Consider the following 55411-nt stretch of genomic DNA (forward strand, 5'->3'; position numbering starts at 1 on the left):
ACTCCGTGATCCGCGGCGTACCCACCGCACCCGCGGGCTTCGCGCGCTCCCGACCACGCTTGTCAGCAGGAGGAAGCGCGTCCGGTGAGTGCAGGACGGCCCACTGGTAGGCCGCTTCCAGGATGTCGCGCTCGGCATCGAGCCGGGCCGCATGCCGCTGCTCGGCGAAGGACAGCACCGCATCGGCGGACATGTCCGCGAGCTGGTGGTGTCGGTCGCGAGTGGCCATACCTGTATTGGATCACGGGGCTCCGACACAACCATCTGGCCCCGAACCTGCCTGTGCACAACGGCGCTCCCACCGGGCCTTGTGGAGGACAAGTGGCGCAAGGAGTGACTCGCGGAGCTGCCGGACCGCACCCGACCACCGGAACCCAGCCACCCGCCCACCGTCCTCGTCGCTGCGCTTGAAGACCCGACCACGCACCCAGCCGCAGGGCACAGCGGGTGCGCCGGAGCAAGGGGTCTCGTGACGGTCGCTGCGCGACCTCCTCGACCACCGAGGGCGCTGCGCGACCTCCTCGACCACCGGGTCGCTGCGCGACCTCCTCGACCACCGGCCACCTCCTCGACCACCGGGGATGTCGGACGGCTTCGCGGGCACCCCACCTGCATGCCCATCTGCCTCGCCTGGCTCGGCGACCCCGCAGCAGCCGCCGAGGTGGTCTCCTCCCCCGGCCCGTGGCGTGAGGTCCGCGAGGCGGCGCCCGGCCTGCTGCTGGTCGAGACGACCGAGACCACGTCCCGCGTCTTCCACGAGATCAAGTGGCTGCTGCCGGACGACTGCGCCCTCCTCGTCGCCCCCTTGGAGCGCCGTCCCAAGGCGCGGGGCGTGGCAGCGGGCACGGTCTCCTGGCTGCGCTCCCGCCTACCCCTGCCGGAGCGCTGAACCGCTCAGCGCTGCGAGATCGGCCACCGCAGGCCCGCGGGCGTCATCCGCCGGTGGGGCGGCTCGGCCGCGCGCCCCTGGAAGGCCAGGACCGCGGGATTGACCACCCGCCCGTCGCGGATCTCGATGGCCCGGCTCAGCGTCTCATCGGCGTCCCAGGCGGGGCCGCCCTCGAGCACGCGGCGCAGGAACGGCACGAGGGCGTTGCTGTTCTCCCACGTCGCCGAGTTCCACAGGTACGACGGCGTGTGGTCGACGCCGTAGTAGAGGACGTTGTCGCCGACGACGAAGGTCGGCTCCTCGAAGCTGGTGGGGCGGGCGAACGAGAAGCCCATGCCCAGGTCGCAGGAGACGTCGACCAGGAGGCTGCCGGGCCGGAAGGCGGCGACGTCCTCCTCGGTCAGGTAGACGAGCGGGTTGGCGGTGTCCTGGAGCGTGCAGTTGACGACGATGTCGTTCTCCGCGAGGTACGACGGCAGCGGCTCGCGCCCCCGCTCGGTGATCACGCTGCTCGGCTGGTCACCGTCCGGCTCGTGCTCGAACTGCCGGATGCGCGCCGAGTGGATCGGCGAGCCCACCGCGGCGACGGCGCGGTTGGTGAGCACCGCGACCTCGTGCACGCCGTGGGCGTTGAGGGCGGTCACCGCGCCCCGAGCCGTGGCACCGAAGCCGATCACGACGGCGCTCAGCCGGCGGCCGTAGTCGCCGGTCAGCCCGGCGAGCTGGAGCGCGTGCAGCACCGAGCAGTAGCCCGCCAGCTCGTTGTTCTTGTGGAAGACGTGCAGCCCGACCGCACCGTCCTTCGTCCAGTGGTTCATCGCCTCGAACGCGATGAGGGTCAGCCCGCGGTCGATCGCGGCCTGGGTGAGGTCCGAGTCCTGGACGCAGTGCGGCCAGCCCCACAGCACCTTCCCGCGCCCCATGGCGGTCACGTCGGCGAGCTGGGGCTTGGGCAGCAGCACCACGTCGGACTCGGCGAGGATCTGCTCGCGCGAGGCGAAGCCGGCGACGTGGGCGGCGAGGGCCGCGTCGTCGACGCCGAAGCCGGCGCCGTAGCCGTGCTCGAGCGTGATCCGCTGCCGGAGGTCGGCGTCGAGGCCCGGCAGGTGGTCGGGGTGGATCGGCAGCCGGTGCTCGTTCTCCTTGGCCGAGGACCCGATGACGCCCAGGCCCAGCAGGGTCACTTGCGGGTGCCGGGGTCGGCCTTGGCGGCGGGAGGCTCGCCCGAGGCCTTGTCGCGCTTGGCGGCGCGCTTCTCCTTGAGGGACTTGCCGGACTTCTTGGACATGCTCTGGCGCGGCGACTTGTCGCTCATGGCGGTATCTCTCTGAGAGGAAGCCTGGATGGCTCCTGCCATCGACACTACGCCCAGGACCGCGGCGTCCTCCGCCCGGTCGTCCCGGGCGATCAGCCCGAGCGGGTCCACTGCTCCAGCACGACGAGCGTCTTGGTGCTGGAGATCCGTCCGCCCGAGCGCAGCTGGCTGACGACGCGGCGCAGGTCCTCGACCCCGTTGACCCGGATCCGGACCAGGGCGTCCGGGTCCCCGGCGAGGGTGAGCACCTCCTCGACCTCGGGCACGCCCGCGACGAACTCCATGATCTGCGCGAGGTCGAGGTCGTTGGAGAAGTTCAGCTCGGTGACGGCCTCGATCCCGGCGGCGATCCGGCCGTGGTTGATCTGCACCGTGTACCGCTCGATCACGCCGAGCTTCTCCAGACGCGCGATCCGGCGCTGGACCGGCGCGACGGTGAGGCCGACGGCGTCCGCGACCTCGCGCAGCGGGCGGCGCGCGTTCTCGCGCAGCAGGTCGAGGATGGCGTGGTCGGTGGCGTCGAGGATGGCCGGTTCGCTCACGCAACAAAGCCTAACCCCGACAGTCGATCTGTTGCTCCCGGAGGGGCCAGTACGTCCTGCGGGTTGCGGATCGTCGCCAAACCCCACGACGACCGTTGTGACCGGGCCCACCGAGGGCGCATGCTCGTGCGCGTGACCGAGCAGCTGTTTCGCGCCCCGGGGCCGGCCGTGCCGGCGACGCCGTACGACCTCGACGACCGGTTCCGCGTCGCGGCCCCGCCGACGCTGCTGACGGGCGTCCAGGCGATCGCCCGGCTGCTCGTCGAGCACCGCGCGCTCGACCGCAAGCGCGGCCTGAAGACGGCCACCTTCGTGTCCGGCTACCAGGGCAGCCCGCTGGGCGGCCTGGACAAGATGCTCGCCGGGATGAAGGACATCCTCGACGAGAACGACATCCGCTTCGTGCCCGGCCTCAACGAGGAGCTCGCCGCCACGGCCGTGTGGGGCAGCCAGATCGACCTGCCGACCGACACGTCGCGCTACGACGGCGTGACCGGCTTCTGGTACGGCAAGGGCCCCGGTGTCGACCGGGCGACCGACGCCCTGCGCCACGCCAACATGTACGGCGTCAACCGCCGCGGCGGCGCCGTGCTGCTGGTCGGCGACGACCCGGCGTCGAAGTCCTCGACCGTGCCCGCGGTGAGCGAGCGGTCGCTGGCGGCCCTCGGCATCCCGGTGCTCTTCCCGCGCAACGCCACCGAGATCGTCACCCTCGGCCTGCACGCCATCGAGATGTCCCGCGCGTCGGGCTGCGTGGTGGCGCTCAAGATCGTCGCCGACGTCGCCGACGGCGCGTGGGTCGTCGACGGCGCCGACATCGACCTCGACCCGGTCATGCCGGCCATCGACTGGAACGGCCACCCCTACGCCTACACGCAGAGCCCGATCGTGCTGCGCCCGGCGATGATCGTCGGCGCCGAGGCCGAGCTCGTCGGCCCGCGGACGGCGCTCGTGCACGAGTACTCCGCCCGCAACGGCCTCTGCGTGACCGAGGTCGACGCGCCCGGTGCCCGGACCGGCCTGGTCGCCTCGGGCAGCTGCTTCGACTCGCTGCGCCAGGCGCTCGCCGACCTCGGCGTCTCGGACGACGACCTGACCGCCGCCGGCTTCCGGCTGATGCGGATGGGCATGATGTCGCCGGTCGAGCCCGAGTCCGTACGCCGGTTCGCACAGGGCCTCGAGGAGATCGTCGTCGTCGAGGACAAGACCTCCTTCATGGAGATGCAGGTCCGCGACCTGCTCTACGGCACGGAGAACGCGCCGCGGATCATCGGCAAGAAGGACGCCGCCGGGATGCCGCTGATCCCGGCCGACGGCGAGCTCACCTCCGGACGCCTGCTCGCTCCCCTGCGCCACGTCCTGCAGGACCGGCTCACCATGAAGCCGCCGGCGCCGAGCCGCAAGCCGCTGCCGCTGCTGTCGGCCAGCCGGTCGGCGTACTTCTGCTCGGGCTGCCCGCACAACCGCTCCACCGTCATCCCGGAGGGCTCGCTCGGCGGCGGCGGCATCGGCTGCCACGCCATGGTGACCATCTCCGACCGTCCGTCCAGCGCGGTCGTCGGCGTCACCCAGATGGGTGGCGAGGGCGCGCAGTGGATCGGGCAGGCCTGGTTCACCGACGCCCCGCACATCTTCCAGAACGTCGGCGACGGCACCTTCTTCCACTCCGCCCAGCTGGCCGTCCAGGCCTGCATCGCGGCGGGCGTCAACATCACCTACAAGGTGCTCTACAACGACGTCGTCGCGATGACCGGTGCGCAGGACGCCGAGGGCGCGCTGCGGGTGCCGGCCCTCACCCACAAGCTGCACACCGAGGGCGTCAAGAAGATCATCGTCTGCGCCGACGAGCCCGACCGGCACCGCCAGCGCGACCTCGCGCCGGGCACGCTGCTGTGGCACCGCGACCGGCTCGACGAGGCGCAGCGGATGCTGCGCGAGATCCCCGGCGTGACCGTCCTGATCTACGACCAGCACTGCGCCGCCGACGCCCGCCGCCAGCGCAAGCGGGGCTCGCTGCCCACCCGCACCAAGCGGGTCGTCATCAACGAGGCGGTCTGCGAGGGCTGCGGTGACTGCGGCATGAAGAGCAACTGCCTCTCCGTGCAGCCCGTCGACACCGAGTACGGCCGCAAGACCCGCATCGACCAGACGTCGTGCAACACCGACTACAGCTGCCTCGACGGCGACTGCCCGTCCTTCGTGACCGTCGAGACCGCGCCCGAATCCCGCCGGTGGTCGAAGAGGTTGCGCAGCAACCGTCACGAGACCCCGGCAAGGTCCGGGAAGAAGCGCACGGGCTACCCGACCCCGCCGACCGTCGCCCCGAGCCCCGCCGAGGAGCCGGTGACCGCGACCCAGAACGTCTTCATGGTCGGCATCGGCGGCACCGGCATCGTGACCGTCAACCAGGTGCTCGCCACCGCCGCCCTGCGCGCCGGGTACGGCGTCGAGTCGCTCGACCAGACGGGCCTGAGCCAGAAGGCGGGGCCGGTCGTCGGCCACCTCCGCTTCGCCGCGGGCGACCTCGAGCCGGCCAACCGGCTGACGCCCGGCTCCGCGGACTGCTTCCTCGGCTTCGACCTGCTCACCCTCGCCGAGGACCGCAACCTGCAGTACGGCAGCGCCGCGACGACCCGCACCGTCGTCTCCACCAGCCGCACCCCCACGGGCGCGATGGTCGAGGACCCGACCGTGCAGCACCCCGACGAGGCCGGCCTGCTCGACCGGGTCCGCACGGTCAGCGCCGACCTCTTCGACTTCGACGCCCTCGAGGCGGCGGACCGGATCTTCGGCAACACCGTGGCCGCGAACTTCCTGCTCGTGGGGGCGGCGTACCAGACCGGCGCGCTGCGCCTGCCGGCCGCCGCGATCGAGGAGGCCATCGCCATCAACGGCACCGCGGTGGCGGCCAACGTCGCCGCGTTCCGCTGGGGCCGCGTCGCCGTGACCGACCCCGCCGCGTTCCGGGCCGCCAACGAGCGTCCGGTCCGGGTGCGCGAGCGCCACGTCCCGGCGTCCGTCGCGGCCGCCGGTCTGGAGGGCGAGGTGCTCCGCCTCGTCGAGCAGCGGGCCGCCGACCTGGTCGACTACCAGGACGAGAAGCTCGCCGACTCCTACGTCGCGCTCGTCGCCGAGGTCGCCCGCGCCGAGCGGAAGGCCGGCACCGGCTCCCGGTTCACCGAGGCCGTCGCCCGCAACCTGTTCAAGCTGACCGCCTACAAGGACGAGTACGAGGTGGCCCGGCTGCTGACCGACCCGGCGTTCCTCGCCGAGACCGGCGGCGCCTTCCCCGGCGGCACGATCTCCTTCCAGCTCCACCCGCCGATGCTCCGCGCGATGGGCCGCGACAAGAAGATCGCCTTCGGCCCGAAGTCGCACGGCTCGCTGCGCGCGCTGGCGCGGATGAAGAAGCTGCGCGGCACGGCGGCCGACCCGTTCGGGCGCGCCCACGTGCGCAAGGTGGAGCGCGAGCTGCGCGACCACTACCGCGCGCTGGTGGCCGACCTGGCCCGCGGCCTCGCCGCCGACGACACGGCCGGCTACGACCGTGCCGTGCGGATCGCGGCCCTGCCGGACGTCGTGCGTGGCTACGAGGAGGTCAAGCTCCGCAACGTCGAGAAGTACGTCGCCGAGCTGGCCGACCTCGGCGTCACTCCCCCGGCGGTCTGAGACCCCGCCCGTCAGACCAGCAGCAGGAGCACCGCGCCGGCGCCGAAGACCACCGCCACCACCTGGCAGGTCAGCGCCCCGCGGCGGAGCACCGCGATCCGGTGCTCCCGCTCCTCGCTCGGCAGGGCGTCGACCACGAGGTCGTGGGCCTGCGCCCTGCCCCACACCCCCAGCGGGAAGAGGAAGCAGGCCACGACCAGGCACGTGAACGCGTCGAGGAGCCCGATCACTGTGTGCCCCCACCCTCGGCCCCCTCGATGCCGGACTGCTCCCACGCGCTGACGTCGTAGGGGTCGCTGGGCCGGTAGTCCCGCTCGTAGCGGACGTCGGCGTCGTGCAGCCTGCCGGCGAGCCAGTCGCTCCACCGGGACTGCACCGCCTCGGACTCGAGGGTGCTGCGCAGCCGGGTCCGGACCGCCGCGAAGGTCGCGGTCGTGGCCGGCTCGATGCGGGTCACGATCCCGACATTCCACCCCTGGCTGCCCTGCACCGGCCCGTAGACCTTCCCGGCACCGGTGCGGAAGACGACCTCGGCCACCTCGGGCAGCAGGTCCGCCCGCGCCACCGCGCCCAGCCGGCCGCCCTTGTCGCGGGTGGCCGCGTCGATGCTGACCTTGCGCGCCAGAGCGGCGATGCCCACGCCTCTGTCGAGCTGGTCGCGGACCCGCTGCGCCTCGGCCAACGTGTCGACGACGACATTGCTGACGACGCGGCGCTCGGGGGTGCCGAGCGACGCCTTGCGCTCGGCGAAGGCGGCCCGCACGTCCGCGTCGCCCACGGCGACGTCACCCGCGACCTCGGCGAGCAGCTTGCGCAGCTCGAGCTGGCGTCGTACCTCCGCACGCACGGCGTCCTCGGAGGTGTTGACGTTGCCGAGCGAGTCGAGGAACGCGTCGCGGTCGCCGGCGAACCTCGCCTTGATGAACGCCGTCACGGCCTCCTCGACCTCCGCGTCGCTCACCTCCACGCCCTCCTCGTCGACGGCGCGGTCGAGCACGATGCTGATGGCCATCGACTTGGCGGCCTGGCGCCGGAACCCGTCGAGCTCCTTCGCGTCGAGCGGCTCCTGGATGCCGTAGAGCGCCCGCAGCGAGTCGTTGCGCGCGTCGAGCTCGTCGACGGTGACGACCTCCTCGCCGACCCGGAACGCCGTCCCCTCCGGCGTCTCGTCGGCCCACGGCCGCCACACGAACAGGCCGGCGGCGACGACCGCCACGACGGCCAGCACGATCGGGATCCTCTGCTTCATCACACCTTCTCCAGCACCTTCGGTGTCTCTTCGTGTACGACGCCCGCCCGCTCCCGCGGCGTCGCCGCCGGCAGGAGCGCCCAGACGAGCAGCCGCGAGGCGCCCAGCGCGACCGCGACGGTCACGGCGAGCAGCACCCCGAACCCGCGGATCAGGCCGAGGTCCGAGACGGCCAGCACGGCGTAGCCGGTGGCCGACGCGGCCGCGGCGAGGTCGACCGCGCGGGCGAGCATCCGGTCTCCCCTGCGCTGGGCGAGCGCGAGCAGGACCGTGAACTCGCAGGCGACCGCGGCCGTCAGCGAGCCGAGGCCGGCGGTCATGGGCGTCAGCGCCACCCCGGTGACCGCGATGCCGAGCGCGACCAGGCCCGAGGCGACCGCGGCCGAGAGCATCGCGACTAGCGCGACCCTCCGCTCGGGCAGGAGCGCGAGCAGGGCCAGGCCGGCGGCGACGATGCCGAGCACCGCGCCGAGCAGCCGCTCGTCGTCCATCGCCTCCTGCGCGGACACCGCGACCATCGGCAGCCCGGCGACCTCCACGTCGACCGACGCAGGCGCGGTGGCGGCCACGTCGTCGAGGTAGTCGCGCAGCACCGCCAGCCGCTCCACGTCGTCGAGGTCGACGCCGTAGGTCATCACGGCCGTCCGCCGGTCCGGGCTCACCACGCTGGAGGCGAGATAGGGCGGCAGCAGCCGCAGCGCGGCGTCCACCTGGGAGGCCTGCGGCTCCCCGCCGAGGAAGGACAGCACGTCGCCCGGCGACAGCACCGCGCTCAGCTCGTCGCCGTGCTCGGCGATGACGTCGCGGCGGGTCCGGCTCATCCAGGCGAAGCTCTCGGCGTCGAGCACGTCGTCGCCGCGGACCACGAGGGCGACCTCGCCCGAGGCGCCGAGCACGCGCTCGACGCCGCGCGCCTCGTCGTACTCGGGGAGGCCGGAGGCGAGCGAGGTGAGGTCGGACTGGAGGGACAGCGAGGGGAAGACCGCCCAGCCGGCGACGGCGGCGAGGACGGGCACGAGCAGGATCGAGATCCGGGTCGATCGCGCCAGGCCACCCGACGCCGGGCGCGACGAGTCGGGCGAGGCCGGCGCCGCGGGGTGCTCTGGTTCGGCCGGACCCCAGCGGTGGATGCCCAGGGACACGAGCACGGTCACCAGCAGGCCCACCGCAAGGCTGACGCCGAGGTCCGCGACGGCCGGGACCGGCGCGACCGCGAGCGCCCCGAAGCCGGCGGCCGAGGCGAGCGCCGCCGCGAGCACCGTGCGCGGCCCGGCGTTGCGGTGCAGGTAGGTCATGAAGTCGGAGCCGATGCCCAGCAGGACGGGCAGGAACGCGACCGCCGTGAGCGCGAGCGGGCGCCCGGCCCAGCCCGCTACGGAGAGCGTGACCGCGGTGCCGAGCAGGCTCGCTCCGAGCGGCAGCAGGCGCAGCCGGCGGCGGGTCCAGCTGGTCAGCAGGAACCACGCCCCGACGGCGACGACGGCGAGCCCGCCGAGCAGTGGCACCTCGTGCCGGACCTGCTCCCCCAGCGCTGCGACGACCGTCGGGATGCCGGTGACGGTGGTGCTGCTGGCCTTCAGGTCGCTGTCGCGCACGGCCGCGTCGACCGCCGCGACGAGGTCCTCGGTGTCGCTCTGCGGCAGCGATGCGTCGGGGCGGACGAGCAGCGCGACCGCGTCGGGCCGGGGCACCAGGAAGTCCCACTGCGGGCGGGGATCGCCCTCGTCGTTGAAGATCACCCGGTCCACGAACGCCTGGTTGTGGAGGGTGGGGAGGCCGCCGGGCATGCCCTTCGCGAGCAGGGCGGCGTACCTCTCGTCGAAGGCCTGCGTGGCCCGTACGCCCGCCGCCGCGACCTCCTCCGGCGAGGCGCGGCGCTTGCGTGCCTGCGCCTCCGCCTTCGCCCGCAGCCCGTCGCGGTAGCCGCCGAGCTCGGCGAGCAGGTCCTGCGCCTGGCCGGCGATCTGGTTGAGCACGGTGCCCGGCCCGTACACGGCCTTCACGTGCGGCAGCGCGGCCAGCTCCCCCTCGAGCTGCAGCAGCGCCGGGAGGTTCTCCTTGAGCAGCAGCTCACGCGGCTTCGCCGACTCGATGAGTACGACGATCGGGTCGCCCCCGAACTGCGCGGCCATCTCCGACGTGGCCCGCGCGACCGGGTCGCCGGCCGGGACGAACTCGTCGACGCCGGTCTCGACCTCCACCCGCAGCAGGCCGGGGACGAGCAGGGCGGCGAGCACCGCCAGCACGCCGAGGGCCGCGGCCACGCCAGGCAGGGTGCGTGGCCGCGGTGTCCTCGGGGCGGGCAGTGCCCGGCGCAGCAGGCTCATCAGGGGATCGGGTCCTCTTCGATGCGCGGGTACTCCCCGGTGAACTCCTCCGGGTCGTTGTGGGCGCCCGGCGCCGGATAGGGGTTGTACATCGTCGTCGGGCTGGCGTCGAGCGGCAGGTTGAGCGAGCTGACCCCGAGGATCGGCTTGACCCGGGCGATCGGGCCGTTGGTGTCGGACGAGCCGACGAAGCCGATGAAGTTGGTCCAGTAGGAGACGAGGTCGCGGCCGTAGGGCTGCAGGTAGGCCAGCATCGGGTTGAGGTCGGCCATGTTGACCTGGAGGGTCTCCAGCAGCGGGCCGGCGGCCTTGCGCAGCGGGCTCAGCCGGGTCAGCGTCGCGGGCGCCCGGTCGAGGGTCGTGTCGAGCGACGGCAGCATCCCGCGCAGGTCCTCGGTCGTCGCCGGCAGCTCGAGCAGCGCCGCGCTCAGGTCGGGTGCGGCACCGCGCAGGTTGTGCGACACGGTGCCCAGCGGCGTGGTCAGCGCGGCGAGGCTGTCGCTGGCCTTCTCCGTCGTGACCAGCAGCGGCGGCAGCGCCCGCATGAGGGCCTCGACGTCCTGCTCGTGGCCCGCGGTGACCGCGGTGAGGGTCTGCGCGTCGCGGGTCAGGTCGACGATCCGTCCCTGCTGCGTGTCGAGCGCGTCGAGGACGACGGTCGAGCTCTTCACCAGCTGCCGCAGGTCGTCGGACTGCTGCGCGAGGGCCTCCAGTGCGCCGGCGTTCTCCCCGAGGTCGCCGAGGCCGGTGAGCACGGCGTCGACGTCCTCGCGGGTCCCCTTGGTCGACTCACCGCCGGACCGGATCAGGCCGGAGAGGTCCTTGCGCGTCCTCGCGTCGAGGCTGGTGAGCACGTCGTTGAGCTGCACGCTGCCCTTCGCCGCGCTGGCGGGCAGGGTGTCGCCGTCGGCGTACGCGGATCCGTCGCCGTCGACGATCTCGAGGTAGGTCTCCTCGATCATCGTCTTGTTGCGGATCGTGATCACCGCCCCCTCGTGCAGGGGTACGACGTCGTCGTCGAGCTCGAGGGTGACCATCGCCTTGTCGCCGTCGACCTCGATCCTCTCGACCTGCCCGACCTCGACACCGGCGATGCGCACGTCCGACTGGAAGACGAGGTTGTCGATGTCGTCGTACGGGACGGTGAGCTGGTAGCCGGAGCGGGACAGGGCCGGGATCTTGCCGCCGGCCTGGGTCCAGAGGAAGCTGATGATCAGCGTGCAGACGGCGAGGAAGGCCAGCAGCGTGAGGCCGCGGAGCTTCGGGACGGCCTGGTAGGGGATGCGCATCAGCCGAGTCCTCCCACGGTTTCGGGCGAGAGCTGGAAGAGGCCTCGCAGGATGCCGCGGTTGGCGTCGCGGAGGCTGACCACGGAGTTGGTGTTGTAGACGAAGGCCGCGAGGTCGTCGAGGCGCGGCACGAGCATCTGCGTCAGCGGCTGGGCGTCGGCCGTGATCGGGCGCAGGTCACCGGCGATCCGCCGGAGGTCGGGCGACGCCGCGCGCAGGTCGCCCACGACCGGCCCGGCCTTGTCGAGGACCGGCTTCGCCTCGCGGATGAAGTCGTCGAGCTCGTCGACGCTGCCGTTGAAGCTCCTCAGCGCGCCGGGCAGCTCGTCGCTCGCCTTGCGCACGTCGTCGAGCGTCGGGTCGAGCTGCTCGGCCAGGGCCACGACGCTGCTCGACGTGGAGCGCAGGTCGCGGGACAGCTCGGGCAGCTGGGCGAGCGTGGCGTCGAGGTTCTCGCGCTTGCCCGACAGGGTGCCCAGCGTGGCGCTCAGCGAGCTGGCCATCCGCTCCAGCCGCACGTCGTTGGTGCCGGCCGCGGACGAGACCTCGGCGAGGGCGTTGACGAGCCGGGCCAGGTTCTTGCGCCGGGTCTCAAGCCGGTCCATCACCGGCGCGAGCTCCTCCAGCAGCGCGTTGGTCTGGTCGAGGCCGGCCGGCAGCGTCTTCGGCGCGCTGACCAGCGCGACGTCGGACTCGGCGAAGAGCGAGCTCATCGCCGCCTGGGTGTTGGTGTCCAGGTGCGCGAGCACGTCGTCGACCTGGATCGGCGAGACCGTCTGGTCGACCGGGATCGTGTCCCCGTCGGCGAGCACCGGAGCGTCACCCGTGCCGGGGCTGATCTCGATGTACATGTCGTTGAGCGGGCTCTTCGGCCGCAGCAGCACCCGGGCGTCCTCGTGCACGACCTGGCCGTCGTCGATGCGCAGCTCGAGCCGCGCCATCCCGTCAGCGGTGATGTCGGTGCCCCGGATGTCGCCGACCGGTACGCCGGCGATCCGCACCTCCTGCCCGTTGCCGGGGCTGACCCCGGCGGCCTCGTCGAGGTCGACGTAGAGCGTGTACCTGTCCTCCCACGGCGGGTTGAACCGCTCGTGAGCGAGGAAGTAGCCGCCGAACGCCGTACCGAGCACGACGAGGACCGCGAACGCGACCAGGTTGCGGCCGAGGCCGGGCTCGCTGCGAGCCCGCTCCCAGAACTTCGTCACCGAGCTGCGCATCACTGGCCTCCCTTGGTCAGCGCCACCAGGAGGTCCTCGAGGCTGATCGGCAGGCCGGCGAGCGAGCCGGGCCCCATGCCGGGGAGGAACGAGACCATCGAGCCGTTCTCGTCCATCATGTTGGCCTGCGTGAGGTTGGCGAACATGTAGCCGGTCTCCTTGTAGAGCGGGCGGTCCGCGCCGCCGCCCTCGTACTCGCCGGTGCCGTGCCACGACGACGTGAGCTGGTCGACGATCGGGCCGTTGACCCGGTCCAGCACCGGCCCGCGGACGTTGTCGACGGTGGCGTCGAGGTCGCGGCTGATCGGGATGAGGGTGGTCACCAGCGGGCGCGCGTCGCGCAGCACCCCGCGCAGGTCGCGTACGACGGGCCGCGCGCGACCCAGCACCGGGTCGGCGTGGTCGAGCAGCCGGGCCAGCTCGCGCACCGACGGCCGGGCCGGGTCGGCCGTGGCCTCCAGCGACGCGAGCACGCCGTCGAGGCTGTCGAGCAGGGTGGCCGTCTCGTCGAGGCTGGCCGGCATCGTCCGGGCCGCCTCGGCGACGTCGTGGCGCCGGGCCTCGAGGACGCGGGCGGTGGTGGCCAGTGCGTCGACCGTGTCGCCCAGCCGGGCGTTCTCCGACGACAGCACCGTGGAGGCGTTCTCGCCGCCCCGGACCAGGTCCGCGAGGTCGGTGCGCGGCGACGTGCCCTGCAGGGCGCGCAACACGTCGTCGGTCGACCGGAGCGTGCCGGGCGCCGACTCCAGGATCTCCCGCAGCGCGCGGGTGCCGCCCTCGTCGAGGGTGCTGTCGAGGGCCTTCGTGCTGCTGCGCACGCCCGTGCGGGCGTCGGCGGGGAAGGCGCTGGCGACGCCGTCGAGCTCGACGGGGAGCTCGGTGCGCTCGACGGGGATGGTCCCCTCGAACTCGCCGCGCCGGCCGCCCGGCACGATCTCGACGTAGTAGTTGCCGCCGAGCAGGGTCGTCGGGCGCACGCGGGCCGAGGGCGCCGTACCCATGGCCTTGCGGGTGTCGTCGTCGACCTTGACGGTCACGGTGGTGACGCCGTCCTCGTCCTCGACCGAGCGGACGACGCCGATGTCGACGCCCGACATCTTCACGTCGGAGACCGAGGTGCGCAGCCGGTGCGCCTCGCTGAACTGGATCTGCACCGTGTCGCCGGGGCGCAGCATGGCGGCCAGCTGTGCCTTCTGGAAGAGGAGCGCGCCGGACACCGCGGCCACCGCCACGAAGATCCTGCCGAGGCTCAGGGCGCTGAGTCGGGGCTTGCTGTTCATCGGGTCTCCCCCGGGGCCGGGTAGGGATCGCGCGTCGCCGCGCCGGGGACGCCCAGCGACTCGGCGCCGGGCAGGAGCAGGATTCGCAGCCAGTGGCCGGCCCGGTCACCGCTGGACAGGGCACCGGAGGCGTTGGTGTGGAAGTAGGCGATGTCCTCGGCGTAGTCGCCGACCACGCTCGCGACGGGCGCCGCGCTGTCACCGGTCTTGATCAGCTGGTGCACCAGCGGCCGCAGGTCGGTGACCAGGCCGTCGAGGGCGACGACGCCGCGCTCGGCGTCCTCGTTGACGCCCGGCACCTTCCGCAGCGGCGTCAGGGACTCGCGCAGGAAGGCCCGCAGGTCGGGGGTCGCACGGCCGAGCGCCGTCGCCCCGGGTCGGACCTGCCGCATCGCGACGGCCAGGTCGGCGAGCGGCTCGTCCAGCCCGGTCAGCGCCGAGTGGGCGGCGTCGAGGGTGTCGGGGGCCTGGTCGAGCGAGGCCCAGACCTGGTTGCCGTCGTCGGCTCCGAACGCGTCCACGGTCACGGCCATCTCCTCGACCAGCGCCGCGAGCTCGTCGTCGCGCGTCGCCAGCCGGCCGCTGAGCCGGTCGGCCGACTCGAGCATGTCCCCCAGCGGTACGCCGCCCTGCACCGCGAGGGCCTCGGACACCTCGCCGGTGGAGGTGAGGATGCCGGGTGCGTTGCGGGCGAGCTCGTGGAGGTCCTGCTCGTGGCCGATCATGCCGCCGCCGAGGTTCTGCAGGGTGGTGGCCGCCGCCTCGCGCGTCTTCGGGTCGAGGACGTCGAGCAGCTCGTTGATGTCCTCGGTCTTGACCGTCTGGCTGGCCGGGATCACCTCGTCACCGCGCAGCGGGCCCGTGGACGGGTCGCCCGGGTCGAGGGTCACGAACTTCTGGCCGAGGCCGGACCGGTCGGAGATGCGCGCCGCCTCGGCGTTCTCGTAGAGCTTGGTGTCGGGGTCGTCGAGCTTGAGGACGGCGATCGCCCTGCCGTCCTCGAGGAGCAGCTCGTCGACGTACCCGACCCGGTTGCCGGCGATCCGCACGTCGTCACCGGTGTTGAGGCCGCTGAGGTCGTCGAACTCGACACGGACCTCGCGGCGCTCCGCGAGCGGCATGCCGTGCGTGGCGTTGAGCCCGAAGACCACGGCGCCGCCGAAGAGCACGAGCACGGCGGTGCCGATGCCGAGCGGGCTGCGCAGCCACGAGAGCAGGGCGTTGTCGGTCATCACTTGCCTCCCAGCAGCAGGCCGAGCAGGTCGAGCTCCTGCTGCTCGCTCAGCCCGGTGGCGCTGTCGCCCTTCGGCTGCAGCAGTCCTCCGAGCACGCCGTCGAGCCCGTCGAGCAGGCCTCCGGACTTCGGCGTGGCCGGCTTGTCGCCGGTGCCGCTGCCCTTCGGCTTCGCGGCCGACGGCTTGGTGCCGGCAACCGGCAGCAGGCCCAGGATCGTGTCGGGGTCGACGACGTAGTGCGCCCGGAAGTAGTGCGAGAGGCCGTCGTACCCGTTGGTGGTCAGCGCCCAGTAGCGGATGTAGTTGAAGACGTCCTCACGGTTGCGGGTGATCGCCTTCGTCAGCCGCTGGACGCCGTCGGTGCTGGTCGCGAGGCCTCCCCCCGCGCGACGGGCGTCCGCGGCGACCGGGGCCGCCGCCTTCAGCAGCTCGTCGGCCTTGCGCAGCACCGGCTCGGACGTCGCGAGCGCCGGGTCGAGGGCGTCGGAGAACGCCCGCAGCTCGGTGGCCAGCACCGGCAGCTTGTCGGTCAGCGGACGCAGCTCCGCCAGCGTGGGGGCCGTGTCGTCGGCCGCCGAGCGGAGGTTGCCGAGGGTCGTGCGGAGCACGCGGAGCGTGCCGGGCAGCTTGTCGAGGGTCTGCTCCAGCTTCGCCTGCCGCTCCCGGACCGCGGTGAGCACCTTGTCCGAGGAGTCGACGAGCTGGTCCATCGCCTCGCCGTCGCGGGTGGCGAGCGCGCTCGCCACGGGCTCGAAGTTGGTGATCAGCCGTGACAGCAGCTCGTTGTGCTCGTCGAGCACCGCCGCCATCGCACGGGTGTCCTTCAGGCTCGGCGACAGCAGCCGCAGCGCCTCGTCGACGTTCTCCCCGTTGCCCTGCATGCCCTCGCCGAGGGTCGAGAGCAACGCGCGCAGGCCTTCTCCGGTGGGCTGGTCGACGGTGTTGAGCGCCTCGTCGAGGCCGACCGACGTGGCCGTCTGGGCGACCGGGATCACCGTGTCCTCGTCGAGGAGCGGAGCGTCGGGGCTGCCGCGGTCGAGGTCGACGTACCGCTCGCCGAGGAGGCTGACCGGGCGGATGGTCAGCCGGGCGTCCTCGTGCAGCGGTCGCGCCTCGTCGTCGAGCTCGAGGGCGACCTCGGCCAGCCCGTCGACGACCTTCAGGCTCTTCACCGACCCGACGACGACGCCGTCGATCTTGACCTGGTTGCCCTCGACCAGGGGCGCAGCCGAGGCGAACTGCGCCGTGACCACGTCCGCGTCGTCCTTGCCGGCCCTCGCGGCCACGGCCGTGACGGCGGCGGCGATCAGCACGGCCACGAGGCCGGCGCGACCGACGTCCTTCGCGGTGTTCATCGCATCTCGCTTCCGTAGGCGTCGGTCCACGGCTGGCCGACGGGCGAACCCGGGTCGGGGGTCAGGTTCTGGGTGATGCCGGGGCCGGGCTTGCCGGTCGGGCTGGGGATGACGCTCTCCAGGCCGGCCTGGATGAGGAACCGGACGTAGTGGCCCTGGTTGTCGCGGTTGCCGCCCGCCGAGCCCCAGTTGGTGGCCCAGCCGGTGATCTCCGGCGTGTACGGGCGCAGGAAGTCGAGCACCGGCGTGAGGCCGGTCATCGCGTCGTCGGCGTCGGGTGCGGCGGCCGTGCTGCCGTCGAGCAGGCCGGGCGTGATGCCGAGCAGCTGGGACAGCCGGTCGAGGGTCGGACGCAGGTCGCCGACCGTCGGACGCAGGTCCTGCAGGAGCGGGCGCAGGTTGCGCGAGACGGACTCGAGGCTGCCGGTCGCTGGCGCCAGGTCCTCCAGCAGCGGCAGGGTCTTGTCGACGGTGCCGGGCACCCGGGCCAGCGTGGAGTTGGCCTTGTCGAGCACCGGCGGCAGCTTCTGCAGCGTGCTCCCGACGCTGCGCTCCTGGGCGGCGATCGTGTCGGTCGCCGACGCGAGCGAGGTGACCACCTGCTCCAGGCTGTCCCCGCGCGAGGCCAGGATCTCCATGGTCTCGTTGAACTGGGTGACGATCTGCTTGATCGCCTCGCCGTCGGTGCCGACCTCCCGCAGCACCGCGCCCAGCTGCTCCAGCGCCGGGCCCGCGGCCTTCAGGCTCGCGTTGGCGTCGCTCTCCCGCCCCTGGAGGGTCTCCTGCAGCCGGCTCACCAGCGACGACAGGTGCTTGCGGGTCGGTGCGTCGAGCGCGGACAGGACGGCGTCCAGCTCGACCGGCTCGCGCTGGACCCCCGCGAGCATCGCCCCCTCCGGCAGCTCCGCGTTCTTCTCCGCACCGTCGACCACGCGGACCAGCCGCTCGCCCAGGGCCGCCTTCCACACCACCTCGACCGTCGCCCCGTCGTGGAGCGGCACGAACTCGTCGTCCAGGGTCAGCGTGACCAGTGCCTTGCCGTCCTTGACCTCGATGTCCTTGACGCTGCCGGCCTCGTAGCCGTCGTACATCACCGAGCTGCCGACGAAGAGGTTGCCCGCATTGGGCAGCACGGCGCGGACCTCGTAGTCGCCCGTCCGCTCGACGGCCGCCGCGGCGCCGCCGACGAGGGCGACCGCGAGCAGGCCGACGACGATCGATCCCCGATTCATCAGTCCATCCCCAGCGGGCCGGCGGAGTCGCCGGCCAGGAACTGCCGGACGAAGGCGTTGTCGGAGTTGAAGGCGGCGTCCGCCTCGCTGTAGTGGATGCACTTGCCCTTCCACACGACGCCGATGTAGTCGCTCACCTTCCGCGCCGTCGCCATGTCGTGGGTGACGACCATGTAGGTGCCCTTGTGCCGCTCGTGCATCTCGAGGATCACGTCGTTGAGCAGGCTCGTGCGGACCGGGTCGAGGCCGGAGTCGGGCTCGTCGAACATGACGATGTCGGGGTCGAGGATCAGCGCCCGCGCGAAGCCGGCCCGCTTGCGCATGCCGCCCGAGACCTCGCTCGGCAGCTTGGCGGCCGCACCCTCGAGACCGACCTCCTGGAGGCGGTCCATGACCAGGTCGCGGATGTCCTTCTCGTGCATGTCGGTGTGCTTGCGCAGCGGGAAGCAGACGTTGTCGAAGATGTTCATCGACCCGAAGAGGGCCCCGTCCTGGAAGAGCACGCCGAAGCGCTTGCGCAGCTCGTAGCGCTCGGGCTTGCTGATCTTCCAGATGTCCTGGCCGAAGATCAGCACCTCGCCCTGGTCGGGCTCGAGCAGCCCGACGAGGTGCTTGATCAGGACGCTCTTGCCCGTGCCCGACGGACCCAGGATGGTGGTGATCGCGTCGTCGACGAAGTTGAGGTTCATCCCGGTCAAGATGTCGTAGGGACCGAAGCTCTTGTGGACGTTGCGGACCTCCATCGAGTGCGGGCCGCGCGAGCCCGTCGGGCCCGGGGTGGCGGCGTGCGCCGGAGCAAAAGTGGTCATGACGAGGAGTCCTCTGCGTGAGGGTGGACGGGGAGCAGGACGCGGGGCGCGGTGAGGCAGCTAGTTGCCGATGGGCGCGTTGGGCGAGAGGCCCCAGAAGAGCTGGGTGCCGAGCGCGCCGATCATGTGGATCAGCACCATGTTCAGGACCATGGATCTCGCGGTGTTCTTGCCGACTTCGACCGAACCACCACGCACGGTGTAGCCGTAGTAGCAGGCCACGAACACGATGGCTGTCCCCATCGTCATGCCCTTGATCATCGAGTACAGGAAGTCGAGCGGGTTCTGGTAGAGCCAGAAGATGTACATGTGCCCGCCGGGCGAGACGCCGCCGACGTAGTAGACCGTCACTAGGATCTCGCCGAGCGACATCATCCCGAGGCTGACGGCGTACAGGAACGGCATCGACAGCCACGCCGCCACCACCCGGGTGCCGACCAGGTAGCTGCGGGAGTCGACCCCCATCACCTCCAGCGCGTCGACCTCCTCGGCGATCCGCATCGAGCCGATCTCGGCGACCAGGCCGCAGCCGATCTTGGCCGCGAGGATGTAGCCCCACATGTAGGGCACCAGCTCACGAACCGCGCACCAGGCGTTGAAGATGCCCGAGTAGATCGGGGCGCCGACCTGCTTGAGCGTGTAGATCGCCTCGGTGCCGCACATCGTCCCCATGACGAACTGCATCGCCCAGATGATCAGCGCGCTGGACAGGACCAGGATCGCCGCCTGGCGCACGACCTCGGTCCAGTGGGCCCGCACCTCGGGGAGGCTGCGGGTGACCTGCCACGAGAAGCGGAGGATCTCCCCGCCCGTGGTCAGCGCCGCGCGTACGGCGCCGGCGGCACTGCCGAGGGAGAGCTCGGCGTCCTTCGGCTCGGGTGCCGCGGGCCGGGTGCGCGGCGCGTCGGGTGTCGTCGTCATCGTCGCCGCCCCTACTTGAAGACCTGGATCTCGGGGTTGAGCCCGAGCAGGATGTTGGTGAAGACGACGTTGACGACCCAGATCAGCGCGAACGCGACGACGACGGCCTGGTTGACGGCCCGGCCCACGCCGATCGCGCCGCCCTTGGCGTACATGCCCTTGTAGCAGCAGACGACGCCGATGATCAGGCCGAAGATCGTCGTCTTCACGACGCTGCCCCAGATGTCCGGGGTGGTCAGGTTGGCGAACAGGCTGTTGTAGAAGGCCCAGGGGTTCGCGCCGAGGATCGGCACCGCCGCGATGAAGCCGCCCAGCAGGCCGAAGCAGAGGGCGATGATGTCCATCAGGCCGGTGATGATCGTGACGGCGACGATCCGCGGCAGCGCGAGCGCCCGGATCGGGTCGACGCCGAGGACCTCCATCGCGTCGATCTCCTCGCGGATCCGGCGGGCGCCGAGGTCGGCGGTGATCGCCGAGCCGACGACGCCGGCCACCACCATCGCGTTCACCCACGGGGCGAACTCACGGATGCTGGCCATGATGAAGAAGGAGCCGAGCCGCTCGGGCATCCCGAACAGGGCGTAGATGTTGCCGCCCTGGAGGCCGGGTGCGCCGAGCCCGAAGAAGGTGCAGGACACCGCCATCGGGATCCAGCACTGCTGGAGGATCAGGAACATCTGGTCGCGGGTGTCGCGCCAGTAGTCCCACGGGCCGCGCACGGCCATCCACACCACCACGCCGCCGAGCTTGGCCATCTCGCCCAGCTCGGTGACGCCGGCTGCCAGGGTGCCTGTCCTGGGCGGAGCCGTGCGTGTCGCATTCCCCATGAATGGTCACCGCCTGCCTCGGTTGGGAGTGCGGCCAACCTTTCAATCCCGTGTGACCGACGACATAGTCGCCGCCTACAAACCTTCGAGGGTGATTTGTAGGCCGCTGGCAAACTGCCCGATCCCCGGCCGGCTCAGCGGGGTCGCCGGGCCCTACGAGAGCGCGGCGTCGCCGTACACGTCGAGCCAGGCGAGGCAGACCTCGAGCGTCGCGGCGTGCGGGGCGATGCGGTGGCCGAGCTGGTCCTCGGCACGGGCGATGCGGTAGCGCACCGTGTTGGGGTGCACGAACAGGCCCTCGGCGGCGGCGTCGAAGCTCTGGCCGGAGCGCAGGTAGGCGAGGACGGTGGTGCGGAGCATCTCGTCGCCCTTCGCGCCGGTGAGCAGCGGCCCGAGGGTACGACGCACCATCTCGCGCGCCAGCTCGCCGTCGCCGACGAGGCTCACCAGCTCGACGTCGGCGTACGGGTGGCACAGCGCGGGTGCGCGCAGCCCGATCCGCTGGGCCGCGACGGCCTGGACGTGGCTGAGCCGGAAGGCACCGGGTCCCTGCCCCGACGCGCCCAGCGCGAGGTGGATCCCCGTCTTCGCGAGCAGCTCCTCGATGCCGTCGAGCGCGAGCCGTGGCTCCTCCGGCGTCGCCACCCACCCCCACAGCTCGCGGCTGCCAGCCAGCGTCGTCAGGGGACGCGGCAGGCCGAGCTCCTGGCAGACCCGCAGCGACAGGTCGAAGAGCGGCACACCCTCGTCGTCGTGCGGCGGCGCCGAGAGGACGAAGGCGGTCTGCCACAGGGCGAAGCGGTGGCCGAGCAGCCGTTCGGACTCCGCAGACGGGGCCGCGCCCGCGACGAGGGCCTCGATCATCTCCGCGCGTCGCGCCTGCGCTCCCTCGACGAGGCTCGCGCGCTCGCGCGTGTAGTGCTCGACGAGGCGCTCGATGGACTCGTCGATCCAGCGCTCGGCCCGCAGCCACAGCGCGAGCAGGGCCTCGTCACGGGGCAGGCTGGGCGGGAGCGTGTCCGCGGTGGTGTGCTCGGCGACGTACCGGAAGACGACCCTGTTGGCGACCCGGTAGACCTTGAGCAGGACGCTGATGTCGTGGTTGCGGCGCGCGATCGAGAGGCTCAGCGCGACCGCCGCCGGGGGCAGCGCGAGCCGGTGCTCGCCGCCGAGGCTGACCAGGAAGTTGCGCCAGTGCTCGCGGGTCGACGCGTGCAGCTCCTCGGCCAGGCTCGCGTCGCCGGCGAGCACCGGGATGGCGGCGAGGATCTCGTCGTCGACCGTCCGCACGAACTCGTCGACGGCACTGGGCTGGAGCCCCGCCTCGACGAACTCCTGGAGCCAGGCGCGGGCCAGATCCCCCTTGGTGTCGCTCCCTGCCATGAGCGCCTCCATTGTCGTGTTCAACATGTGGCGTCATTCAACGGCGGCCGACGCGGTCAGTTCTTGGAGTCTGTCACAACTCAGCCCGTTGGGAGTGGTGTGCGTCACAAGCGCTGGGGTGCTGCCACGACCGAGCATGGAGGCAGACCGACGGAAGGAAGACCATGCGGGAGTTCGACTACATCGTCGTGGGCAGCGGCTCGGGGGGCGCGGTGCTCGCGGGACGGCTCAGCGAGGACCCGGGCACGTCCGTGCTCGTGCTCGAGGCGGGCGGCCGGAGCCGGCCGAACCTGAACGTCCAGATCCCGGCGGCCTTCGCCAAGACCTTCCACACGAAGATCGACTGGGACTACGAGTCCGAGCCCGAGCCCCACCTGGGTGGCCGCCGGATCTACCAGCCGCGCGGCAGGATGCTCGGCGGCACGAGCGGCATGAACGCGATGATCTACATCCGCGGCAACCGTGCCGACTACGACGGCTGGGCGAAGGCCGGCGCCGACGGCTGGTCGTACGACGAGGTCCTCCCCCTGTTCCGCCGGATGGAGACCAACAGCCGCGGCGCCAGCGAGTTCCACGGCGCCTCGGGCCCGCAGTACGTCGAGGACGCCCCCGACCCGCGCGAGGGGTCGCGCCGGCTGGTCGAGGCGATGGCGCAGGCCGGCATCGGCCGCACCGACGACTTCAACGGCGCCCAGCAGGAGGGCGCCTCCATGTACCAGCGCTTCACGCGGCGCGGCCAGCGCTGGACGACGTACGACGGCTACCTGGCCCCGCACCGCAGGCGGCCCAACCTCACCATCACCCCGAACGCGCTCGTGCACCGCGTCGTGATCGAGCACGGGCGGGCCACCGGCGTCGTCGCGCGGGTCGGCGGCGAGCTGCAGACCTTCCGCGCGAAGCGGGAGGTGGTGCTCAGCGCCGGTGCCTACAACACCCCGCACCTGCTGATGCTCTCGGGCATCGGGCCGGCGGACCACCTGGCCGAGCACGGCATCACCGCCGTCGTGGACAACCCGCACGTGGGTGCGCACCTGATGGACCACCCGATGTACCTGGTCAACTGGGACACGGCCGACCGGGACAACCTCGCGTTCGCGGAGAAGCCCGCCCAGCTGGTGAAGTACCTCCTCGGCCGCAAGGGCATGCTCACCTCGAACATCGGCGAGGCGGGCGCCTTCTTCCACACGAGCGTGGCCGACGACGCGCCGCAGATGCAGATGATCGGCGCCCCGGTGTACTTCTGGCAGCACGGCGCCGCGACGTACGACGGCCAGGCGATCGCCATCGGCCTGTCGATGGTCGGCGCGCGGTCCGAGGGCTGGGTTCGGCTCGCGTCCGCCGACCCCGAGCGCAAGCCGCTGGTCCGCAACAACTACTTCGAGCACCCCGACGACATGACCTCGATGCTCGACGGCATCGAGCGCGCCCGCGAGGTGATGGCCGCGAAGGACCTGCGCGCCAACCACGAGATCCACCCGGGCAGGAAGTACGGCACGCGCAAGGAGCTCGAGGAGGCGGTCCGGGTCGGCGTCGAGCACACCTACCACCCCAGCTGCACCGCCCGGATGGGCGCCGAGGGCGAGGGCGTCCTCGACGCGAGCCTGCGGGTCCGCGGGGTCGACGGCCTGCGGGTCGTCGACGCGTCCGCGATGCCGCGGGTGACCCACGGCAACACCCACGCCCCCACCATGCTGATCGGCGAGAAGGCCGCCGACCTCCTCACGAGCGGAGCCTGAGATGACCGGCACGACCACCGGGACCATCTCCCAGCGCGCCGACCAGATCGCCGCCGCGGCCCAGGCCGGCGCGAAGGCCTGGTCCGGCGTGAGCCTGGCGAAGCGGCGCGAGCTGTTGCAGCAGTTCGCCGTCCTCGTCGAGCAGAACGCGAGCGAGTGGGTGCGGATCGCCGCGGAGATCAAGGGCCTCGACCCGGCCTCGCCCAATGTCGGCGAGGAGTGGACCTCGGGCCCCTGGGCGACGCTCTACTACGCCGGCCACCTCGTCCAGTCGATCGTGAGGCTCGAGGCCGGGCAGTCCCCGACCGAGGGCTTCGAGATCAGGTCGGTGCCGGGCGGCCGGGTGGCCGTCGAGGTGCTCCCCCACTCCGTGTGGGACCGCCTGCTGCTCTCCGGCTTCTCCGCCGAGGTGTGGTGCGAGCCGGGCGTCACGGCCGACGAGGTGCGGGCGAGCGCCGGCCTCGGACTGCGCGAGCCCGAGGCGGTCCGCGGGACGTGCGTCGTGCTCGGCGCGGGCAACATCACCTCGATCGCCCCGCTCGACGCGCTCTACGTCCTGTACGCCGACAACCGCTCCGTCGCGCTCAAGCTCAACCCGGTGACCGACCCGCTGCTGCCGGTGTTCGAGGCGATCTTCAAGCCGTTCATCGACCTCGGCGTCGTGCAGGTCTTCACCAGCGACCTCGAGCTCGGCGCCGCCGTCATCGCCCACCCGGACGTCGACGCGGTGCACATGACCGGCTCGGAGGCCACCCACGACGCGATCGTCTGGGGCCCGGGCGCGGAGGGTGCCGCCAACAAGGCCGCCGGTACGCCGCGGCTGCGCAAGCCGATCACCAGCGAGCTGGGCGGTGTCGCGCCGATCGTCGTCGTACCGGGGAGGTGGTCGAGGCGGGACCTCGAGTTCCAGGCGCGGCACGTCGCCACCATGCGGCTGCACAACTCCGGCTCCAACTGCGTCGCGGGCCAGGTGCTCGTGGTGAGTGCGGACTGGAAGCAGAAGGACGCCTTCCTCGCAGCCGTGCGCCGGGCGCTGGCGAGCGCACCTGCCCGGCCGGCGTGGTACCCGGGCACGCCCGCCCGCATCGACGCTGCCCGCAACGGCGCGACGCCGTCGGAGGCGCTCGGCGGCACGCCGGAGCGGACCCTGCTGCCGGCCCTCGACCCGACAGTGGACGAGCCGTCGTACTCGATGGAGTACTTCGGTCCGGTCCTCGGCGTGACCGAGCTGTCCGGCACCGGCGCGGACTTCTTGCAGCGCGCGATCGACTTCTCGAACGACCGGCTGCGCGGCACCCTCGGCGCCAACATCCTGATCCACCCGCGCGAGCAGAAGGCGATCGGCGCGGCGGCGTTCGAGCAGCTGCTCGCCGGCCTGCGCTACGGCACCATCGCGGTCAACGCGTGGACGGGCGTCGGCTACCTGTCGCCCTTCGCCACGTGGGGCGCCTTCCCCGGGCACACGCCCGACGACATCCAGTCCGGGCACGGTGTCGTCCACAACGGGCTGCTGCTGGCCCGGCCCGAGCGGACGGTGGTGCGCGGGCCGTTCCGCCCCTTCCCGCGGTCGTGGGCGACGGGGAGCCTCGCGCTGACGCCGGTCCCGCCGTGGTTCGTGCACAACCGGACGGCAGCGACGACCGGCGAGCGACTGGTCCGCTTCTCGGTCGCGCCGAGGTGGCGCAAGCTGCCGGGAGTCTTCGCCTCGGCCCTGCGCGGATGAGCCCGCTGCCCGCGGTTGTCGCCGACGACCAAAGAGTCGGACCGACCTTGTGACCGGGCGCGCTGCCGCCCGGCGGCGGTCCGGGCCTAGGGTCGGCGCCATGGCAGCCACCACCGCGAGCCGTCCCGTGGCGGCCGGCGTCGGCCGGATCGACGTCCCCGGCGCGGTCCGCGGGGCCTCGACCGGCTTCAGCATCCTGATCCTCGGTGGCCTGGTGGCGCCCTTCTGGACGTTGCTCTCGACGGCGGTGGCGGCCGGCTGGCTCGCCCTCGTCGCGGTCGTCGCGTTCGCGGTGGCGGCCCGGCACAGCCGGAACGCCGGCAACCCGGGCCTGCACGGCGCGGTCGCCGCGCTGATCGCCTACGCGCTGGTGCTGCCGCTGATCCTGCCGTTCGAGCAAGGCCGCAACCCCGGCCAGATCGGGCTCACCGTCGTGACGGCGGTCGTCGTCGGCTGGCTGGCCGGCCTGGCGTTCGCGCGCCCGGCCGCGCGGTCCTGACCCGCCGGCCTGGTGCTTGGATGAAGCCCGTGCACGTGCCCCTGCCTGCTGCCCGCCTGCTCGTCCGCCGCGTCGTGAAGCCGGTGCTCGGCACCCGCCTCACCCCGGTGCGCCAGCGCCAGGTCATCAACGCGCTGATGCGCGTCTCCGTGCTCCCGAAGGGCACCCGCCGCGAGGCCACCCACCTCGGGGGCGTGCCGACGGAGCGGATCACGACGCCCGCGAGCCTGCCCGACCGCGCCCTGCTCTACCTCCACGGCGGCGCCTACCTCGTCGGCTCCCCCACGACCCACCGCGCCGTGGCCGCCCACCTCGCCGACGCGGCCCGCGCGGTCACCCACGTCCTCGACTACCGGCTCGCCCCCGAGCACCCCCACCCGGCCGCGGTGGACGACGCCCTCGCCGCCTACCGGGCACTCCTGGAGAGCGGCTACTCGGCCGACCGCATCGTCGTGGCCGGCGACTCCGCCGGTGGCGGCCTGACCCTGGCCCTCGCGCTGCGGCTGCGGTCGGTCGGCGTACCCCTGCCGGCCGCGCTCGGTCTGATCTCCCCGTGGGTCGACCTCTCCCTGACCGGACTGGACCCCTCGGTGGACGACCCGCTGCTGGGTCGCGGCTGGCTCGAGCTGGGCGCTTCGTCGTACGCCGGCGGACGGGTGGACCTCCCCGAGGTGTCACCCCTGAAGGCCGACCTGACCGGCCTGCCGCCGCTCTTCGTGCACGCCGCCAGCGACGAGATGATCCGTGACGACGTGGAACGCCTGGTCGCCGCCGCGCGCTCGGCCGGCGTCGAGGTCACCTACGAGCTGCTCGACGGGCACTGGCACGTGACCCACCTCTTCGCCGGGATGGTCCGCGAGGCGACGGACGTCGTACGACAGCTGGGTGGGTGGCTGGGCGGGGCGCTCGCCTGACGGCTAGCGCCCGCGCCAGACCGGGTCCCGCCGCTCGAAGAACGCGTTCAACCCCTCCGCCAGGTCGGCCGTCGCCAGCAGCCGGTCGATCGCGGCGTGGCTCGCGGTCCAGTCGGCCGTCTCGTCGCCGTTGATCTCCGCCTGCGCGAGGGCCAGCGACTCCCGCACCGCCAGGGGTGCGTTGGTGCAGATCGTCGCCGCCAGCCCGAGCGCCACGTCCAGCGCCATCCCCGGCTCGACCAGCCGGTTGACGAAGCCGAGTCGCTCGGCTCGCTCGGCGTCGATCGGCTCGCCGGTCAGCAGCATCTCGCGGGCGATGTTGGCGGGCAGCACCCGTGGGGCGCGGAAGACCCCGCCGAAGTCGGGCAGCAGGCCGCGCTTGACCTCGGGGAAGCCGAAGGCCGCCGTACGGGACGCGACGACCAGGTCGCAGCAGAGCACCAGCTCGAAGCCTCCGCCCAGCGCGAGCCCCTCGACCGCGGCGATGAGCGGCTTGGGCCGCACGCGCGACATGATCCCGGCGATCCCGCCGCGCTCGGTCGGCTCCCCCGCGCCCTCGGCCAGGTCGGCACCGGCGGAGAACACGGCGGGGCCGCCGGCGAGGACGCCGCACCACAGCTCGTCGTCGTCCTCGAGCAGGTTGAGCGCCTCGTCGAGGCCGCGGGTCACCGCGCCGTTGATCGCGTTGCGCTTCGCCGGGCGGTCGAGGCCGATGATCAGGGTCCGCTCGTGGCGGATGGTGCGGACGGCGATCTCGTCGGTGGGCTCGCTCACCCGACCGAGCGTAGTGGGGCTCAGCGCGGCAGCACGGGCTCGGCGACGGGCGCCGACGCCTGCCGCTCGAGGGCGGCCTCCCGGTGGCGGATCCACAGCACCATCGACAGGGCGCCGACCGACCCCGTGGCCACGATGAGGAGCAACCACGGGGTGCGCGGTGCCCCGAGCCGCCGCAGCCGGGGCTGGGCGAGCCACCAGGCGATCCCCGCCATGATCAACAGGTCGAGCCAGATCTGCGTCTCCCAGGGCGCACCGACGTGCTCGCGCCAGAAGCCGAACGGACCGTCCTGCTAGATGCTGTGGGCGGTCCAAGCGACGAAGACCACGAGGGGCACGGCGGGGATCCACCAGGGACCGGGGCCGCCGGGCGACGAGCGGGCGATGACGGCATAGGAGCAGACGGCGAGCACGGCCGCCGCGGCGGCGACGAGGTCGGTGGGTTCCATGCCGTCAACGGTGGTCCGCCGACGTCGTCACCTCAACTACCTGCGAGGTAGTTGTGCGTGCGCCGGACGTGCGCTTCGATCCGGTGGTGACGTCGACCGAGTCCGACCTCCCCGGGTTGCTGCGCGAGGCCCGGTCCCGCCGCCGGATCAGCCAGTGGGACCTGTCGCTCGAGCTCGGTGTCAGCCAGCGCCACCTGTCCTTCGTCGAGCTCGGCCGTGCCCGGCCCGGGCGCGACCTGCTGCTCCGGTGGCTGAGTGCGCTGGACGTGCCCCTGGTGCTGCGCAACCACGCCCTGCAGCTGGGCGGCCACGCCCCGGCCTTCGACGAGAGCGGGCTCGACGACGGCCTCCTGGCCGACGCCCGCGCCGCCCTCGCGCGCCTGCTCGCGAACCACGAGCCGTGGCCGGCCCTCGTGATCGACTCCCGCTGGGACGTGGTGGCCTCCAACGCCGGCACGGCATGGCTGCTGGACGTGGTCGGCGCCGACGTCGAGCTGCCCGGGTGCGACGGCACGGGCGCCGGTCCCACCGTCAACCTGCTGGACCTCGCGCTCGGCCCGCTCGGCGCCGCCGTCGTCAACCTGCCCGACGTGGCGGCTGCCCTGCTGGACCAGCTGCGCGACGAGGCACTGACCGAGCCGGCTCTCCGCGAGCGCGTCGACCTGCTCGCCTCCCTCGTCGAGGCACCGGCCTCCGCACCGGTCCGCTACCCGCCCACCCTCGTGACCCGCTACGCCACGCGCGTGGGCGAGCTCGCCTTCCTCAGCATGTTCACGAGCTTCGGCACTCCGCACAGCGTCACCCTCGCGTCGCTGCGTGCCGAGCTGCTCTTCCCCGCGGACGACGCCACCCGGATCGCGCTCGAGCGGCGGTGACGCTCAGGCGCTCGGCCGGTCCACGAGGTCGACCAGCCGCTGCGGCGCCTGCAGGCAGAACGAGTCGGTGAGCAGCTCGCCGAGCTCCTCCCAGTCGGTGTCGCCGTCGATGAGCATGCCGACGACGTTGGCGCCCCAGTCGGAGCGGAAGTAGGGCGCACCCAGGTGCTGGAAGGCCATCACCTCGTCGGGCTCGGCGCGGAAGGTGATCCGGAAGAGCTGGTCCTCGCCACCGAAGACGTGGGCGACGGTCGTCGTCGTACCCCCGACGCGCCAGCGGACCCCGACCCACGCCTCCTCCTCGAGGCACTCCGGCAGGCGACCGAAGATCGCCCGCAGGCGGGCGAGGTACTCCCCGGGGACGTCGGGACGGGTCGGGCGCGGCACGGCAGCAATCTCCCACAGCCTGCCGACAACCATCGCGCGCGATCCGGCTCGACGGTCAGCAGCTCACGCCCTGAGCTTCCCCACGTCCTCGGCATCCCCCTGGAAGTAGCTGTCCAGCAGCCACTGCGCCCGCCGGCCACCCCACCGCCACAGCCGGTCCTTGCCGCCGGGCAGGTGCCGCAGCACCCGGTAGCGCAGCGTGTTCAGGCCGACCAGGTAGGCGTGCGCCCACGGCGGCCGCATCGGCAGCCCGAAGTCGCGCATGCTCTCCGGACCGAGGAAGACGGTGAGCATCGAGAGCAGCCGCTCGCGCTCGTAGCGCGCCCGCACCCCCTGCAGCGCAGCTGGCCAGCCCGGGTAGTGCCGCTCGGCCTGCGCGTCGACGACGGCCTGCGCGAGCGCGGGACCGGCCTCGGTCATCGGGCCCTGCGCGAGCAGCACGTGGTAGTCGATGCGGTGCCGCTCCCACTCGTCGTCGACGAGGAAGTCCTCGTGCACGCCCATCAGCCAGCCGACGTACTTCCACAGGTGCATCAGCGCCCGCGACTCCCGGCCCGACACCGGCACGCCCAGCGCGCGCGAGCCGATGATCAGCACTCCGTCGAACAGGCCCAGCGTCGAGGCCTGGTCGGCCTGGTTGATCGGCAGGCCCCACGTCGCGGTGTCCCACTGGTCCTCGAAGGCGTGGTTGACCAGGGCGTGCATCAGCCGCACGTGCACGGTCAGCCGCCAGCCCTCGCCCTGGACCGGCAGCAGGGCCTCCGGGTCGGCCAGCGCGGCGCCCCACTTCTGCGTCTCGGCGAGCCGGCGCAGCGTCTGGCCGCCGGTCAGGCCGCCGGTCGCGACCAGCAGGTCGGTGGGGCCGCCGAACCGGTAGCCGCCGACGAGCGAGAGCTGCAGCAGCACGTCCTGCGCGTTCTGGCCCAGCCGGCGGAACACCCGGGCGCCCTCCTCGACCAGGGCACGGTCCAGCCAGGCCGGCTCGGCCTGCACCTCCTCGAAGAACGCGCGCAGCGCCGGCGGGGCGTCCGGCACCGCGTCGATCCCGTGGGCGAGCGCGGCGCGGAACTGGCCCATCTCGACCCTGCCGGGAGTGCCTGCTCGCAACCGGATCGCGTCCGCGAGCCGGGCGCCCAGCTCGTCGCGCTCGTACATGCCGCGTCCGATCCGGTCCAGCAGGGCCTCGTCGACGCCCTTGACCCGGCCGACGACCTTCAGCGGGCGGCCCAGGCGCCGGTTGCGGTCGCCGCCTGCCCGGAAGCGGGTCGGGTACGACGGTTCGGTCGGCGTGCCGGGGGTGGCGGCGAGGTCTGCGGTCATGCCAACATCGTGACGCGAGTCATCGCTCGCATTCAAGTCGCGAAATTTGGCCGTCCGCATGAGGATCCCCGACGCCACGCCCCCGGCTGGGTGTGATGATGGGGCCGTCGGATCTGGGAGGAGAAGGGCATGGGCGACGTGACGTCAGGACTGGAGCGGCTGCTCGTCGCGGTCCAGCAGCTGTCGATGGCCGGCTCGCTGCAGGAGGTGCAGGAGGTCGTCCGCACCGCTGCCCGCGACCTCGGCGCCTGCGACGGCGCGACCTTCGTCCTGCGCGACGGCGACCAGTGCTACTACGCCGACGAGGACGCGATCGCGCCGCTGTGGAAGGGTCACCGGTTCCCGCTCGAGGCCTGCATCAGCGGGGTCGCGATGCTCGAGCGCACCCACGTGGCGATCCCCGACATCTACGCCGACGAGCGGGTCCCGCACGAGGCCTACCGCCCGACCTTCGTGACCAGCATGCTGATGGTCCCGGTCCGCGCGCTCGACCCGATCGCCGCGATCGGCACCTACTGGGCCGAGCCGCACACGCCGACCGAGGCCGAGATCTCGCTGCTGCAGGGCCTCGCCAACGCCACGTCCGTCGCGCTCGACAAGGTCCAGGTCCACGCCCAGCTCGCGAGCGCCGTCGCGCTGCGCGAGGCCACCCACCACCTGGCCGTCACCGACGACCTGACCGGGCTGCGCAACCGCCGCGGCTTCTTCGAGCTCGCCCGGCACCGCTGGGCCGAGAGCACCGGCGCCGGTGCCGTCGCCTTCGTCGACCTCGACGGGCTCAAGGTCGTCAACGACTCCGACGGGCACGAGGCGGGCGACCGCCTGCTGCGCAAGGTCGCGACGGCGCTGCAGTCCAGCGTGCGCGACACCGACGTGGTCGCCCGCATCGGTGGCGACGAGTTCGCCGTCTTCTCCCCCGACCTCGCGCCCGACGAGCTCCAGTCGCGCCTCGAGCAGGCCATCGGGCGCCGGGCCAGCATCGGCACGGCCGCCCTCACCGACATCGACCTGCTGCCGGACGCCCTCCTGCAGGCCGACGCGAGCATGTACGACGTCAAGCGGCGCCACCTGCGAGCCCGCTCCGCCTGATGCGCAAGGCTCCCCAGCAGGCCCGTTCGCGCGAGATGGTCGAGCGGATCGTCGCGGCCGGCCGCGAGGTGCTCGTCAGGCACGGCTACGACGCGTTCAGCACCAACCGGGTCGCCACCGCCGCCGGCGTCAGCCCGGGCTCGCTCTACCAGTACTTCCCCGACAAGGCCGCGATCCTCGACGTGGTGATCGACCGCTACTGGGCGGAGGTCGCCGAGCAGGTGGCCGCGTCGCTGGGCGACCGGATCGGGGAGTTCGGCCCAGGCATGGTGCGGGCGACCGCCGACGCGCTGGTCAGCGCCCTCGAGGCCGACCCCGTCGTGCTGCGGGTCGTGGCGGAGGAGCTGCCGATCGGCCGCAACCGGGACCGCCGCGCCGCGCTCGAGCGGCGGGTCCGCGAGCTGGTCACGACCTACCTCGCCGCGCGGCCCGAGAGCTCCCAGCGCCCCTCGGCGGCCGTCGCCGCGTGGGTGGTCGTCCTCGCGATCGAGAACCTCGCCCTGCGGTGGGTGCTCGACCAGCCCCCGGCGGTCAGCCGCGACACCCTGCTCGACGAGATGGTCGCGCTGGTCGGGGGCTACCTCTCGGCGTGACCGGTGAGCGCCATCCCGACGCCCAGCCCGATCATCGACGTACCGCCGATGGCGCCGAGCACGCTCCCGCGCCGCTCCGACGCGACGAACCAGTCGCGCGCCCGACCCGCGGCGAAGGCCCAGGTCGAGTCGCAGAGCAGGCCGAGCAGGATCGCCACACAGCCCAGCGTGAACATCTGCGCGGGGACGGCGGGCGCACCGGCGGACCGGTCGACGAACGGCGGCAGGATGGCCGCGAACATCAGGAAGCCCTTCGGGTTGCTCACCCCGACCACGAAGCCCTGGCGGAAGGCCCGCCAGCCCTCCACCGGGGCCCGCTCGCCGGTGGCCCCGAACCGCATCTCGCGGCGGTGCCGGAAGGCCTGGACGCCCAGCCAGACGAGGAAGGCCGCGCCGGCGAGCTTGATGGCGTTGAAGACGAGCTGCGACTCGGCGACGACCGCGCCGAGCCCGAGGCAGACCAGGCCCATCACGAGGAACAGCCCGGCGGTGTTGCCCAGGACGCTGGCGAGCGCGACCCGCTGGCCGTAGGACACGGCCCGGCCGACGACGAAGACGACGCTCGGGCCCGGGATGACGATGACGACGAGCGCCGCGAGGCCGAAGCCGAGCAGCTGGTCGATGCCGATCACCGGGCCACGCCGATCACCACGCCGATCACTCGGTCCGGTCGGCGTCGGTGGCGTCGGCGGACGTGCCGTCGCCGTACACGCCGGCGTCCTTGGCCTTCTGCGCGGTGCGCAGGCTGCGGGTCAGGGCGATGCCGATCACCACGACCGCCACGATCAGGCCGATGAAGATCCAGAACGCCGTCCAGCCCGCGACGACGTCCTTGTCCTCGGGCGCCTTGTCCTCGGCGCGGACGAGCGTGTTGACGACGGTGGCGGCGAGGGCGTGCATAGGCCCAGTGTCTCAGGACGCCCGCTCAGGCGTCAGGGGTGACCCCCGCGAACAGGTCGTCCTCCGGTACGACGGACTCCACGTGGCTGGTCACCAGCTCGTAGTCCTCGGTCGGCCACACCTCTGCCTGCAGCTCGCGCGGCACCGCGAACCAGAAGCCGTCGGGGTCGATCTGGGTGGCGTGCGCGAGCAGCGCCTGGTCACGGACGCCGAAGTACTCCGCGCACGGGACGCGGGTCGTGATCCGCGCGTCCCACTCGGGCTCCGGCTTCCACTCCTTCAGGCGCTCCTCCCACGGCGACTCCAGGCCGTGCTCGACCATCGCGTCGTGCAGCGCCTGCATCCGGGGCCGGTTGAAGGAGTGGTGGTAGTAGAGCTTCTGCGGCTGCCACGGCTCGCCGGCGTCGGGGAAGCGGTCCGGGTCGCCGGCCGCCTCGAAGGCCGCGACGCTGACCTCGTGGCAGCGGATGTGGTCGGGGTGCGGGTAGCCGCCGCGCTCGTCGTACGTCGTCATCACGTGGGGGCGGAACGCGCGCACCAGCCGGACCAGGCGCTCGGTCGCCTCCTCCAGCGGGACCAGGCCGAAGCAGCCCTCCGGCAGCGGCGGCTTGGGGTCGCCGTCGGGCCAGCCGGAGTCGACGAAGCCGAGCCACTCCTGGGTCACGCCGAGGATGTCGCGGGCCCGCTCCATCTCCTGGCGGCGCACCTCGGTGATGTTCTCGAGGATCTCCGGGCGGTCCATCTTCGGGTTGAGGATCGAGCCGCGCTCACCCCCGGTGCAGGTCACCACCTGCACGTCGGCGCCCTCGGCGACGTACCGCGCCGTCGACGCGGCGCCCTTGCTCGACTCGTCGTCGGGGTGGGCGTGGACGTGCATCAGCCGCAGGCCGGAGCGGTCGACGGAGGGCGCGTGCGAGGTGGGCATGCCGCCCATCGTAGAAAAAGTCATCGTGGGACCATGAACCGGTGAGCACGACCGACGATTCCCTCGCCCAGCGGTACGGCGCCCCGTCGGCCGGGCGGCGGCTCACGGTGCTCGTCCTGGCGGGCGTCGTGGCGCTCGGCTTCCTCGGCTGGCTGGTCTGGGCGATGCTCTTCCACTCCAACCCGGAGATCGCCTCGGAGGAGATCGGCCACGAGGTCGTCGACGACCACACGGCGACGATCGAGGTCCGGATCGAGATCGACGACGACATCGACGACCCCGAGTGCGCGCTGCGGGCGATCTCGCACGACAAGGCGATCGTGGGCGAGAAGACCTTCTCCCCCGACCCCGCCGACGGGCCGGTCTACGAGGTCGAGGTCCGCACCGAGCGCCGCGCCACGACCGTCGAGTGGCTGGGCTGCAAGGCACCGGGACAACCCCGCTATCGCTGAGCGATCCCCGTTCAACCGGTAGACTCGATCGTTCATGTACCCGCAGGGGTATGCGACGAGCAGCACAGGAGTTTCATTCATGTCTCAGACCGACCAGTCCGGTGGCGCGAACACCGTCTGGCTGACCCAGGACGCCTACGACAAGCTCAAGGCGGAGCTGGAGTACCTCAAGGGCCCCCGCCGCGCCGAGATCGTCGCGGAGATCAGTGCTGCCCGCGACGAGGGCGACCTCAAGGAGAACGGCGGCTACCACGCCGCCCGCGAGGAGCAGGGCAAGAACGAGGCCAAGATCCTCCAGATGGAGGACATGCTCCGCCGCGCCGAGATCGGCGAGACCCCGCCCGACGACGGCGTCGTCGAGCCGGGCATGGTCGTCACCTACAAGTTCGAGGGCGATGACGACGACGAGGCGGAGAGCTTCCTCCTCGGCGCGCGCGAGATCGAGCCCGAGGGCCTCACCGTCTACTCCCCCCAGTCGCCGCTGGGCCAGGCCATCAACGGCCGCAGCAAGGGCGAGACGGTGTCCTACGAGGTCAACGGCAAGCAGCAGACCGTGATCATCCTGGACGCCAAGCCCTACGTGGGCTGAGCCTCCAGGCCTCCCGAGCCGTCCGTCCCCCCGGGGGCGGGCGGCTCGGTCGCTTCCCCGGCCGCATCGGCCAGCTCGGCCAGGTGCAGCACGACGGCGTTCGCCGCCGCGGCCAGGGGTACGGCGACCAGCGCGCCTGCGATGCCGGCGACGAGCACGCCGCAGGCGATCGCCACGATCACGCCCAGCGGGTGCACCGACACCCAGCGGCCGAGCAGGAACGGCTGGAGGATGTGGCCCTCGAGCTGCTGCACGCCGACCACCACGGCCAGCATCAGCAGCGCGGTCAGCGGGCCCTGGTCGACGAGCGCGACGAGGATCGCGACGCTGCCGGCGATGGTGGCACCGATCATCGGCACGAAGGCGCCGAGGAAGACCAGCACGCCGATCGCGAGCACGAAGGGCACGTCGAGGATCGCCGCACCGACGGCGATGCCGATGGCGTCGACCAGCGCCACGACGACCGTCGCGCGCACGAACTGGACCAGCGAGACCCAGGCGACCCGGCCCGAGCTGTCGACCCGCTCGCGCGCCACCCGCGGCGCGAGGCGCACCATCCACGACCAGATCCGCTCGCCGTCGGCGAGGAAGAAGTAGGTCGCGAAGAGAGAGATGAAGAAGCCGGCGAGCACGTGGCCCAGGGCCGAGCCGACCTCGCCGACCTGGCTGATCACCTCACCGTCCTGCGACCGCTCGGTGATCATGTCCTGGACACTCCCGATCCAGTCGTTGATCTGTGAGTCGCTGGCGTGCAGCGGGCCGTCCTGGAGCCAGTCGCGGATCTCCTGGAGTCCCTCGACCGCCCCGTCGGCGAGGTCCTTGGCCCCGTCGGCGACCTGGTTGCCCGCGAAGCTCAGCAGCGCCCCGACCACGGCGAAGCCCAGGATGACGATGAGCAGCGCGGACAGGCCGCGCGGCATGCCCAGGCGCGTCAGCAGCTGCACGAAGGGCGCCGCCAGCGCGCTGATCAGCAGCGCCACCGCGATCGGCACGGTCACCACCGCGAAGAAGCCCACCAGCCACATGAGCAGGTACGCCGCGCCCGCGATGAGCAGGATCCGCCACGCCCAGCCCGCGGCCAGGTCGAGGCCGTAGGGGACCTCCGCCCGGCGCAGGTTGGACGGCCCGGTCGCGAAGGTCGGCAGCTCGTGCCGCCGCCCCTCGCGCTCCTCCCGCAGCAGCGCCCACTGGTGGGCGAACCGGCGGAAGAGCCGCTCCTCGCGATCCCCCTCGTCGGGACCGAGCGGCGGCTCGTCCTCCTCCGCCTCCTGGACGGCGCGCTCCTCCGCGGCGGCGGTGGTCGGGTCCTCGGGCTCGGTGGGGCCGTCGCTGGTCACACGATCGACCCTAGACGGTCGGCCTCAGGTCGTGGAGCCGAGCGCCCGCTCCAGGTCGGCGACCTGGTCCTCCGACGTCTCGATGCCGACGCTCAGCCGGACCAGGTCGGCCGGCACCTCGAGGTCGGTGCCGGCGACGCTCGCGTGCGTCATCCGGCCCGGGTGCTCGATCAGCGACTCGACACCGCCGAGCGACTCGCCGAGGGTGAAGACCGACGTCGCCGCGCAGATGGCGAGCGCCTGCTCCTCGCCGCCCTTCACGCGGAAGGACACCATGCCGCCGTACCTCTTCATCTGGCGCGACGCCACGGCGTGGCCGGGGTGGTCGGCCAGTCCGGGGTAGATCACCTCGCTGACCGAGGGGTGGCCGCTGAGGAACTCGACGATCCGCTCCGCGTTGTCGCTGTGCCGCTCCATGCGCAGCGCCAGGGTCTTGAGCCCGCGGAGCACCAGCCACGAGTCGAACGGGCCGGCGACGGCGCCGATGGCGTTCTGGTGGTAGCCGATCGTCTCGGCCAGGTCGGCGTCGTCGACGACGAGCGCTCCCCCGACGACGTCGGAGTGGCCGCCGGCGTACTTGGTGGTCGAGTGGACGACGATGTCGGCGCCCAGCGCCAGCGGCTGCTGGAGGTACGACGACGCGAAGGTGTTGTCGACGACGAGCCGTGCGCCGGCCTCATGGGCGACGGCGGCGAGGGCGGCGATGTCGCCGATGGAGAGCATCGGGTTCGTGGGGGTCTCCAGCCACACGAGCTTGGTCTCCCCCGGCCGGATGGCCGCCCGGACCGCCTCGGGGTCGGTCACCGGCGCCGGGCTGTGCGCGAGGCCCCAGTTCGTGGCGACCTTGTCGAAGAGGCGGAAGGTGCCGCCGTAGGCGTCGTTGGGCAGGACGACGTGGTCGCCGGGACGGCACAGCGCCCGGACCAGCGTGTCCTCGGCCGCGAGCCCGGAGGCGAAGGCGAAGCCGTGCGCACCGCCCTCGAGGGCGGCCAGCGTGGACTCCAGGGCGGTGCGCGTCGGGTTGGCCGACCGGCTGTACTCGTAGCCGTTGCGCAGCCCGCCGACGCCGTCCTGGGCGTAGGTGGAGGTGGCGTAGATGGGCGGGATCACCGCGCCGGTGGTCGGGTCGGGGCGGTAGCCGGCGTGGATGGCCCGGGTCTCGAAGCCCGCCCCGTCGAGGTGCTCGTCGATGTGCCGAGTCGTTTCATTGGCGCTCACCAGTCGAGCCTACCGACCCCCGTGACAATACGAGCGGCCGCTCGTTTCTGGAACGTGCCCCGCTTCCGCCGCGTCCTCGCCGCCGCCGCCTGTGCGGTCCTCGCCGCCACCGCGCTGGCCCTGCCGGCAGCCCCCGCCCGCGCGGACGACGGCGGCGACCCGGACCCGCTGCGCGGCCTGCTGCTCCCGCCGATCGACGCCGTGGTGGCACTCCTCGCGCCCTTCCCGATCCCCGCGACGCCGTACACGGGTGAGGTGTGCGCCAGCGGCGCCGACGCGTGCATCGACGACGTCGTGGCGCGCATGGAGCACCGCCTCGACCGCCTGGTCGAGGAGTGCTCGCACAGCGCGGTCTTCTCGCTGGCCTACCTGCGGGTCACCGAGAACGTGCGCGACGCCGTCCGCTCCGGCTACTTCGAGGACCGGGCCTGGCTCAACCGTGTCGACGCAGTCTTCGCCGAGATGTACTTCGACACCACCAGCCGCTGGGAGGCCGGCCAGCGCACCGGCATCCCGCGGGCCTGGCAGATCGCGCTCAAGGCCGAGGACGACCGGGCGATGAGCGGCCTGGGCAACTTCCTGCTCGCGATGAACGCCCACATCAACAGCGACTTCCCGCACGTGCTGGCCACCGTCGGGCTGACCGGGCCCGACGGCAGCCACAAGGCCGACCACAACCGCTACAACAACCGCCTCGACAGCCTCTACGCCCCCGTGTTCGCCGAGGAGGCGGCCCGCTTCGACCCGACCTTCGACGACATCGACGCCGGCACCGCCGAGGAGGCCGTCGCCGGGGTGATCATGCGCGGCTGGCGGGAAATGGTGTGGCGGCACGCCGAGGCGCTGGTCCTCGCGCGCACACCCGCCGCCCGGGCCCTGGTCGAGAAGGAGATCGAGGTCTACTCCGCGCTCCAGGCCCAGCTGATCCGCACCTTCTTCGTCGCGAAGCCGGCGAAGCGCGACGCGTGGTGCGCCACGCACGGGGCCGGCTGAGCCGTTCCTCCGGGCCCCTTGCGCGCGAGGAGACAATGGAGGCATGTTCTCCCGTCGCAAGACCGAGATGGTCGACCCCGCCGAGGCGCTGCCCGGCCGCACCACCCCCGCGTTCGCGCTGCCCGCCCAGCACGAGGTCCTGCACACCCCGCTCGTCACCGACGACGTCCCCGACGGCCTCGAGGTCGCGGAGTTCGGCCTCGGCTGCTTCTGGGGCGCCGAGGAGATCTACTGGCAGGTCCCCGGCGTCTGGTCGACGTCGGTCGGGTACGCCGGCGGCACCACCCCGAACCCGACCTACGAGGAGGTCTGCAGCGGACGCACCGGCCACACCGAGGCCGTCCGCATCGTCTTCGACCCCGACAAGGTCTCCTACGCCGACCTGGTCAAGCAGTTCTTCGAGGTCCACGACCCGACGCAGGGCATGCGCCAGGGCAACGACATCGGGACCCAGTACCGCTCCGCGATCTACTTCCACAGCCCCGAGCAGGAGGCCACGGCCCGCGAGCTCACCAAGGTGTACGGCGAGGAGATCGCCCGCCGCGGCTACGGCGAGATCACCACGGAGATCGAGCCGGCCGGCGCCTACTACTACGCCGAGCCGCACCACCAGCAGTACCTCCACAAGGTGCCGCACGGCTACCGCTGCCACGCCAACACGGGCATCCCGTTCCCGGAGACCGCCTGACCACCTCGGGCCATGCGAGGTGAGTAGTCCGGCTCAAGCCCCACCACCCCTCGCGCCGCGACCCTTCTGGCATGACCAAGACGACCTATGCCTTCTACCTCCAGTCCGCGATCTCCTTCGCCGCCGCGCTGCTCTTCATGGTCGGCGGGATCTACTTCCTGCCGGTCGACGGCTGGATCCGCGCGTTCCTCTGCCTCGGCGCCCTGTTCCTCGTGAACTCCTCCTTCGCCCTCGCCAAGTGCGTGCGCGACCAGCAGGAGGCGCGGGCCAACGAGATCCGCGTCGACGCGTACCGGTGAACTCGGCTGCACGGGGTTGGTCCAGCCGCGACAATGGACCCATGGCTGACCTCCCCCGCAAGGCGGCCGCGCGCACGGCGCGGCTCGCGGCGCTCCCCCTCGGGTACGCCGGCCGGACCGCCGTCGGCTTCGGCAGGCGCCTCGGCGGCGCGCCCGCCGAGGCGGTCATGAGCGACATCCAGCAGCGCACGGCCGAGCAGCTGTTCCGTACGCTCGGCGAGCTCAAGGGCGGCGCGATGAAGTTCGGCCAGGCGCTGTCCGTGCTCGAGTCCGCGCTCCCCGAGGAGATGGCGGCGCCGTACCGCGAGCAGCTCACGAAACTCCAGGACTCCGCTCCCCCGATGCCCACGCAGACCGTGCGCACCATCCTCGCCGAGGACCTCGGCGCGGACTGGAAGGAGCGGCTGGTCTGGCTCGACGGCGCCCCCACGGCCGCGGCGTCGATCGGCCAGGTCCACGAGGGCCGCTGGTACGACGGCCGCCGGGTCGCGGTGAAGGTGCAGTACCCGAACGCCGGCGAGGCCCTGATGGCCGATCTCCGGACGCTGGCCCGCGCGGCGCGGGCGATCGGACCGCTCATCCCGGGCGTCGACATGAAGCCGCTCGTCGAGGAGGTCCAGGCCCGGGCGCGCGAGGAGCTCGACTACGACCTCGAGGCCGACGCGCAGCGCGAGTTCGCGGCGGCCTTCCGCGACGACCCGTTCATCGAGGTGCCCGACGTCGTCGCCGTCGGACCGCGGGTGCTCGTCACCGAGTGGCTCGACTCCGCCGGCTCGCTGGCGTCGATCATCGCCGACGGCACGCAGGAGGAGCGCGACCACTACGGAGAGATCTTCACCCGCTTCCTGTTCTCCGGCCCGGCCCGCACCGGCCTGCTCCACGCGGACCCGCACCCCGGCAACTTCCGGGTCATCCCCCACGAGGACGGCAGCCCGGGACGGATCGGCGTGCTCGACTACGGCGCCGTCGCCCGCCTCCCCCAGCGCGGCCTGCCGGAGCCGATGGGCCGGCTGATCACGCTGTGCGCGGCCGGCGACGGCGACGCGCTGATCGTGGGCCTGCGCGAGGAGGGCTTCCTCAAGGACCGGATCCGGATCGAGCCGCAGCTGCTGATGGACTACCTCTCCCCCTTCGTCGACCCGACGCTGGTCGAGCGGTTCCGGTTCAGCCGGGAGTGGATGCGCGAGCAGTTCCAGCGGATCAACAACCCGAAGGACCCGGCCTACACGGTCAGCATCAAGCTGAACCTGCCGCCGTCGTACGTGCTGATCCACCGGACCTGGCTGGGCGGCGTGGGTGTGCTCAGCCAGCTCGAGGCCGAGGCGCCGTTCCGCGCGATCATGGAGGAGTTCCTCCCGGGCTTCACCCCGGCGGGCCGTCCGTGAGGCAGTAGGTCCGGCCGACCGGGTCGGCCAGCACCGTCCAGTGGGAGTGGACGGCCAGCACCCGCGCCCCGAGGCCGAGGTGCCGCTCGGTCTCCGCGGCCCGGTCGGTCGTGCCCCAGTCGAGGTGGGCGCGTGCCGGGCCGGCCTCCTCGCCGAGCCGCTGGAGCAGCAGCTGCAGCGGCCGGCCGGCCGGCGGCACGAGGAACCGGAAGTCGGCGCTCACCGACGACGGATGCTCCGCCCACCCGGTGATCGCGTGCCAGAAGGCCAGCTCCGCGTCGTACGACGCCCGGGGCACGTCGATCGCGACCTGGCGCACCCGCGCGGCCGATCCGTCCGGGTGCACGGTGGGCGCGGGCCGCTGGGCGGCCGGGCCGTCGACGTAGCAGAACACCTGGCCGCCGGGTGAGGCCAGCACGACGTAGTCCCCGCGGTCGACCATCTCCACGGCGCCCGCGACGACGGCGGCGTCCGCTGCGCGCCGCGGGTCACCCACGTGGAGGTCGAGGTGGACGCGGTCGGCTCCCTCGTGCAGGCGCTGCACCCGGAGGAAGGCGTCACCGTCGGGCGGCAGCAGGGTCGCGAACTCCTCGTGCGCGCCGCGGGGCGCCGACAGCGCGTAGCCCGTCGCGGCCTGCCAGAAGCCCACGCCGCGCTGGTGGTGGTCGGGTGCGGAGTCGAGGAAGGCCGTGACCCAGAAGGGGCTCATCCGCCCACCGGGGCGCAGTCGTGCCCGCAGCCGTCCGGCGGCACCGGACCATCGGCGTGCGCGGCCGGACGGTGCAGGACGGCGGCGGTCGCGGCGACCACCACGTCCTCACCGTCCAGCGAGGCCGCGCCGTCGACGAGCAGGGTGTAGCCGTGCCGCTCCCGGGGCGGGAACACGACCGTGACGGCGTCGTTGGCCTCGAGGTTGCGCAGCGTGCCCTTGCCCGGTGCCGTGATCCGGAGCGTCCCGTCCGTGCCCGCGACCGGGTCGACGGTCACCACCTTCACCTGCGGCGAGGAGGTGGTCAGCAGGTAGCCGCTGTCGAAGTCGGCGACGGCCCGGTGCAGCTCGGCGGGGTCAACGGGGATGCTCACGTGGCGAGCCTAGGCACCCCGGGGACGACTCACCAGAGGCCGACGACGCCGCCGCCGATCCGGACGACGAAGGCGCCGACGACGACGATGAAGAACGCCCGGACGAAGCGGGCGCCGCGGGCGACGGCGGTGCGTGCGCCGAGGTAGCCACCGACCAGGTTGCAGGCGCCCATCAGCAGGCCGACGTCCCACAGCACCGCGCCGGAGGGGATGAAGAGCAGCAGGGCGCCGAGGTTGGTGGCGAGGTTGGCGAGGCGCGCCTTGGCACTGGCCTGCAGGAAGTCGTAGCCGAGCAGGCCGACCAGCGCGAAGACGAAGAAGCTGCCCGTGCCGGGGCCGAGGACGCCGTCGTACAGACCGATGGCGAAGCCGACCACCATCGCGGCCACCAGGTGGCGGTGGCCCTGGAAGCGCAGCTCGGCGTCCTCGCCGAGCTCCGGGCGGAGCAGGACGTAGGCACCCACCACGACGAGGGCGACCAGGACGATCGGCTCGAACGCCTCGCGCGGGATGTGGGAGGCCGCGAGGGCGCCGGTGAAGGCCCCCGCGAGCGCGAGCAGCATCAGCGGCCCGAAGGTGCGGGGATCGGGCCGGATCCGTCGGTAGTAGGTCGCCGAGGCAGCGGCGGTGCCGCACACCGACGCGATCTTGTTGGTCGCGAGCACCTGCACCGGGCTCGCTCCCGGCAGGCCGAGCAGCAACGCGGGCAGCTGCACCAGGCCGCCGCCGCCCACCACCGCGTCGACGAACCCGGCGGTGAGCGCGGCGAGCGCGAGCAGCGCGAGTACGGCGGGGGCGAGGTCGGACATCACCGTCATCGTCCCGCACCGGGCTCGTCGGCCGACGCCTAGTCCCAGTCGATGTCGGCGTTCGCCCGGTCGGCGTACTCCTTCGCCACGTCGTCGGAGGTCTCGACGCAGGAGGATCGGATGCTGACCTCGGTGGCGGCGCCGCCGAAGTGGAAGCGCAGCGTGTTGCTCCCCCGCACGCCCTCCACGATGGCGGGGTTGCCCGGGTGCTCGACCTTCCAGCCGTCGGCCTCCAGCGCCTCCGCTGCGCGCTCGATCGCCCGCTCCACGGTTGCGTCGGGCGGTCCGAAGTGGAGCGAGACCCGGTGGATGACGCCACCGGGCGCATAGCTCTCGCCGCAGATCACGAAGTCGTGGTCGCCGCTGGTGAACTCCAGCCGGGTGGCGTCGGCGACCTCGTGGACGACGCCGTCCACCGCGGCCAGGGCGAGCTCCTCCGTCTCGTCCACCGCGGCCCGCTCCGCGTCGGGGTCGCCCCCGCACCCGGCCAGGCTCGCGGCCACGCCGAGGACCACGACTGCCGACAGCCACCTCATCCGACGAACCTCCCTGGACCGAAACCGCGTACGAGTGAGTCCACCACGTCCTCGCCCCATTCCCTGACTCCCTCCACGATCGGATCGCCCACGCCGCGTACGACGCCCTCCGCCAGCCACTCCGGCAGCGTCGGGTAGTGCCCCTCCTCGGACCAGCGCTCGCGCCCCTCGTCGTGGACGACGTGGTCGTCCTGGTCGACCACGATGGCGCCGAGGTTGTCCAGCGACGTGCCGGTGAAGTACGACGTGTGGTTGTCGAGCGCGTCCTGGATCCGCGGTGAGCCGTCGCCCGTCTCGAAACGCGTCGCACCGAACGACTCCTGCGCCGGGTCGGTGCCCAGCGTGCCCGGGCCGTCCTCGGCGCCGATCAGCGACACCGGGTCGTGGTCCTTCGCGCCCACCCACACGTCGGCATCGGTCAGCGCCGCGGCGGTGTGCTCGGGCACCCCGGGGCTGCCCAGCAGGATCGCGTCGTCGACCGGGAGCCCGTCCTGGAGCGCATGACCCACGGTCGTCGAGCCGTAGCTGTGGCCGATCGCCGTCAGGTGGGCCGTGGCCCCGGCGTCCGAGGCCCGCAGGCCGTCGATGAACTGCGAGAACCTCTCCCCGCCGGCGTCGGCCGCCCCCGGGCCGACGACCGAGCCGAAGTCGGTGATGCCCTCGAGGCTCGTGAGCGGGTTGCCGCTGGGGGCGTCGTAGTCGAGCCAGAACACCGTTGCGACCGTGCCGTCGGTCTGCCCCAGGGCCGCGTCGTGGAGGGCCTCGGTCCGGCCGAGGTTGCCGGGCAGGCTGCCCACCTCGCTGGTGAGCCCGGGGACGTTGACCGACACGTGGTCGGCGCGGTCGGGGTCGCCGAAGCTGATCGCGACGCCGCCGTCACCGCCGAACTCCCCCGGCTTGTAGACGACCACGTGCACGACGTGCTCGCCGGTGGCCGGGTCCACCTGCTCGAGGCGGTCGTCGAGCTCGGCGCGGATGACCTTCGCGTTGGCCAGGGCGGCACGATCGGCGTCGCCGAGCTCGCCGTCGGCCTCCTGCCGGGTCCACCGGTCGATGTCGCTGTAGAGCGCGGCCCGGTTGGCCTCGTCCCGGTCGCGCACCGGGATGCCGTCGGCGTTGCCGACCCGGTGCGGGTGCTCGGTCAGCAGCGCCTGCCGCTGCGCCCGCGACAACGTGCGCCACCACGCGGCCAGGGCCACAGGGTCACCGACGCGGCGGTCGAAGCCACGGGTCAGGTCGGCGACGTCCGGGCGGCCCGGGTCCTGCGCCGCCTCCTGCCCCTCGGCCACCTCGTCGACCTGCTGCAGGGCGCGGACGAAGTCGAGGTCCGCCTCGTCCGCGTCCGCGCTCCACGCGGCGATGTCGCCGACCAGGTCGGCGGCGCGTCCACGCAGGTCCGCCGCGCGGGTCTCCCACGCCGCGACGCTCGCCTCGACCGCCTCGTTGCCGTCGATCTCGGCCCGCAGGGCGGTGATGTCGTCGTTGAGGGTGCCCTGGCGGTCGACGAGCGCGCTGCGCCGCGTCCCGAGCCGAACGAGCCGGTCCTCGAACCGGTCGGCAGCGACCACCGCCCGCTCCAGCGCCGCCTCGGAGACGTCGAGCCGACGCGCGAACCGGGTCGTGCCGTGGTCGGCGGCCTCCCGTGCGTCGCCCTGCCAGCCCTCGGGCACCCCCTGCCCCTGGGCCCACTCCTGGACGTCCTTCACCTGCACCGTGACGGCGCGGAGGTTGTTGGCGAAGGTGGCCGCCCGCGCCGCCGTCGACGCGAGCCGCGGCACGCTCTCGACGAGGGCCGGGAGGACGATGGCGCCCATCAGCGCACCTCGATCGGCACGTCGCGGTGGACCCAGCCGAGCAACGCCCGCGCCCGCTCGGCCGACGCCACGTCGACGAACTGGTAGACGCCCCCGACCTCGACGAACGCCTCGCTGTTGCCCTGGGCCTCGACCGCTCGGCGCTTGAGCTCGTCGACCCAGGTCACCTGGAAGGCGTCCACCGCGGCGGCGACCGTCGGGGAGAACCCGGCGGTCGACGCCTTGACCAGTCGTCGCCAGCCGCCGTCGAGGCCGTCGGCCGCGTCGTCCCACGCCGCCCGGGCGGCCGCGAGCACGCCCGGCGGGACGGCCAGCGTCACCGCCATGACGCACCGGCCAGGGTCAGGACGGTGGCGCCGGGACCGGCCACCGCGTCGAGCACGAGCGCACCGTCCGTCGCGCGCAGGGTCGACATCCCCCGTCGCGCACCCGGTCCGAGTCTCCAGCCACGCCGGGCGAGCCCCGCGACGAGCCCACGCAGCACGTCCTCACCCGCGGGCTGCCCGATCCCCACGAGGGACTTCTGCAGCACGGGAGCCCGGCCGCCGGGTCCCTCACGCCAGCGCTCGCGCGGCGGGTCCGGCACGCCCTGTGCGACCACCAGCGGCTGCACGACGGCGGCCCAGACCTCGCGCACCGCGTCGAGCGCGCGTCGTACGTCGTCGGGGTCGGCGGGCTCCGCGGCCGCGCCGTCGGGCGGGGGCGGCTCCTCCGGCAGCAGCACCAGCGTGACGTCGGGGTGCCGCTGCCGCACCACCGACCAGAAGGGGTCGTCGTCGACCACTGCGGGGTCGACGCGTCGAAGGAGCCCGAGATCATCCATGGAGGCTGGCTGCCCGTCGCCCGAGAGCGACAAACCCGGCCGGGAGGTTGTCCACAGGCCTGCTGGTACCGGACCCGGTACCGGCCGGCGTCAGCCCACCCAGAAGCCCCGCGAGCCGAACCAGTCGCCGTAGCTGCCCGGTCCGCCGCCGTCGCCGGGACGGCCGCCGCGGCGGGAACCGAGATAGGAGCCGACCACCGCGGCGCCGAGGTCGCCGGCCTCCGGGGCGACCACCGAGCCGTCGACGCGGCGCGCCATCGACTCGATGAAGCGGGCCAGGCCGGGGTCCTCACCGAGCCGGAAGAAGGTGGTGTGCGCACCGATCCGGCGGGCGTTGTCGAGCTCGCGGACGGCGAGCGCCACGGTCATCGGGTGCGGCGGGTAGGAGAAGTAGACCTCGCCGCTCGACTCCAGGTGCGACGTCGGCTCGCCGTCGGTGACGATCAGCAGCACCGGCTGCGCGTTCGGGTGCTTGCGGAAGTGCCGGTTGGCGAGCAGCAGCGCGTGGTGGAGGTTCGTGCCCTTCGCCCACCGGGCGTCGAGGGCCGTGAGCTCCTCGATCCGCATGGTCTGCGCGTGCCGGCCGAAGCCGATCAGCTCGAGGCTGTCGCCGCGGAAGCGCGAGCCGATGAGCGTGTGCAGCGCGAGCGCCGTCTGCTTCATCGGCACCCAGCGGCCGTCCATGGCCATCGAGAAGGACGTGTCGACGCAGAGCGCCACCGCGGCCTGGGTGCGGGCCTCGGTCTCCGCGACCTCGACGTCGTCGATCGAGAGGAGCGGACCGCCGGCGTCGCCCGCCCGGCGCAGGACGCCGTTGAGCATCGTGCGCGGGAGGTCCCACGGCTCGGTGTCGCCAAACTCCCACGGCCGGGTCGCCCCGGACAGGTCGCCGGCAGCTCCGGCCTGGCGCAGGTCGCGCTGGCCCTGGCGGCCCGACATCTTCTCCGCGACGTCGCGCAGCAACGCCTTGCCCAGCTGGCGCATCGCCTTCGGGGTGAGCCGCAGCTCACCGTCGAAGCCACGCTCCATCGCGCCGGACTCGCGCAGCGCCTTCTCGAGCTCCTGCAGCTTGCGGGCGTCGACCGCGGCCTCGTTACCGAGCTGGCGGGCGAGCTTGTCGAGGTCGACGTCGTCGAGCCGCGCACCGCCGTACGACTGGGAGAGCTGGTCCGCGAGGGCGTCGAGGTCGGCGAGGTCCTGCAGGACGCCCGTGCCGTCGCCGAGGCCGAGCCCCTGGTCGCCGTCGCCGAACTGCTCGGAGCCACCCCAGTCCTCGCCCGGACGCAAGGCCATCAGGTTCTGGTCGAGCCGGTCGAGCTGCTCCATCAGCGCGGGCGAGCCGAACGCCTGCGCCGAGAGCTGCATCAGCTCGGCGCGCTGCTCGGGCGTCATCGAGTTGAGCATCCGCTGCGCGGCGGCCGAGCGCTGGGCGAGCGTGTCGAGCAGCTCGTCGATGTCCTGCGGGTCCTCGGGGAAGTGCTGGCCGTGCTTGGCCATGAACTCCTGGAAGTCCTCGGGGGTGTCCTCGCCCCGGGCGTGCTTCTCGAGGAGCTCGTTGAGGTCCGACAGCATCTCGTTGATGGCCTGGCGGTCCTCGTCGGTGGCGTTCTCCAGCGCCTGCTTCATGCCGGCGAAGCGCTGGTCCAGCAGCTCGCGGCCGAGCAGGTCCTTGATCTGCTCGAAGGCCTCCCGCGCCTCGCGGGACTGCCAGTCGTAGTCGTTGAGCTCGGTGACCGCCGCGGCCGGGGAGTCCGGCAGGCTCTCCAGCCGCATCTCGCGGAACGCGCGGTCGCCGTCGTCCATGAGCGCGTCGCGGGCCAGCTGCTTGCGCTCCTCGAGCACGGCCTTCTCCAGCAGCTCGCGGACCTCGTTCATGGTCCCGTCGAGGTTGTGGCGCTGCAGCAGGTCGCGGCGGCGCTCCGCGACGCGCCGGGCGAGGTCGTCGAGGCCGGCCTGGTCGTCGCCTCCGCGCCGCAGGAACTCGCGCATCGCGCGCTCGGGGCTGTAGCCCGCCATCACGTCCTGGCCGATGGCGTCGAGCGCCTCGGCGATGTCGACGGGCGGGGCGAGCGGGTCGCCGCCGTCGTACTTGCGGTAGCGGCTCACTGTCCCGCCCTCCTCACGTCGGCGCCCGCCCGGAGGACGCGCGGGATCTCGGCGACCTCGTCGACCACCTCGAGGAGGAGGGCGAGGGCGTCCGGCTGGGCCGGGGTGTCGACCGTGATGTCGTAGGTGATGCCCGTCGAGGTCCACACGTCGTCGAAGGCGCCGTCCGCGGTGACCGCCACGCCCTCGATGGGTACGACGAGGCGCTCGGCCTCGCGGTAAGTGTCGTTGAGCACGCACAGGGCGACCGCGAGGTGCAGCGCCTGCGCGCCGTTGGTGACCGGGGCGGCGAGGACGCCGGCCTCCGTCCAGGCGTGCGGCAGCACCACGCCGTCCCCCTCGCGCAGGGAGCCGGACGCGACGCTCACGCCGAACGGGGACAGCTCAGCCATAGACGGTCTCGGACCCGTCGCTGTCCTTGCCGATCCTGCGCGCGAGGAAGAGGCCCTCGAGGGCGAGCTCGACCGCCGCGGCCCGCTCGCCGTCGTTGCGCCCGCCGCCCGGTCCGTTGACCCGCTCGCAGAGCTGGTCGTAGAGCTCGGACTCGCCGAGCACCGGGAGCCCGGTCAGCACGTCGCGGGCCGTCACGGAGGCGCCCGTCGTGATGGTCGCGCCGTCCTCGACCGCCGCGACCAGCAGGGCGAAGTCGAGGCCGCGGAACTTCTCACGCACGGTCTCCGCGGTCGCCGTCCGCAGCAGGTGGGTGAGGATCTCGGCCTCGCGGCCCTCCTCGCCCGACTCGAACTCGATCTTGCCGCCGAGGACGTCGACCGCGGTCTCGAGGTCGACGACGCGGGCCACCGCCCGGTCCTCGCCGTGGATCGTGGCTCGGCGCAGCGCGGCCGCGGCGATGGTCTCGGCCCCGGCGATCGCGAACCGGGCCGAGACACCCGAGCGCTGGTCGACGGCGCTGGACTCGCGCAGGTTGCGGGTGAAGCGGGCGAGGATCTCCACCAGGAAGTCCGGTACGTCGACCTGGTCGGCCAGGAGGTCCGCCTCCTGCCGGATCACGGCGACCTCGGCGGCCAGCTCGCGCGGGTAATGGGTGCGGATCTCGGCGCCGAAGCGGTCCTTGAGCGGGGTGATGATCCGCCCGCGGTTGGTGTAGTCCTCGGGGTTGGCCGAGGCGACCACGAACACGTCGAGCGGGAGGCGCAGGACGTAGCCGCGGATCTGGATGTCGCGCTCCTCCATCACGTTGAGCATCGCGACCTGGATCCGCTCGGCGAGGTCGGGCAGCTCGTTGATCGCCACGATCCCGCGGTGGGACCGGGGAATCAGGCCGAAGTGGATGGTCTCCGGGTCGCCCAGCGAGCGGCCCTCGGCGACCTTCATCGGGTCGACGTCACCGATCAGGTCGGCCACGCTGGTGTCCGGCGTGGCGAGCTTCTCGGCGTACCGCTCGCTGCGATGGCGCCAGGCCACCGGCAGGTCGTCGCCGAGCTCCGCGGCCCGTCGGCGCGACCCGACGGTGATCGGCTCGTAGGGGTGCTCCCCCAGCTCGGAGCCGTCGATGATCGGGGTCCACTCGTCCAGCAGGCCGACGAGGGTGCGGAGCAGGCGGGTCTTGCCCTGGCCGCGCTCGCCCAGCAGGACGACGTCGTGGCCGGCGATGATCGCCCGCTCCAGCTGGGGGACGACCGTGTCCTCGAAGCCGTGCAGGCCGGGCCACGGGTCCTCGCCGCGGGCGAGCTTGTCGAGGAGGTTGGTGCGGAGCTCGGCCCGCAGCGACTTCTGCTGGTGGCCGGAGGCGCGCAGCGCGCCGAGGGTCGAGATCTCGGGAGCCGTAGTGGTCACCATCTCACGCTACTGCGGACACACAACGCCTGTCCCCGCTCTACTCTTCGACCGTGGCCATCGTCCTGGGCGTCGTGTGCGTGTTGCTGGTCGTGGTGATCGTCGGCTTCGCGCGTGACCGCGGCCGGCTCCAGCGCCAGCTGGCCGACGCGCAGCACCACATCACGCAGCTCGAGTCGGACCTCGACGCCGCGCTGCGCCCGCCCCCGCCGTCGAACTCCGCGGACCGGGCGGTACGCCGCGTGATCCGCGCCGCGACCCGGGTCCGGGAGCACGGGATCACGGGCCTGATCCAGAGCACGGTCGAGGACCTGCAGAGCTGGGCGAGCGACGACGAGCGAGCCGACATCCTCAACATGGCCGCCTCCGACGGCACGGTCACCCTGTTCTTCTCCGACATCGAGGACTCCACGCCGCTCAACGACCGGCTCGGCGACAGCACCTGGGTGAAGGTGCTCGCCGCCCACGACCGGGTGCTGCGAACGCAGATCGAGAGGTACCGCGGACAGGTCGTCAAGACCGCCGGCGACGGCTTCATGGTCGCCTTCCGCGACGCGGAAGCGGCCTGTCGGGCGGCACTGGCCATCCAGCGCGACCTGCCGCGCGACGTCACGCTCCGCCGCTACGGACCGATCCTGGTGCGGATCGGCATCCACACCGGCCAGGTCGTCGCTCGCGACGGCGACTACTTCGGGCGCAATGTCGCCATGGCCGCCCGCGTCGCCAACCTCGCGCTCGGCGGGGAGGTGCTCGCCAGCGACGCGGTCCGCGAGGCCCTCGACGACGACGCGGCCGTCGTACTCGTCGAGCGGGACGCGGTGGAGCTCAAGGGCCTCCCGGGCGAGCACGTCGTGTGGGAGCTCCTCGCTCCCGCGACCTGAGCCCCGCGAAGCGTCAGACGGACAGCAGCACCGAGGAGCCGTGGCCGAAGAGGCCCTGGTTGGCGGTGATGCCGACCTTCGCGCCCTCGACCTGGCGGCCGGTGGCCTGGCCGCGCAGCTGCCAGGTGAGCTCGCAGACCTGCGCGATCGCCTGGGCCGGGACCGCCTCGCCGAAGCAGGCGAGCCCGCCGGAGGGGTTGACCGGAATCCGTCCGCCGATCGTGGTGTCGCCGGCGCGGAGCAGGACCTCGGCCTCGCCGCGCTTGCACAGCTGGAGGTCCTCGATCCAGTCGAGCTCGAGGGCGGTCGAGAGGTCGTAGACCTCGGCGACGTCGACGTCCTCGGGGCCGATGCCGGCCTCCTCGTACGCCGCCTGCCCGATGGCCTCCTTGAACGTCCGCTCGGGCACACCCACCACGGCCGAGGAGTCGGTCGAGAGCAGCGGCATGTCGATGACGGTGTTCGGGAAGGTCGGGGTGACCGTCGAGACGGCGGCGACCCGGACGGGGTTCGCGATGCCGTGCTTCCTCGCGTACTCGACGCTGCACAGTACGACGGCCGCCGCTCCGTCCGACGTGGCGCAGATGTCGAGCAGGTGCAGGGGGTCGGAGACCACGGCCGAGGTCAGCACGTCGTCCACGCTGACCTCCTTGCGGTAGCGCGCGTTGGGGTTGGCCAGGCCGTGCCTGGCGTTCTTGACCTTGACCTGCGCGAAGTCCTCGCTGGTCGCGCCGTAGAGGTCCATCCGGCGCCGCGCGTAGAGCGCGAAGTAGGCCGGGTTGGTCATGCCGAGCAGGCGGAAGCGCAGCCAGTCGGGGTCGCTCCACCGCTCGCCCGCGTTGGGCGCGAGGAAGCCCTTCGGGGTGGTGTCGGCGCCGACGACCAGCGCCACCTCGCACAGGCCGGCCAGGATCCGGGCGCGGGCGGTGTCGATCGCCTGGGCGCCCGTCGCGCAGGCGGCGTACGACGTCGCGATCCGCGCGCCGTTCCAGCCCAGCGCCTGGGCGAAGGTGGAGCCGGCGACGTAGCCGGCGTAGCCGTTGCGGACGGTCTCGCCGCCGACGACGAGGTCGACATCGGTCCACGGGATGCCCGCGTCCTTCAGCGCGGCGCGGGCCGCGTGGACGCCGTACTCGGTGAAGTTGCGGCCCCACTTGCCCCAGGGGTGCATGCCGACACCGGCGATGGCCACTGCGTTGCTGCTCATGCGGACACCTCCACGACCGGCTTCCAGCGGTAGATCGTGCGCTCGCCCGTCTCGTCGACGTTGAGGGTCTCGACGACGAGCTCGACCTCGGCCCCCACCTTCAGGTCGGCCACGCCGAACCCGTCGGCCACCTGGCCGAGCACGACGATGCCCTCGGGCAGCTCGACCGCGGCGAGCGCGAACGGCTGGTAGGGCTCGGTCGCCGGCACGTACGGCGCCGGCGGCTGGTACTGCGCGTCGGTGTAGGACCACACGGTCCCCCGGCGGGAGAGCTCGACGGAGTCGTGCTGGTCGCCGTCGCAGGCGGGGTTGCGGCAGTAGAACGCAGCCTCGGTGGCGTCGGACGACACCGGCGGGAAGACGACATTGCTGCAGGTGGTGCAGCGCGACGCCAGCAGGCGCGGCTCCTCACCCGTGGTGAACCAGCCCTCGATCACGGGGGTGGCGGACGTGGCGGTCACGGCTTCGGACCCTCCTGGAATAGAACGTGTTCTACATCCTAGCAAGGAGGCTGGAAGGTGGGGCGCGCCGGTCCCACGTGCGTGAGCGCGTCCAGGGTGAGCCCGATCGTGGCCCGGTCGGTCGGGATCAGCACGTGCTCGGAGAGCGAGAAGGGGCACTTCGCCTGGATGGTCACGTTGGTGGTGCGGGCACCGGCGGCGAGATAGCCGGAGGTGTGCGGGACCACCACCTCGTCGAGCCGCGAGGTGATCTGGGTGTAGCTGACCGCGCCGGGCGTCTCGTCGCCGGCGTTGAGGTTCTTCAGGAAGGTCGAGCCCCACGCCTGCTGGTCGCAGGCGACGCAGACCAGCCCGGGCAGGAGCGGCGCGATGGGGTTGAAGGCCGGCAGCAGCTTGGTGCCGTGGTTGGACGGCGCGATGCCGACCAGGTCGTCGACGTACGGCGCCCCGCCGAGGAACTTGATGTAGTAGCGCGGCATCATCCCGCCCTGCGAGTGCCCGACCATCGACACCTTCGCGGCGCCGGTCGCCGTGCGGACCTTCGCGACGAAGGCCTTGAGCTGCTTGGCCGAGGTCACGATGTCACCGGTGCCGCGGTTGCCGTAGTCGAGGGAGTAGACGCAGAAGCCCTTCGCCTTGATCGACGTGCCGAGCCGCTCGAGCAGGTGGCGGCGGTCGCCGAACGTGCCGTGCACGAGGATCACGGGCGTCGGACGGGCCGCGGTCGGCTTGCACGTCCAGACGTTGACGCCGGGGATGTCGCCCTCGGGCGCGGTCGGGAGCGGCGGCAGGATCGTGTCCGCGCCGGCCGGCGCGGCCGGCGTCGCAGTGAGGACACCGAGCGCCAGCAGCAGCGAGGCGAGGAGGGCGGAGGCCGGGAGGCGGAGGGTGCGCACGTCGACATTCAACGCCAGTGCGTGACGGTGGTCACTCACCGTCCACGCCGGCGGCGCCGGAACCGGTACCGATCGGGACCCGCTCGAACACCTCGGCGGCGCCCCCGGCGGCTCCCCACCGGGTGCGGACCAGCACGAGCTCGTGGATCGACCAGTCTTCGGTCACCGGGGGCTCGATCGCCTCGAGCGCGGCAGCGACCCGCGACCCCGGCCGCTGCTGGTCCAGCGACGCGACGACCACCTCGGGGCGGAACGAGCGCCGGTCGACGTACAGGTTGATCCGCTCGGCGGCCAGGCCGACCGCGGTGGCCATCGCGCGCAGCGTCTCCACGTCGCCGCCCAGGGTGAGCGCGACGCTCCCCCGCGGCGACACCTCGACGCCGGTGGCCCGCAGCAGCGGCGCGGCCGTCTGCGCGAACTGCCTGCTGACCGACGCCGCCAGCGACCGCGCGTCGGCCTCGACGATGTTGCCGAGGTCGGCCACGCGTACGTCGAGGGCGACGGCCTGGGACGGCCGGACGCCCGGGAGCACGCTGAGCCGGCCGGCGACCCGGCGGAGGTCCTCGACCACCGGTTCCGGCAGGGCAAAGGCAGCCCGCAGCATCATCCGCATCCCTCCGCCCGTCCCTTCGGCAGCGGGAGACCCGGGTTGAGCGGCTCAGCCCTCGTCGGGGTCCTCGGGCGGCGGCGGCCCGGGCTTCTTGCAGATGACCGTGTCGGCCGGCGTGTAGTCGGTGTGGAACTTCTCGGTGTGGTCGATCACCGACTCGCCGTGCTTGCGGAAGATCCGCGTCACGTCGACCTGGAAGCCCGAGGAGCCGGTGTGCGGCTCGCAGTCGGGCGTCGTCAGGGTCCGCGTGGCCGGGCCCACGTAGGCGTAGCGGTCGGAGGTCTTCGAGTCGATGTCCCAGACCTTGGTCGACCACATCTGCACGGTCACCTTGCCCTGGCGCGAGTAGTCGCTCGGCTCGACCCAGGCGTGGATGAGGACGCCGTGGTCGGTGTCGTTCTGGAAGCGCAGGTCGACGGTCGGCCACGCCACGGTGGCCTCGCGGCCGACCGGGTAGCGGTCGATGTAGAAGGAGTGAGGCTTGTGCTGGATGTCCTTGAGGCCCGCGAAGAACATCGCGTTGAAGGTGGTCGTGGCCAGCTGCGAGACGCCGCCGCCGAGGTCCAGCTTCAGGATGCCGTTGCTGATGACGTAGCCCTCGGTGAAGCCGTTCTCGCGGGTGCGCTCGCCCACGATGCCGTTGAGCGAGAACTCCTCGCCGGGCTTGAGGATCGTGCCGTCGATCAGCTCGGCCGCGCGGCCGATGTTGGTGTTGCGGTAGTCGGCGTGGGGGTAGAACGTCGAGAACTGCGAGACCTTCTCGATGATGCCGAGGTCCTTCGCGTCCTGGGTGGTGAACTCCGCATCGGTCACCTCGGCCTCGACCTCGCCGCTGCGCGCGTCGCCGTCGGCGGTGAGCAGGCCGGTGAAGACCTCGGCCACGTCGGCGGGGTCGAACTCCACCCCCGGCTTGGCGGGTACGACGCGAGGCTTGCCCTTCACGATCCGCACCGTGGCGTCGACGGGCTTGCCGTCGGCGGTCGCGCTGTCGACGAGCTTCGCGAGCCGCGCCTCGTCGACGACGGGCACCAGCTCGCCGTCCTCGGCCTTCATCGACAGCACGGAGGCGAAGCGCTTGGGCGTGAGCCGCACGTCGTTCTCGCCGAAGACGAGGGTGACCGGGGCGGACATCGCCGGCTCGGCGAACTCCTTCACCGCCCGCTCCACGTCGGCGGCGTCGATCTCGGGCTCGGCCATCGTGACGGCGAGGTCGACGGCGTCCTCGCCGGCGAGGAAGGCGTCGGTGATCGCCTCGCGGGCGGCGCCGGCGTCGATCGCCTCGCCGGGGACCGGCGCGGACGTCTCGACGCCGTCGGCGGTGAACCTCACCTGCCCGTCCTTCGGCGGCGTGCCCAGGCCCTGGGCCGCCTGGGTCAGCCGGTCCTCGAAGCGGTCCTCGTCGAGGGTGACCACGGCGTCGACGTCGTCGCCGCCGGTGAAGTAGTCCCACTGCCGACCCGGGCTCCAGCTCGACTCGGCACCCGCCGCGTCGAGGGACGCCTCGTAGTCGACCGCCAGGCCGATGTCGGCGGGCTCGATGCTCGCGGCCTCCGAGCCCTCGTCGCCGCCGGGCAGGCGGTGCTCGACGGTGACGGCGATGGGGACCTCGCTGCGCGGCCCGAAGGCGTCCTCGAGCTTCTCGAGCGCGTCGGCCCGGGTCAGGCCACCCACGTCGACGCCGGACACCTTCGTGCCCGGTGGGAC

At 72.6% G+C, this 55411-nt stretch carries 57 protein-coding genes and 1 pseudogene (1 of these 58 cut by a window edge); 16 read left to right on the forward strand and 42 right to left on the reverse strand.

The features are described from left to right. A pseudogene (locus tag AC2YHB_RS21005) lies at positions 1-229 on the reverse strand (hypothetical protein); the annotation flags it as partial. 384 nt (positions 230-613) lie between these two features. On the opposite strand from AC2YHB_RS21005, the gene AC2YHB_RS21010 reads away from it, so the two are divergent. Beyond that, the gene (locus AC2YHB_RS21010; RefSeq protein WP_487354553.1) at positions 614-889 is read left to right on the forward strand and encodes a hypothetical protein; all 276 of its coding nucleotides are present in this window, start codon (positions 614-616) and stop codon (positions 887-889) included. Positions 890-894: 5 nt separating this feature from the next. Here the strand turns inward: AC2YHB_RS21010 and AC2YHB_RS21015 are convergent, their stop codons facing one another. The 3 genes from AC2YHB_RS21015 to AC2YHB_RS21025 all read right to left on the reverse strand — a co-directional run bounded on the left by AC2YHB_RS21015 (position 895) and on the right by AC2YHB_RS21025 (position 2746). Then, the gene (locus AC2YHB_RS21015; protein ID WP_487354554.1) at positions 895-2073 is read right to left on the reverse strand and encodes a N(5)-(carboxyethyl)ornithine synthase; all 1179 of its coding nucleotides are present in this window, start codon (positions 2071-2073) and stop codon (positions 895-897) included. Continuing rightward, positions 2070-2204, reverse strand: coding sequence for a hypothetical protein (locus AC2YHB_RS21020; RefSeq protein WP_257026902.1), 135 nt, complete (start codon positions 2202-2204; stop codon positions 2070-2072). Before AC2YHB_RS21020 ends, AC2YHB_RS21015 begins: the two co-directional genes overlap by 4 nt. A 92-nt stretch (positions 2205-2296) precedes the next feature. Then, positions 2297-2746 carry an Lrp/AsnC family transcriptional regulator gene (locus AC2YHB_RS21025; protein WP_036548132.1) on the reverse strand — a complete coding sequence of 150 codons (450 nt, stop codon included), beginning with the start codon at positions 2744-2746 and terminating at the stop codon, positions 2297-2299. 132 nt (positions 2747-2878) lie between these two features. Between AC2YHB_RS21025 and AC2YHB_RS21030 the strand changes: the two genes are divergently transcribed. Further along, positions 2879-6415 carry an indolepyruvate ferredoxin oxidoreductase family protein gene (locus tag AC2YHB_RS21030; protein WP_487354555.1) on the forward strand — a complete coding sequence of 1179 codons (3537 nt, stop codon included), beginning with the start codon at positions 2879-2881 and terminating at the stop codon, positions 6413-6415. A gap of 11 nt (positions 6416-6426) precedes the next feature. On the opposite strand, the gene AC2YHB_RS21035 is transcribed toward AC2YHB_RS21030, so the two are convergent. From AC2YHB_RS21035 to AC2YHB_RS21095, 13 genes are all read right to left on the reverse strand, one after another. Next, complete coding sequence (locus AC2YHB_RS21035) at positions 6427-6645, reverse strand: hypothetical protein (protein ID WP_207009526.1); 219 nt, start codon at positions 6643-6645, stop codon at positions 6427-6429. Then, on the reverse strand, positions 6642-7664 hold the full coding sequence (locus AC2YHB_RS21040) for a peptidyl-prolyl cis-trans isomerase (RefSeq protein WP_487354556.1): 1023 nt from the start codon (positions 7662-7664) through the stop codon (positions 6642-6644). The genes AC2YHB_RS21035 and AC2YHB_RS21040 overlap by 4 nt, the downstream gene beginning before the upstream one ends. Then, positions 7664-9928: an RND transporter family protein gene (locus AC2YHB_RS21045; protein ID WP_487354557.1), complete on the reverse strand. Its 2265-nt coding sequence runs from the start codon at positions 9926-9928 to the stop codon at positions 7664-7666. The genes AC2YHB_RS21040 and AC2YHB_RS21045 overlap by 1 nt, the downstream gene beginning before the upstream one ends. 62 nt (positions 9929-9990) lie before the next feature. Next, on the reverse strand, positions 9991-11280 hold the full coding sequence (locus tag AC2YHB_RS21050) for an MlaD family protein (RefSeq protein WP_487354558.1): 1290 nt from the start codon (positions 11278-11280) through the stop codon (positions 9991-9993). Continuing rightward, positions 11280-12497 carry an MlaD family protein gene (locus tag AC2YHB_RS21055; protein ID WP_487354559.1) on the reverse strand — a complete coding sequence of 406 codons (1218 nt, stop codon included), beginning with the start codon at positions 12495-12497 and terminating at the stop codon, positions 11280-11282. Before AC2YHB_RS21055 ends, AC2YHB_RS21050 begins: the two co-directional genes overlap by 1 nt. After that, a complete protein-coding gene (locus tag AC2YHB_RS21060) occupies positions 12497-13777 on the reverse strand; it encodes an MlaD family protein (RefSeq protein ID WP_487354560.1) in 1281 nt (426 codons plus the stop codon). Before AC2YHB_RS21060 ends, AC2YHB_RS21055 begins: the two co-directional genes overlap by 1 nt. Further along, the gene (locus AC2YHB_RS21065; RefSeq protein WP_487354561.1) at positions 13774-15009 is read right to left on the reverse strand and encodes an MlaD family protein; all 1236 of its coding nucleotides are present in this window, start codon (positions 15007-15009) and stop codon (positions 13774-13776) included. Before AC2YHB_RS21065 ends, AC2YHB_RS21060 begins: the two co-directional genes overlap by 4 nt. Then, positions 15009-16367 carry an MlaD family protein gene (locus AC2YHB_RS21070; RefSeq protein ID WP_179650070.1) on the reverse strand — a complete coding sequence of 453 codons (1359 nt, stop codon included), beginning with the start codon at positions 16365-16367 and terminating at the stop codon, positions 15009-15011. Before AC2YHB_RS21070 ends, AC2YHB_RS21065 begins: the two co-directional genes overlap by 1 nt. Next, positions 16364-17599, reverse strand: a complete 1236-nt coding sequence (locus tag AC2YHB_RS21075) for an MlaD family protein (RefSeq protein WP_487354562.1) — start codon at positions 17597-17599, stop codon at positions 16364-16366. The genes AC2YHB_RS21070 and AC2YHB_RS21075 overlap by 4 nt, the downstream gene beginning before the upstream one ends. Beyond that, a complete protein-coding gene (locus tag AC2YHB_RS21080) occupies positions 17599-18408 on the reverse strand; it encodes an ABC transporter ATP-binding protein (RefSeq protein ID WP_051932460.1) in 810 nt (269 codons plus the stop codon). The genes AC2YHB_RS21075 and AC2YHB_RS21080 overlap by 1 nt, the downstream gene beginning before the upstream one ends. Before the next feature lie 60 nt (positions 18409-18468). Beyond that, a complete protein-coding gene (locus tag AC2YHB_RS21085; RefSeq protein WP_036548109.1) occupies positions 18469-19329 on the reverse strand; it encodes an ABC transporter permease in 861 nt (286 codons plus the stop codon). Between the two features lie 11 nt (positions 19330-19340). Beyond that, positions 19341-20156, reverse strand: coding sequence for an MlaE family ABC transporter permease (locus AC2YHB_RS21090; protein ID WP_207009509.1), 816 nt, complete (start codon positions 20154-20156; stop codon positions 19341-19343). Positions 20157-20309: 153 nt separating this feature from the next. Further along, entirely contained in the window at positions 20310-21566 is a 1257-nt protein-coding gene (locus tag AC2YHB_RS21095; protein WP_179650064.1) for a PucR family transcriptional regulator, read from the reverse strand. 137 nt (positions 21567-21703) lie between these two features. On the opposite strand from AC2YHB_RS21095, the gene AC2YHB_RS21100 reads away from it, so the two are divergent. The 4 genes from AC2YHB_RS21100 to AC2YHB_RS21115 all read left to right on the forward strand — a co-directional run bounded on the left by AC2YHB_RS21100 (position 21704) and on the right by AC2YHB_RS21115 (position 26411). Further along, the gene (locus AC2YHB_RS21100; protein ID WP_179650062.1) at positions 21704-23275 is read left to right on the forward strand and encodes a GMC family oxidoreductase; all 1572 of its coding nucleotides are present in this window, start codon (positions 21704-21706) and stop codon (positions 23273-23275) included. Position 23276: 1 nt separating this feature from the next. Further along, the gene (locus AC2YHB_RS21105) at positions 23277-24998 is read left to right on the forward strand and encodes an aldehyde dehydrogenase family protein (RefSeq protein WP_487354563.1); all 1722 of its coding nucleotides are present in this window, start codon (positions 23277-23279) and stop codon (positions 24996-24998) included. A 100-nt stretch (positions 24999-25098) separates the two neighbouring features. Next, entirely contained in the window at positions 25099-25497 is a 399-nt protein-coding gene (locus AC2YHB_RS21110) for a hypothetical protein (RefSeq protein WP_179650058.1), read from the forward strand. Positions 25498-25526: 29 nt separating this feature from the next. Continuing rightward, positions 25527-26411, forward strand: coding sequence for an alpha/beta hydrolase (locus AC2YHB_RS21115; RefSeq protein ID WP_207009502.1), 885 nt, complete (start codon positions 25527-25529; stop codon positions 26409-26411). A 3-nt stretch (positions 26412-26414) separates the two neighbouring features. On the opposite strand, the gene AC2YHB_RS21120 is transcribed toward AC2YHB_RS21115, so the two are convergent. The 3 genes from AC2YHB_RS21120 to AC2YHB_RS21130 all read right to left on the reverse strand — a co-directional run bounded on the left by AC2YHB_RS21120 (position 26415) and on the right by AC2YHB_RS21130 (position 27634). Further along, positions 26415-27185: an enoyl-CoA hydratase-related protein gene (locus tag AC2YHB_RS21120; protein ID WP_487354564.1), complete on the reverse strand. Its 771-nt coding sequence runs from the start codon at positions 27183-27185 to the stop codon at positions 26415-26417. Between the two features lie 20 nt (positions 27186-27205). Continuing rightward, complete coding sequence (locus tag AC2YHB_RS21125; protein WP_487354565.1) at positions 27206-27400, reverse strand: hypothetical protein; 195 nt, start codon at positions 27398-27400, stop codon at positions 27206-27208. Between the two features lie 78 nt (positions 27401-27478). Further along, positions 27479-27634 (reverse strand): hypothetical protein, encoded by a 156-nt coding sequence (locus AC2YHB_RS21130; protein WP_487354566.1) that lies wholly within the window; start codon positions 27632-27634, stop codon positions 27479-27481. An 86-nt stretch (positions 27635-27720) separates the two neighbouring features. On the opposite strand from AC2YHB_RS21130, the gene AC2YHB_RS21135 reads away from it, so the two are divergent. After that, a complete protein-coding gene (locus AC2YHB_RS21135) occupies positions 27721-28509 on the forward strand; it encodes a helix-turn-helix domain-containing protein (protein ID WP_487354567.1) in 789 nt (262 codons plus the stop codon). A gap of 3 nt (positions 28510-28512) precedes the next feature. Here the strand turns inward: AC2YHB_RS21135 and AC2YHB_RS21140 are convergent, their stop codons facing one another. Both AC2YHB_RS21140 and AC2YHB_RS21145 read right to left on the reverse strand, forming a co-directional pair. Beyond that, complete coding sequence (locus AC2YHB_RS21140) at positions 28513-28896, reverse strand: MmcQ/YjbR family DNA-binding protein (RefSeq protein ID WP_487354568.1); 384 nt, start codon at positions 28894-28896, stop codon at positions 28513-28515. Positions 28897-28959: 63 nt separating this feature from the next. After that, the gene (locus AC2YHB_RS21145) at positions 28960-30216 is read right to left on the reverse strand and encodes an oxygenase MpaB family protein (protein ID WP_487354569.1); all 1257 of its coding nucleotides are present in this window, start codon (positions 30214-30216) and stop codon (positions 28960-28962) included. A gap of 129 nt (positions 30217-30345) precedes the next feature. Here AC2YHB_RS21145 and AC2YHB_RS21150 point away from each other — a divergent pair, with 129 nt between their 5' ends. Continuing rightward, positions 30346-31305 (forward strand): GGDEF domain-containing protein, encoded by a 960-nt coding sequence (locus AC2YHB_RS21150; RefSeq protein ID WP_487354570.1) that lies wholly within the window; start codon positions 30346-30348, stop codon positions 31303-31305. Continuing rightward, a complete protein-coding gene (locus AC2YHB_RS21155; protein ID WP_207009493.1) occupies positions 31305-31898 on the forward strand; it encodes a TetR/AcrR family transcriptional regulator in 594 nt (197 codons plus the stop codon). Before AC2YHB_RS21150 ends, AC2YHB_RS21155 begins: the two co-directional genes overlap by 1 nt. Here the strand turns inward: AC2YHB_RS21155 and AC2YHB_RS21160 are convergent. Genes AC2YHB_RS21160 through mca form a run of 3 tightly spaced genes read right to left on the reverse strand, consistent with a single transcriptional unit; the run spans position 31883 to position 33723 of the window. Beyond that, positions 31883-32530 carry a LysE family translocator gene (locus AC2YHB_RS21160; protein ID WP_487354571.1) on the reverse strand — a complete coding sequence of 216 codons (648 nt, stop codon included), beginning with the start codon at positions 32528-32530 and terminating at the stop codon, positions 31883-31885. The two genes, AC2YHB_RS21155 and AC2YHB_RS21160, sit on opposite strands and share 16 nt — an antisense overlap. Positions 32531-32555: 25 nt before the next feature. Then, on the reverse strand, positions 32556-32798 hold the full coding sequence (locus AC2YHB_RS21165) for a hypothetical protein (RefSeq protein WP_179650045.1): 243 nt from the start codon (positions 32796-32798) through the stop codon (positions 32556-32558). A 25-nt stretch (positions 32799-32823) separates the two neighbouring features. Continuing rightward, a complete protein-coding gene (gene mca / locus AC2YHB_RS21170) occupies positions 32824-33723 on the reverse strand; it encodes a mycothiol conjugate amidase Mca (protein WP_051932503.1) in 900 nt (299 codons plus the stop codon). Between the two features lie 41 nt (positions 33724-33764). On the opposite strand from mca, the gene AC2YHB_RS21175 reads away from it, so the two are divergent. Together AC2YHB_RS21175 and greA are read left to right on the forward strand one after the other, a co-directional pair. Next, the gene (locus AC2YHB_RS21175; RefSeq protein ID WP_179650041.1) at positions 33765-34175 is read left to right on the forward strand and encodes a DUF4307 domain-containing protein; all 411 of its coding nucleotides are present in this window, start codon (positions 33765-33767) and stop codon (positions 34173-34175) included. A 79-nt stretch (positions 34176-34254) separates the two neighbouring features. Further along, positions 34255-34764, forward strand: coding sequence for a transcription elongation factor GreA (greA, locus tag AC2YHB_RS21180; protein WP_487354572.1), 510 nt, complete (start codon positions 34255-34257; stop codon positions 34762-34764). Here greA and AC2YHB_RS21185 read toward each other — a convergent pair. Both AC2YHB_RS21185 and AC2YHB_RS21190 read right to left on the reverse strand, forming a co-directional pair. After that, complete coding sequence (locus AC2YHB_RS21185) at positions 34752-36101, reverse strand: AI-2E family transporter (RefSeq protein WP_487354573.1); 1350 nt, start codon at positions 36099-36101, stop codon at positions 34752-34754. The genes greA and AC2YHB_RS21185 overlap by 13 nt on opposite strands. A 24-nt stretch (positions 36102-36125) precedes the next feature. Continuing rightward, positions 36126-37319, reverse strand: a complete 1194-nt coding sequence (locus tag AC2YHB_RS21190; protein ID WP_487354574.1) for a cystathionine gamma-synthase — start codon at positions 37317-37319, stop codon at positions 36126-36128. Positions 37320-37373: 54 nt separating this feature from the next. Here AC2YHB_RS21190 and AC2YHB_RS21195 point away from each other — a divergent pair, with 54 nt between their 5' ends. The 4 genes from AC2YHB_RS21195 to AC2YHB_RS21210 all read left to right on the forward strand — a co-directional run bounded on the left by AC2YHB_RS21195 (position 37374) and on the right by AC2YHB_RS21210 (position 40684). After that, positions 37374-38312, forward strand: coding sequence for a DUF5995 family protein (locus tag AC2YHB_RS21195; protein ID WP_487354575.1), 939 nt, complete (start codon positions 37374-37376; stop codon positions 38310-38312). Positions 38313-38355: 43 nt separating this feature from the next. Continuing rightward, positions 38356-39000 carry a peptide-methionine (S)-S-oxide reductase MsrA gene (gene msrA / locus AC2YHB_RS21200; protein ID WP_036548077.1) on the forward strand — a complete coding sequence of 215 codons (645 nt, stop codon included), beginning with the start codon at positions 38356-38358 and terminating at the stop codon, positions 38998-39000. Positions 39001-39071: 71 nt separating this feature from the next. Beyond that, positions 39072-39299, forward strand: coding sequence for a YiaA/YiaB family inner membrane protein (locus AC2YHB_RS21205; protein WP_036548537.1), 228 nt, complete (start codon positions 39072-39074; stop codon positions 39297-39299). Between the two features lie 41 nt (positions 39300-39340). Then, entirely contained in the window at positions 39341-40684 is a 1344-nt protein-coding gene (locus AC2YHB_RS21210; RefSeq protein WP_179650035.1) for an ABC1 kinase family protein, read from the forward strand. Here the strand turns inward: AC2YHB_RS21210 and AC2YHB_RS21215 are convergent. The 10 genes from AC2YHB_RS21215 to AC2YHB_RS21260 form a co-directional block, all read right to left on the reverse strand. Beyond that, entirely contained in the window at positions 40662-41393 is a 732-nt protein-coding gene (locus tag AC2YHB_RS21215) for a VOC family protein (protein WP_179650033.1), read from the reverse strand. The genes AC2YHB_RS21210 and AC2YHB_RS21215 overlap by 23 nt on opposite strands. Next, on the reverse strand, positions 41390-41767 hold the full coding sequence (locus AC2YHB_RS21220; RefSeq protein WP_179650031.1) for a pyridoxamine 5'-phosphate oxidase: 378 nt from the start codon (positions 41765-41767) through the stop codon (positions 41390-41392). The genes AC2YHB_RS21215 and AC2YHB_RS21220 overlap by 4 nt, the downstream gene beginning before the upstream one ends. A gap of 29 nt (positions 41768-41796) precedes the next feature. Further along, a complete protein-coding gene (locus AC2YHB_RS21225; protein ID WP_036548067.1) occupies positions 41797-42576 on the reverse strand; it encodes a TSUP family transporter in 780 nt (259 codons plus the stop codon). 38 nt (positions 42577-42614) lie between these two features. Beyond that, entirely contained in the window at positions 42615-43112 is a 498-nt protein-coding gene (locus AC2YHB_RS21230) for a hypothetical protein (protein ID WP_179650029.1), read from the reverse strand. After that, on the reverse strand, positions 43109-44926 hold the full coding sequence (locus AC2YHB_RS21235; RefSeq protein ID WP_179650027.1) for an alpha/beta hydrolase: 1818 nt from the start codon (positions 44924-44926) through the stop codon (positions 43109-43111). The genes AC2YHB_RS21230 and AC2YHB_RS21235 overlap by 4 nt, the downstream gene beginning before the upstream one ends. Further along, positions 44926-45252, reverse strand: a complete 327-nt coding sequence (locus AC2YHB_RS21240) for a hypothetical protein (RefSeq protein WP_179650025.1) — start codon at positions 45250-45252, stop codon at positions 44926-44928. The genes AC2YHB_RS21235 and AC2YHB_RS21240 overlap by 1 nt, the downstream gene beginning before the upstream one ends. Next, complete coding sequence (locus AC2YHB_RS21245; protein WP_179650023.1) at positions 45243-45749, reverse strand: hypothetical protein; 507 nt, start codon at positions 45747-45749, stop codon at positions 45243-45245. The genes AC2YHB_RS21240 and AC2YHB_RS21245 overlap by 10 nt, the downstream gene beginning before the upstream one ends. Before the next feature lie 90 nt (positions 45750-45839). Beyond that, the gene (locus AC2YHB_RS21250) at positions 45840-47855 is read right to left on the reverse strand and encodes a vWA domain-containing protein (RefSeq protein WP_179650022.1); all 2016 of its coding nucleotides are present in this window, start codon (positions 47853-47855) and stop codon (positions 45840-45842) included. Further along, the gene (locus tag AC2YHB_RS21255; RefSeq protein WP_179650020.1) at positions 47852-48247 is read right to left on the reverse strand and encodes an OsmC family protein; all 396 of its coding nucleotides are present in this window, start codon (positions 48245-48247) and stop codon (positions 47852-47854) included. Before AC2YHB_RS21255 ends, AC2YHB_RS21250 begins: the two co-directional genes overlap by 4 nt. Next, positions 48240-49655, reverse strand: coding sequence for a magnesium chelatase ATPase subunit I (locus AC2YHB_RS21260; RefSeq protein WP_036548048.1), 1416 nt, complete (start codon positions 49653-49655; stop codon positions 48240-48242). The genes AC2YHB_RS21255 and AC2YHB_RS21260 overlap by 8 nt, the downstream gene beginning before the upstream one ends. A 50-nt stretch (positions 49656-49705) precedes the next feature. Here AC2YHB_RS21260 and AC2YHB_RS21265 point away from each other — a divergent pair, with 50 nt between their 5' ends. After that, on the forward strand, positions 49706-50533 hold the full coding sequence (locus AC2YHB_RS21265; protein WP_179650019.1) for an adenylate/guanylate cyclase domain-containing protein: 828 nt from the start codon (positions 49706-49708) through the stop codon (positions 50531-50533). Between the two features lie 13 nt (positions 50534-50546). On the opposite strand, the gene AC2YHB_RS21270 is transcribed toward AC2YHB_RS21265, so the two are convergent. The 5 genes in view from AC2YHB_RS21270 to AC2YHB_RS21290 are tightly spaced (at most 51 nt apart) and all read right to left on the reverse strand, a layout consistent with a single transcriptional unit that may run on beyond the window. Then, a complete protein-coding gene (locus tag AC2YHB_RS21270; protein ID WP_036548044.1) occupies positions 50547-51740 on the reverse strand; it encodes a lipid-transfer protein in 1194 nt (397 codons plus the stop codon). Next, a complete protein-coding gene (locus AC2YHB_RS21275) occupies positions 51737-52201 on the reverse strand; it encodes a Zn-ribbon domain-containing OB-fold protein (protein ID WP_179650017.1) in 465 nt (154 codons plus the stop codon). Before AC2YHB_RS21275 ends, AC2YHB_RS21270 begins: the two co-directional genes overlap by 4 nt. A gap of 38 nt (positions 52202-52239) precedes the next feature. Beyond that, positions 52240-53097 (reverse strand): esterase/lipase family protein, encoded by an 858-nt coding sequence (locus tag AC2YHB_RS21280; protein WP_179650014.1) that lies wholly within the window; start codon positions 53095-53097, stop codon positions 52240-52242. 31 nt (positions 53098-53128) lie between these two features. Further along, positions 53129-53704: a 2'-5' RNA ligase family protein gene (locus tag AC2YHB_RS21285; RefSeq protein ID WP_179650012.1), complete on the reverse strand. Its 576-nt coding sequence runs from the start codon at positions 53702-53704 to the stop codon at positions 53129-53131. A gap of 51 nt (positions 53705-53755) precedes the next feature. Then, on the reverse strand, positions 53756-55411 hold the 3' portion of the coding sequence (locus AC2YHB_RS21290) for a VanW family protein (RefSeq protein WP_487354602.1). It continues 141 nt past the right edge of the window; only the last 1656 of its 1797 coding nucleotides appear in the window; its start codon lies off the right edge, out of view — the gene reads right to left on this strand; its stop codon occupies positions 53756-53758.

The organism is Nocardioides sp. SRI_004, assembly GCF_057586415.1.

Bases quoted from the DNA above. Each gene is read 5' to 3' on its own strand.
- AC2YHB_RS21010 (WP_487354553.1), top strand. From the start codon at position 614: ATGCCCATCTGCCTCGCCTGGCTCGGCGACCCCGCAGCAGCCGCCGAG.
- AC2YHB_RS21020 (WP_257026902.1), bottom strand. From the start codon at position 2,204: ATGAGCGACAAGTCGCCGCGCCAGAGCATGTCCAAGAAGTCCGGCAAG.
- AC2YHB_RS21040 (WP_487354556.1), bottom strand. From the start codon at position 7,664: ATGAAGCAGAGGATCCCGATCGTGCTGGCCGTCGTGGCGGTCGTCGCC.
- AC2YHB_RS21050 (WP_487354558.1), bottom strand. From the start codon at position 11,280: ATGCGCATCCCCTACCAGGCCGTCCCGAAGCTCCGCGGCCTCACGCTG.
- AC2YHB_RS21055 (WP_487354559.1), bottom strand. From the start codon at position 12,497: ATGCGCAGCTCGGTGACGAAGTTCTGGGAGCGGGCTCGCAGCGAGCCC.
- AC2YHB_RS21060 (WP_487354560.1), bottom strand. From the start codon at position 13,777: ATGAACAGCAAGCCCCGACTCAGCGCCCTGAGCCTCGGCAGGATCTTC.
- AC2YHB_RS21065 (WP_487354561.1), bottom strand. From the start codon at position 15,009: ATGACCGACAACGCCCTGCTCTCGTGGCTGCGCAGCCCGCTCGGCATC.
- AC2YHB_RS21070 (WP_179650070.1), bottom strand. From the start codon at position 16,367: ATGAACACCGCGAAGGACGTCGGTCGCGCCGGCCTCGTGGCCGTGCTG.
- AC2YHB_RS21075 (WP_487354562.1), bottom strand. From the start codon at position 17,599: ATGAATCGGGGATCGATCGTCGTCGGCCTGCTCGCGGTCGCCCTCGTC.
- AC2YHB_RS21080 (WP_051932460.1), bottom strand. From the start codon at position 18,408: ATGACCACTTTTGCTCCGGCGCACGCCGCCACCCCGGGCCCGACGGGC.
- AC2YHB_RS21085 (WP_036548109.1), bottom strand. From the start codon at position 19,329: ATGACGACGACACCCGACGCGCCGCGCACCCGGCCCGCGGCACCCGAG.
- AC2YHB_RS21090 (WP_207009509.1), bottom strand. From the start codon at position 20,156: ATGGGGAATGCGACACGCACGGCTCCGCCCAGGACAGGCACCCTGGCA.
- AC2YHB_RS21095 (WP_179650064.1), bottom strand. From the start codon at position 21,566: ATGTTGAACACGACAATGGAGGCGCTCATGGCAGGGAGCGACACCAAG.
- AC2YHB_RS21100 (WP_179650062.1), top strand. From the start codon at position 21,704: ATGCGGGAGTTCGACTACATCGTCGTGGGCAGCGGCTCGGGGGGCGCG.
- AC2YHB_RS21105 (WP_487354563.1), top strand. From the start codon at position 23,277: ATGACCGGCACGACCACCGGGACCATCTCCCAGCGCGCCGACCAGATC.
- AC2YHB_RS21110 (WP_179650058.1), top strand. From the start codon at position 25,099: ATGGCAGCCACCACCGCGAGCCGTCCCGTGGCGGCCGGCGTCGGCCGG.
- AC2YHB_RS21125 (WP_487354565.1), bottom strand. From the start codon at position 27,400: ATGGCGGGGATCGCCTGGTGGCTCGCCCAGCCCCGGCTGCGGCGGCTC.
- AC2YHB_RS21130 (WP_487354566.1), bottom strand. From the start codon at position 27,634: ATGGAACCCACCGACCTCGTCGCCGCCGCGGCGGCCGTGCTCGCCGTC.
- AC2YHB_RS21145 (WP_487354569.1), bottom strand. From the start codon at position 30,216: ATGACCGCAGACCTCGCCGCCACCCCCGGCACGCCGACCGAACCGTCG.
- AC2YHB_RS21150 (WP_487354570.1), top strand. From the start codon at position 30,346: ATGGGCGACGTGACGTCAGGACTGGAGCGGCTGCTCGTCGCGGTCCAG.
- AC2YHB_RS21155 (WP_207009493.1), top strand. From the start codon at position 31,305: ATGCGCAAGGCTCCCCAGCAGGCCCGTTCGCGCGAGATGGTCGAGCGG.
- AC2YHB_RS21165 (WP_179650045.1), bottom strand. From the start codon at position 32,798: ATGCACGCCCTCGCCGCCACCGTCGTCAACACGCTCGTCCGCGCCGAG.
- mca (WP_051932503.1), bottom strand. From the start codon at position 33,723: ATGCCCACCTCGCACGCGCCCTCCGTCGACCGCTCCGGCCTGCGGCTG.
- greA (WP_487354572.1), top strand. From the start codon at position 34,255: ATGTCTCAGACCGACCAGTCCGGTGGCGCGAACACCGTCTGGCTGACC.
- msrA (WP_036548077.1), top strand. From the start codon at position 38,356: ATGTTCTCCCGTCGCAAGACCGAGATGGTCGACCCCGCCGAGGCGCTG.
- AC2YHB_RS21205 (WP_036548537.1), top strand. From the start codon at position 39,072: ATGACCAAGACGACCTATGCCTTCTACCTCCAGTCCGCGATCTCCTTC.
- AC2YHB_RS21210 (WP_179650035.1), top strand. From the start codon at position 39,341: ATGGCTGACCTCCCCCGCAAGGCGGCCGCGCGCACGGCGCGGCTCGCG.
- AC2YHB_RS21215 (WP_179650033.1), bottom strand. From the start codon at position 41,393: ATGAGCCCCTTCTGGGTCACGGCCTTCCTCGACTCCGCACCCGACCAC.
- AC2YHB_RS21225 (WP_036548067.1), bottom strand. From the start codon at position 42,576: ATGTCCGACCTCGCCCCCGCCGTACTCGCGCTGCTCGCGCTCGCCGCG.
- AC2YHB_RS21230 (WP_179650029.1), bottom strand. From the start codon at position 43,112: ATGAGGTGGCTGTCGGCAGTCGTGGTCCTCGGCGTGGCCGCGAGCCTG.
- AC2YHB_RS21235 (WP_179650027.1), bottom strand. From the start codon at position 44,926: ATGGGCGCCATCGTCCTCCCGGCCCTCGTCGAGAGCGTGCCGCGGCTC.
- AC2YHB_RS21240 (WP_179650025.1), bottom strand. From the start codon at position 45,252: ATGGCGGTGACGCTGGCCGTCCCGCCGGGCGTGCTCGCGGCCGCCCGG.
- AC2YHB_RS21245 (WP_179650023.1), bottom strand. From the start codon at position 45,749: ATGGATGATCTCGGGCTCCTTCGACGCGTCGACCCCGCAGTGGTCGAC.
- AC2YHB_RS21255 (WP_179650020.1), bottom strand. From the start codon at position 48,247: ATGGCTGAGCTGTCCCCGTTCGGCGTGAGCGTCGCGTCCGGCTCCCTG.
- AC2YHB_RS21260 (WP_036548048.1), bottom strand. From the start codon at position 49,655: ATGGTGACCACTACGGCTCCCGAGATCTCGACCCTCGGCGCGCTGCGC.
- AC2YHB_RS21270 (WP_036548044.1), bottom strand. From the start codon at position 51,740: ATGAGCAGCAACGCAGTGGCCATCGCCGGTGTCGGCATGCACCCCTGG.
- AC2YHB_RS21285 (WP_179650012.1), bottom strand. From the start codon at position 53,704: ATGATGCTGCGGGCTGCCTTTGCCCTGCCGGAACCGGTGGTCGAGGAC.